This window comes from Bifidobacterium vespertilionis, assembly GCF_008698145.1.
GTDB lineage: Bacteria > Actinomycetota > Actinomycetes > Actinomycetales > Bifidobacteriaceae > Bifidobacterium > Bifidobacterium vespertilionis.
In genome coordinates this window covers 1-56,952 of record NZ_RZNZ01000008.1, presented here as the reverse complement: position 1 = coordinate 56,952, position 56,952 = coordinate 1, and the positions used below count along the sequence as shown (strand labels likewise).

The 56,952-nt window shown below is 63.0% G+C and carries 53 protein-coding genes, 1 tRNA gene and 2 pseudogenes (1 of these 56 only partly in view); 23 read left to right on the top strand and 33 right to left on the bottom strand.

The annotated features are described in order from the left end of the window. Positions 1 to 233, bottom strand: the 5' portion of a protein-coding gene (locus EMO90_RS06870) for a response regulator transcription factor (RefSeq protein WP_032743799.1). It extends 475 nt beyond the left edge of the window; only the first 233 of its 708 coding nucleotides appear in the window; its start codon is at positions 231 to 233; its stop codon lies beyond the left edge, outside the window. Positions 234 to 249: 16 nt separating this feature from the next. Beyond that, positions 250 to 1,575: a sensor histidine kinase gene (locus EMO90_RS06865; protein WP_043164982.1), complete on the bottom strand. Its 1,326-nt coding sequence runs from the start codon at positions 1,573 to 1,575 to the stop codon at positions 250 to 252. A 519-nt stretch (positions 1,576 to 2,094) separates the two neighbouring features. Between EMO90_RS06865 and EMO90_RS06860 the strand changes: the two genes are divergently transcribed. Both EMO90_RS06860 and EMO90_RS06855 read left to right on the top strand, forming a co-directional pair. Beyond that, positions 2,095 to 2,712 (top strand): DUF4192 family protein, encoded by a 618-nt coding sequence (locus tag EMO90_RS06860; RefSeq protein WP_150335865.1) that lies wholly within the window; start codon positions 2,095 to 2,097, stop codon positions 2,710 to 2,712. 89 nt (positions 2,713 to 2,801) lie between these two features. Then, positions 2,802 to 4,361, top strand: a complete 1,560-nt coding sequence (locus EMO90_RS06855) for a ParB/RepB/Spo0J family partition protein (RefSeq protein ID WP_044089056.1) — start codon at positions 2,802 to 2,804, stop codon at positions 4,359 to 4,361. 115 nt (positions 4,362 to 4,476) lie between these two features. On the opposite strand, the gene EMO90_RS06850 is transcribed toward EMO90_RS06855, so the two are convergent. Both EMO90_RS06850 and EMO90_RS06845 read right to left on the bottom strand, forming a co-directional pair. Further along, positions 4,477 to 4,809 (bottom strand): hypothetical protein, encoded by a 333-nt coding sequence (locus EMO90_RS06850; protein ID WP_043164796.1) that lies wholly within the window; start codon positions 4,807 to 4,809, stop codon positions 4,477 to 4,479. Between the two features lie 28 nt (positions 4,810 to 4,837). Then, positions 4,838 to 5,344 carry a hypothetical protein gene (locus EMO90_RS06845; protein WP_052119034.1) on the bottom strand — a complete coding sequence of 169 codons (507 nt, stop codon included), beginning with the start codon at positions 5,342 to 5,344 and terminating at the stop codon, positions 4,838 to 4,840. A gap of 289 nt (positions 5,345 to 5,633) precedes the next feature. Between EMO90_RS06845 and EMO90_RS06840 the strand changes: the two genes are divergently transcribed. The 11 genes from EMO90_RS06840 (at position 5,634) to EMO90_RS06790 (ending at position 15,632) form a co-directional block, all read left to right on the top strand. Continuing rightward, positions 5,634 to 6,038 carry a MobC family plasmid mobilization relaxosome protein gene (locus EMO90_RS06840; RefSeq protein WP_043164798.1) on the top strand — a complete coding sequence of 135 codons (405 nt, stop codon included), beginning with the start codon at positions 5,634 to 5,636 and terminating at the stop codon, positions 6,036 to 6,038. Further along, entirely contained in the window at positions 6,029 to 7,480 is a 1,452-nt protein-coding gene (locus tag EMO90_RS06835) for a relaxase/mobilization nuclease domain-containing protein (RefSeq protein ID WP_150353650.1), read from the top strand. Before EMO90_RS06840 ends, EMO90_RS06835 begins: the two co-directional genes overlap by 10 nt. Before the next feature lie 51 nt (positions 7,481 to 7,531). Next, positions 7,532 to 8,434, top strand: coding sequence for a PcfB family protein (locus tag EMO90_RS06830; protein WP_043164800.1), 903 nt, complete (start codon positions 7,532 to 7,534; stop codon positions 8,432 to 8,434). Positions 8,435 to 8,473: 39 nt separating this feature from the next. Beyond that, positions 8,474 to 9,472, top strand: coding sequence for a hypothetical protein (locus EMO90_RS12430; protein WP_223847977.1), 999 nt, complete (start codon positions 8,474 to 8,476; stop codon positions 9,470 to 9,472). After that, positions 9,469 to 10,929 carry an antirestriction protein ArdA gene (locus EMO90_RS06820; RefSeq protein ID WP_081886554.1) on the top strand — a complete coding sequence of 487 codons (1,461 nt, stop codon included), beginning with the start codon at positions 9,469 to 9,471 and terminating at the stop codon, positions 10,927 to 10,929. Before EMO90_RS12430 ends, EMO90_RS06820 begins: the two co-directional genes overlap by 4 nt. 18 nt (positions 10,930 to 10,947) lie before the next feature. Next, the gene (locus EMO90_RS06815) at positions 10,948 to 11,661 is read left to right on the top strand and encodes a hypothetical protein (protein ID WP_043164802.1); all 714 of its coding nucleotides are present in this window, start codon (positions 10,948 to 10,950) and stop codon (positions 11,659 to 11,661) included. Beyond that, entirely contained in the window at positions 11,658 to 11,966 is a 309-nt protein-coding gene (locus EMO90_RS06810) for a hypothetical protein (protein WP_043164804.1), read from the top strand. Before EMO90_RS06815 ends, EMO90_RS06810 begins: the two co-directional genes overlap by 4 nt. Continuing rightward, on the top strand, positions 11,963 to 12,397 hold the full coding sequence (locus EMO90_RS06805; protein ID WP_052119036.1) for a hypothetical protein: 435 nt from the start codon (positions 11,963 to 11,965) through the stop codon (positions 12,395 to 12,397). The genes EMO90_RS06810 and EMO90_RS06805 overlap by 4 nt, the downstream gene beginning before the upstream one ends. Further along, positions 12,394 to 14,061, top strand: coding sequence for a VirD4-like conjugal transfer protein, CD1115 family (locus EMO90_RS06800; protein WP_150353651.1), 1,668 nt, complete (start codon positions 12,394 to 12,396; stop codon positions 14,059 to 14,061). Before EMO90_RS06805 ends, EMO90_RS06800 begins: the two co-directional genes overlap by 4 nt. A 158-nt stretch (positions 14,062 to 14,219) precedes the next feature. Then, positions 14,220 to 15,188, top strand: a complete 969-nt coding sequence (locus EMO90_RS06795; protein WP_223847982.1) for an amidase domain-containing protein — start codon at positions 14,220 to 14,222, stop codon at positions 15,186 to 15,188. Positions 15,189 to 15,317: 129 nt separating this feature from the next. Then, positions 15,318 to 15,632 (top strand): hypothetical protein, encoded by a 315-nt coding sequence (locus EMO90_RS06790; protein ID WP_146143583.1) that lies wholly within the window; start codon positions 15,318 to 15,320, stop codon positions 15,630 to 15,632. Between the two features lie 226 nt (positions 15,633 to 15,858). Here the strand turns inward: EMO90_RS06790 and EMO90_RS06785 are convergent, their stop codons facing one another. The 10 genes from EMO90_RS06785 to EMO90_RS06740 form a co-directional block, all read right to left on the bottom strand. Next, complete coding sequence (locus tag EMO90_RS06785; RefSeq protein WP_223847975.1) at positions 15,859 to 17,097, bottom strand: hypothetical protein; 1,239 nt, start codon at positions 17,095 to 17,097, stop codon at positions 15,859 to 15,861. 21 nt (positions 17,098 to 17,118) lie between these two features. Further along, the gene (locus EMO90_RS06780) at positions 17,119 to 18,480 is read right to left on the bottom strand and encodes a CHAP domain-containing protein (protein ID WP_223849700.1); all 1,362 of its coding nucleotides are present in this window, start codon (positions 18,478 to 18,480) and stop codon (positions 17,119 to 17,121) included. Positions 18,481 to 18,707: 227 nt separating this feature from the next. Next, positions 18,708 to 21,017, bottom strand: a complete 2,310-nt coding sequence (locus tag EMO90_RS06775) for a VirB4-like conjugal transfer ATPase, CD1110 family (RefSeq protein WP_223849701.1) — start codon at positions 21,015 to 21,017, stop codon at positions 18,708 to 18,710. A gap of 79 nt (positions 21,018 to 21,096) precedes the next feature. Further along, entirely contained in the window at positions 21,097 to 21,477 is a 381-nt protein-coding gene (locus EMO90_RS06770; protein ID WP_043164813.1) for a PrgI family protein, read from the bottom strand. Between the two features lie 43 nt (positions 21,478 to 21,520). Further along, positions 21,521 to 22,366: a hypothetical protein gene (locus tag EMO90_RS06765; protein ID WP_043164814.1), complete on the bottom strand. Its 846-nt coding sequence runs from the start codon at positions 22,364 to 22,366 to the stop codon at positions 21,521 to 21,523. A gap of 18 nt (positions 22,367 to 22,384) precedes the next feature. Then, positions 22,385 to 22,591: a hypothetical protein gene (locus EMO90_RS06760; RefSeq protein ID WP_025263185.1), complete on the bottom strand. Its 207-nt coding sequence runs from the start codon at positions 22,589 to 22,591 to the stop codon at positions 22,385 to 22,387. Positions 22,592 to 22,786: 195 nt separating this feature from the next. Further along, positions 22,787 to 23,086, bottom strand: coding sequence for a hypothetical protein (locus tag EMO90_RS06755; RefSeq protein WP_043164820.1), 300 nt, complete (start codon positions 23,084 to 23,086; stop codon positions 22,787 to 22,789). 111 nt (positions 23,087 to 23,197) lie between these two features. After that, complete coding sequence (locus tag EMO90_RS06750) at positions 23,198 to 23,758, bottom strand: TetR/AcrR family transcriptional regulator (RefSeq protein ID WP_052119037.1); 561 nt, start codon at positions 23,756 to 23,758, stop codon at positions 23,198 to 23,200. Positions 23,759 to 23,821: 63 nt separating this feature from the next. Then, positions 23,822 to 25,123, bottom strand: a complete 1,302-nt coding sequence (locus EMO90_RS06745) for a sensor histidine kinase (RefSeq protein ID WP_043164823.1) — start codon at positions 25,121 to 25,123, stop codon at positions 23,822 to 23,824. Further along, positions 25,120 to 25,782 carry a response regulator transcription factor gene (locus EMO90_RS06740; protein WP_043164825.1) on the bottom strand — a complete coding sequence of 221 codons (663 nt, stop codon included), beginning with the start codon at positions 25,780 to 25,782 and terminating at the stop codon, positions 25,120 to 25,122. Before EMO90_RS06740 ends, EMO90_RS06745 begins: the two co-directional genes overlap by 4 nt. A 198-nt stretch (positions 25,783 to 25,980) precedes the next feature. Between EMO90_RS06740 and EMO90_RS06735 the strand changes: the two genes are divergently transcribed. From EMO90_RS06735 to EMO90_RS06710, 6 genes are all read left to right on the top strand, one after another. Next, complete coding sequence (locus EMO90_RS06735; RefSeq protein ID WP_044088990.1) at positions 25,981 to 26,385, top strand: hypothetical protein; 405 nt, start codon at positions 25,981 to 25,983, stop codon at positions 26,383 to 26,385. 36 nt (positions 26,386 to 26,421) lie between these two features. Next, positions 26,422 to 27,108 carry a hypothetical protein gene (locus EMO90_RS06730; RefSeq protein ID WP_043164829.1) on the top strand — a complete coding sequence of 229 codons (687 nt, stop codon included), beginning with the start codon at positions 26,422 to 26,424 and terminating at the stop codon, positions 27,106 to 27,108. A 32-nt stretch (positions 27,109 to 27,140) separates the two neighbouring features. After that, positions 27,141 to 28,193: a peptidoglycan-binding protein gene (locus EMO90_RS06725; RefSeq protein WP_044088989.1), complete on the top strand. Its 1,053-nt coding sequence runs from the start codon at positions 27,141 to 27,143 to the stop codon at positions 28,191 to 28,193. Between the two features lie 16 nt (positions 28,194 to 28,209). Continuing rightward, a complete protein-coding gene (locus tag EMO90_RS06720) occupies positions 28,210 to 28,938 on the top strand; it encodes an ATP-binding cassette domain-containing protein (protein WP_081886556.1) in 729 nt (242 codons plus the stop codon). Then, positions 28,935 to 30,047 (top strand): hypothetical protein, encoded by a 1,113-nt coding sequence (locus EMO90_RS06715; protein WP_044088988.1) that lies wholly within the window; start codon positions 28,935 to 28,937, stop codon positions 30,045 to 30,047. Before EMO90_RS06720 ends, EMO90_RS06715 begins: the two co-directional genes overlap by 4 nt. A 218-nt stretch (positions 30,048 to 30,265) precedes the next feature. Continuing rightward, on the top strand, positions 30,266 to 31,267 hold the full coding sequence (locus EMO90_RS06710) for a LacI family DNA-binding transcriptional regulator (RefSeq protein WP_044088987.1): 1,002 nt from the start codon (positions 30,266 to 30,268) through the stop codon (positions 31,265 to 31,267). A gap of 51 nt (positions 31,268 to 31,318) precedes the next feature. Here EMO90_RS06710 and nagA read toward each other — a convergent pair. From nagA to EMO90_RS06695, 3 genes and pseudogenes are all read right to left on the bottom strand, one after another. After that, positions 31,319 to 32,633: pseudogene (gene nagA, locus EMO90_RS06705) on the bottom strand (N-acetylglucosamine-6-phosphate deacetylase). Positions 32,634 to 32,707: 74 nt separating this feature from the next. Beyond that, positions 32,708 to 33,520, bottom strand: a complete 813-nt coding sequence (gene nagB, locus EMO90_RS06700) for a glucosamine-6-phosphate deaminase (RefSeq protein ID WP_044088984.1) — start codon at positions 33,518 to 33,520, stop codon at positions 32,708 to 32,710. A gap of 96 nt (positions 33,521 to 33,616) precedes the next feature. After that, positions 33,617 to 36,778, bottom strand: coding sequence for a glycoside hydrolase family 2 TIM barrel-domain containing protein (locus tag EMO90_RS06695; protein WP_150334963.1), 3,162 nt, complete (start codon positions 36,776 to 36,778; stop codon positions 33,617 to 33,619). 362 nt (positions 36,779 to 37,140) lie between these two features. On the opposite strand from EMO90_RS06695, the gene EMO90_RS06690 reads away from it, so the two are divergent. Further along, on the top strand, positions 37,141 to 38,622 hold the full coding sequence (locus tag EMO90_RS06690; RefSeq protein WP_150353652.1) for a glycoside-pentoside-hexuronide (GPH):cation symporter: 1,482 nt from the start codon (positions 37,141 to 37,143) through the stop codon (positions 38,620 to 38,622). 172 nt (positions 38,623 to 38,794) lie between these two features. Here the strand turns inward: EMO90_RS06690 and EMO90_RS06685 are convergent, their stop codons facing one another. Further along, positions 38,795 to 43,090: an LPXTG cell wall anchor domain-containing protein gene (locus tag EMO90_RS06685; protein WP_150353653.1), complete on the bottom strand. Its 4,296-nt coding sequence runs from the start codon at positions 43,088 to 43,090 to the stop codon at positions 38,795 to 38,797. 389 nt (positions 43,091 to 43,479) lie between these two features. Between EMO90_RS06685 and EMO90_RS06680 the strand changes: the two genes are divergently transcribed. After that, positions 43,480 to 44,493, top strand: coding sequence for an Abi family protein (locus EMO90_RS06680; RefSeq protein WP_043164848.1), 1,014 nt, complete (start codon positions 43,480 to 43,482; stop codon positions 44,491 to 44,493). Between the two features lie 102 nt (positions 44,494 to 44,595). Here the strand turns inward: EMO90_RS06680 and EMO90_RS06675 are convergent, their stop codons facing one another. The 8 genes from EMO90_RS06675 to EMO90_RS12145 all read right to left on the bottom strand — a co-directional run bounded on the left by EMO90_RS06675 (position 44,596) and on the right by EMO90_RS12145 (position 48,506). After that, positions 44,596 to 44,916 (bottom strand): hypothetical protein, encoded by a 321-nt coding sequence (locus EMO90_RS06675; protein ID WP_043164997.1) that lies wholly within the window; start codon positions 44,914 to 44,916, stop codon positions 44,596 to 44,598. Positions 44,917 to 44,981: 65 nt separating this feature from the next. Then, positions 44,982 to 45,389, bottom strand: a complete 408-nt coding sequence (locus tag EMO90_RS06670) for a hypothetical protein (RefSeq protein WP_043164849.1) — start codon at positions 45,387 to 45,389, stop codon at positions 44,982 to 44,984. 130 nt (positions 45,390 to 45,519) lie between these two features. Continuing rightward, the gene (locus EMO90_RS12425; protein WP_033495367.1) at positions 45,520 to 45,759 is read right to left on the bottom strand and encodes a hypothetical protein; all 240 of its coding nucleotides are present in this window, start codon (positions 45,757 to 45,759) and stop codon (positions 45,520 to 45,522) included. 4 nt (positions 45,760 to 45,763) lie between these two features. Beyond that, positions 45,764 to 46,360 carry a ParA family protein gene (locus tag EMO90_RS06665; RefSeq protein WP_043164867.1) on the bottom strand — a complete coding sequence of 199 codons (597 nt, stop codon included), beginning with the start codon at positions 46,358 to 46,360 and terminating at the stop codon, positions 45,764 to 45,766. A 43-nt stretch (positions 46,361 to 46,403) separates the two neighbouring features. Further along, positions 46,404 to 46,931 carry a WhiB family transcriptional regulator gene (locus EMO90_RS06660; RefSeq protein ID WP_043164869.1) on the bottom strand — a complete coding sequence of 176 codons (528 nt, stop codon included), beginning with the start codon at positions 46,929 to 46,931 and terminating at the stop codon, positions 46,404 to 46,406. Continuing rightward, entirely contained in the window at positions 46,928 to 48,139 is a 1,212-nt protein-coding gene (locus EMO90_RS06655) for a helix-turn-helix domain-containing protein (protein WP_043164871.1), read from the bottom strand. Before EMO90_RS06655 ends, EMO90_RS06660 begins: the two co-directional genes overlap by 4 nt. Continuing rightward, positions 48,136 to 48,291, bottom strand: a complete 156-nt coding sequence (locus EMO90_RS12150; protein WP_162834848.1) for a hypothetical protein — start codon at positions 48,289 to 48,291, stop codon at positions 48,136 to 48,138. The genes EMO90_RS06655 and EMO90_RS12150 overlap by 4 nt, the downstream gene beginning before the upstream one ends. Positions 48,292 to 48,332: 41 nt before the next feature. Further along, the gene (locus tag EMO90_RS12145; RefSeq protein WP_162834849.1) at positions 48,333 to 48,506 is read right to left on the bottom strand and encodes a hypothetical protein; all 174 of its coding nucleotides are present in this window, start codon (positions 48,504 to 48,506) and stop codon (positions 48,333 to 48,335) included. A gap of 470 nt (positions 48,507 to 48,976) precedes the next feature. On the opposite strand from EMO90_RS12145, the pseudogene EMO90_RS12720 reads away from it, so the two are divergent. Then, a pseudogene (locus EMO90_RS12720) lies at positions 48,977 to 49,237 on the top strand (helix-turn-helix domain-containing protein); the annotation flags it as partial. Positions 49,238 to 49,396: 159 nt separating this feature from the next. Here the strand turns inward: EMO90_RS12720 and EMO90_RS06640 are convergent. The 4 genes from EMO90_RS06640 to EMO90_RS06625 all read right to left on the bottom strand — a co-directional run bounded on the left by EMO90_RS06640 (position 49,397) and on the right by EMO90_RS06625 (position 51,730). Then, positions 49,397 to 49,468: transfer RNA gene (locus EMO90_RS06640), tRNA-Glu, on the bottom strand. A gap of 87 nt (positions 49,469 to 49,555) precedes the next feature. Further along, the gene (locus EMO90_RS06635) at positions 49,556 to 50,083 is read right to left on the bottom strand and encodes a low molecular weight protein-tyrosine-phosphatase (protein ID WP_150353654.1); all 528 of its coding nucleotides are present in this window, start codon (positions 50,081 to 50,083) and stop codon (positions 49,556 to 49,558) included. 44 nt (positions 50,084 to 50,127) lie between these two features. Further along, a complete protein-coding gene (locus EMO90_RS06630; protein WP_150353655.1) occupies positions 50,128 to 50,787 on the bottom strand; it encodes a dihydrofolate reductase in 660 nt (219 codons plus the stop codon). Between the two features lie 142 nt (positions 50,788 to 50,929). Continuing rightward, the gene (locus EMO90_RS06625; RefSeq protein WP_190971962.1) at positions 50,930 to 51,730 is read right to left on the bottom strand and encodes a thymidylate synthase; all 801 of its coding nucleotides are present in this window, start codon (positions 51,728 to 51,730) and stop codon (positions 50,930 to 50,932) included. Between the two features lie 185 nt (positions 51,731 to 51,915). Here EMO90_RS06625 and EMO90_RS06620 point away from each other — a divergent pair, with 185 nt between their 5' ends. Further along, a complete protein-coding gene (locus EMO90_RS06620; protein WP_150353657.1) occupies positions 51,916 to 52,329 on the top strand; it encodes an OsmC family protein in 414 nt (137 codons plus the stop codon). A gap of 122 nt (positions 52,330 to 52,451) precedes the next feature. On the opposite strand, the gene EMO90_RS06615 is transcribed toward EMO90_RS06620, so the two are convergent. The 3 genes from EMO90_RS06615 to EMO90_RS06605 all read right to left on the bottom strand — a co-directional run bounded on the left by EMO90_RS06615 (position 52,452) and on the right by EMO90_RS06605 (position 55,683). Next, a complete protein-coding gene (locus EMO90_RS06615; RefSeq protein ID WP_150353658.1) occupies positions 52,452 to 53,504 on the bottom strand; it encodes a universal stress protein in 1,053 nt (350 codons plus the stop codon). Positions 53,505 to 53,731: 227 nt separating this feature from the next. Next, the gene (locus tag EMO90_RS06610; RefSeq protein ID WP_223849703.1) at positions 53,732 to 54,556 is read right to left on the bottom strand and encodes a C40 family peptidase; all 825 of its coding nucleotides are present in this window, start codon (positions 54,554 to 54,556) and stop codon (positions 53,732 to 53,734) included. Between the two features lie 155 nt (positions 54,557 to 54,711). Then, the gene (locus EMO90_RS06605) at positions 54,712 to 55,683 is read right to left on the bottom strand and encodes a CHAP domain-containing protein (protein ID WP_150353659.1); all 972 of its coding nucleotides are present in this window, start codon (positions 55,681 to 55,683) and stop codon (positions 54,712 to 54,714) included. Positions 55,684 to 56,952: the final 1,269 nt, after the last annotated feature.

The window sequence follows — 56,952 nt, the reverse complement described above, 5'->3', positions numbered from 1 at the left end:
ATGCCCGTCGCCTCTATGCCGTCCATGACGGGCATGCGCACGTCCATCAGAATCACGTCAGGCAGTTGCTGCGGTGATTGCCGTAGGAACTCGATTGCTTGGGCGCCGTCCGCGGCCTGTGAGCTGACGATGATGTTCGGATCGTTGTTCAGCATCATCATGAAGCCGGTGCGCGCCCCTCGCATGTCATCGACCAGCATGACCTTGATGATGTCGTCTCTTGCATCCTTCATGGTTCTTCCGTTTCTTTCAGGGGATTAGTGCCTTGACCGCCCAGCCATTGCCGTATGGCCCATAGGACAGGGTGCCGCCCATTTTCGCAAGGCGTTGGGAGAGTCGTTGCAGTCCGGTTCCACCTGTCGGCTTCCCGCTTTGACCGGATGCCTCGCCGGTGGTGTCGTGTCCGGAGACGTGTCCATCGTTGCGGATCGTGATTGCTGTTCCGCCATCACGGTAATGATTCCAGGAGACGGCAATGCGGGTCAGTCCCGCGCCGTGCCGAAGGGCATTGGTCAGTGCCTCGCGAGTGACGGCGAAGCATAAATCCGAACGGCGGGGATCCTCGACGCGTCTTCCCGTTTCGGTGAACACGACGATGATTCCGGTTGAGCGTATGTGTTCCAGTACGGGTCTGATATCGTCCCAATCCCGTAAACGAAGGATGTCATCCTGATTCACTGGTTCAAGACCGACCTGTTCCAAAGACGGCTGCGATTCCTCTTCATTGAAGACCTTTAAGATGCGGCGCGTATCACCCAGACTGTCCTTCGCAATCGATGTGATCTCCGCTAAGACATCGGCCAGTTGCGGGTCGGAATAGCCGCCGTTCCTTATGCAGTCCTCGCCTCCCTGCGATAACGCGATGATCGAGGTCAATCCATGACCGACGCTGTCATGCAGTTCGTTGGCCATGCGAAGGCGCCGTTCCGTACGATTCTTCTCCTCCGCCAGTATTGCGGCCTTTCGCCGTGCCTCGGACAGCAGCCTATTCGCCGTTCGCCGTTCCCGCACTATGGACAACAGTGAGGATGCGATGCCGGCCAAAGCGACGGAATACAGTAACGCCAAATACTGAGGCTGTAGATAGGAGGGATAGATGCATTGCATTGCGATCATGCAGATCATGGCCAGATCGCACATGGCCTGGGCATACAGGGGAAGCCGAATGCACAGATAGAGCACCAGGATAAGCGCGACCTGCGTGTATGAGTGCAGGCCAACGCCGAACAGGACGCCCAGGGAGAGTTCTATGAATTCCAAGGCCAGCAACGCCACGGGGCTTCTGGACCTTAACGTCACGTTTATGGCTCCTAAAACCAGCAGTATGAGGAAGTACCATATCCCCGCTCCCTCGTTGAGGAACCGGATAAACGAATATCCTGTGCCGATTGCCATCCGCTCTTTCACATAATCGCGGATCAGCACGCCCATCGTGCCAACGATGCAGATCAGAGTCGTCGTGAAACGAAGCAGGCGTTCCCCTTTGAGCTGACGAAGCCATAGGATCAATCGATCCCGCGGGGTGACGGCCAGCGTTTGTCCCCCATCTGATGACTTACCCCGGCGTGAGCCCATAATGAGGCGGTTCCTCGCAACCTGCACCTTACGCCTTCTTCGTTGTCCGAGAATACAGCTCTCCCATTATCTACGATTCGAGGCTCGCATGTCCATGACCTGGCTCCTGTTTGACATCTACGGATGACAGTAACTTATCGCGGACTTCCCGCTCCGCTTGCGGAGAGAATGCTCCAGGCGGGGCTGTTCGACATACTCTCCGCAATCGGCGCGGGAACGCGGCCCCGGGCCATGCGCTACGCGCATGACCGTGTTGCTTGGCCGCTCGCATGCTCGCGGCGGTGGGCCGCGCGGAATCTGACGAGGGGTTTGCGGCCACCACCAGCATGCCATGCGCTCCGTCTGTGTTCCCTGCGCCGTGTCCCGCGCCGCTCCCGTGCCTGCGCTGCGACGGCGGACCAGCATGCCGTCTTCGCTACGGCCCGGATCGTCGCGGTCCACGCCTCCGGTCTCTCCGCCTACGCGCATGGCAGGCGGGTGGTGTCCGAAATGGAAACCACACGGAAAGGACCGATGGACATGAACGACATGGTGGACACCCGCATGGCGGGAACCGGACTGGCGAAACGCGTACGCGACGGGTTTCTTCAGGACCGGCGTGAACTTGGACCGGCGCAAGCGGCCGACAAGTGGTTCGCGCCCCTGATGGACAGGTGGAACGGCCTGCTGTCGCGCGACGAGGGCGGCTTCTCCCATGAGGAGCGCGTCACGCTGGCGGTGCTGATGACCGAGTGCCTGAGCATGCGGGACGCGCTGATACTCGCATCGCTGCGCGAAATGGGCGGCGGCGAACTGCACATGCTGTACGCCCAGCCGCATTCGATGGAATCGGCGGCCGTGGTCATGCGCGAACTGTCACGGGCGTTCAAGGACGCCGACTACCAGCCGGACACGCGACGCGGGGAACGCGCGACGGCGTTGCTGGAATCGGTGACGGCCGACGCGCCGGACGGATACGAGGCGCAGCCGATGGCGTCGTGCGCGTACCTGCTGTGGATGGCCGACCGTTCGACCGCCGCCGCGGTGCGCGCGCTCAAGGCCTTGGCCTTGGATGACGACTGTTCGCTGGCGTCCCTCGTGCTCGCGGCCAGCGAACACGGCATACGCCCCGCATGGACGGAACGCCGCCGCCACTGAACGTCGGCCGCGGATTCAATCCGGTCGGGGCTTCCGACGCCGGAAGCCCCGACCAATCCCAATCATCCGATTTTTTCAAGGAGACAATCATGGAAACCGCAATCATCGAACGTCCCGTAATGACCGACGAGAGCATGGACGAATCGAACATCGTCATGCTGGACGTGGGTCTCATCGACCCGAACCCCGCGAACCCGCGCCGTGACGTGGGCGACGTGTCGGAACTCGCGGATTCGATACGCGCGCAGGGCATCCGGCAGAACCTGCTCGTCACTCCCACGCCGCGGGGACGCTACCTGCTCGTCATCGGGCATCGTCGCCTCGCCGCCGCCAAACTCGCCGGATTGAGCCGGGTGCCCGCCGTGGTGGCCGATTTGTCGGAACGGGAGCAACGCGAGCTCATGCTCGTGGAGAACAGCCAGCGCGCCGACCTGACCGTCATCGAGGAGGCCGACGGCTATCAGGGGCTTCTCGATTTGGGCGTGGGCGTGGACGAGGCGGCGCAACGTACCGGCCGTTCCGTGTCATTGGTGCGCCGACGCCTGAAGATAGCCGCCATCGGCGAGAACGCGCGAAGCAAGGCCGGAACCGCCCAGCTGAGCATCGACGACTGGGAAACCATCGCCGACTTCGACCGGTATCCGGACCTTCAGGAACGGCTCGCCGAGGCGGCGGGCGGCAAGAACTGGAACATGGCCGTCAAGCACGCCCGGCAGGAGCGGACATGGCGCGAATGGCTCGACACGGCGAGAGCCGAATTGGAACGCATGGGCATCGACGCGGCCGACGAACAACCGAACACGGACGGCTGGTATGACTCGCCGAAGGGATTGCGACGCACCACGATGCTGACCACGGGCGACATCGCCAAGGCCATCGACGCATGGCGCGACTCCCATGACGGTGCCACGCCCGTCGTGGGGGTGCGGGCCGAAGGCGCGTCATGGGCGCGCGGCATCGTCCTGTACGAGACCGTGGACGAGGAGGCGGAGACCGCGGCCCGCGAGGCGCGGGAGGCGCGTTGGCGAGAGGAACGGGAACGCGAGGAACGCGAGACGGCACCGGCCAAGGAGTTCGCGCGGGCAAGCCGTGATTTGCGCATCGCGTTCGTGACGCATCTCATGGAACTGAAATCCCAGCCGAAAGGCATCGGCAGGGCCGTCGCCCTGCTGTCCGCGAGATTCGCGCTCGATGCGCTCACCGAGGGATTCGACCAATGGGACAGTCACGCCGAAGACGTCTGGGGGCAAATCACCGGCATCGACACGACGGGCGACGGCGCCGATGCCGAGGAGCCGGAGAGCGAGGCCGAAGACCCGTTACGCGCGTCCGTCACCGCGATGATTGCCGGCGACCCGCAACGGGCCGCGTTCGGACTGCTCTACGCGTTGGCCGAGGAACGCGTCAGCTGGGAAACGTGGCGCGGCGCGGCGACCATCGCGGAACACGCCGCGCCACTGTACGAGGCTTTGGAAACGCTCGGCTACCGCACCTCGGACACGGAGACCGAAGCCCTCAACGGCTCCCTCGCGCCAATCGATGACGACGACAATGGCGGGGATGCCGGCATAGGGCAGGACGGCGAACCGGACGACGACGGGACGTCGCAGACCGACGACGCATCCGGCGAACCGGAAGACGCCGAATAGACGACGGACTGGGCGGAACCGGAATACGGGTTCCGCCCAGTCCGGGCGCGGACGGCGAAACGTGACGGCGCATGCGCGCCCGCACCTGCCGGAGCCAAGCGGCGGCGGGTGACGCTCAGCCGTGGCGGGCGGAGCGTCGTCGGAGCCGCGCGTCGCACCAATCCATGAGCATGCTCGCAAGCACGGCCGTGAGGAACGCGGCGACGATTAACGTGAAAGAGCCGTCCAATGCCGGAGCGTCCGAGCCGGCGAGGAAATGCATGAGCAGGAACGCCAGCATGAGCAATCCCGACAGCATGGCGAACGCCGTGAACACGGAATTCGCGAGGAACACCACGAGCCGCAACGGGTGCGCGAGCAGGGCAAGGCACGAGGCCACGCCCCGCATCAGCGTGCGTATCACGCCCGTCGCCAGCGACAGGCCAAGCATCACCAGCAGCATCGGCATCGCCGTCACCTCCCGTATGTCGCCAATGTCATCCAGCGTAGCCGCCAGGACGCGGGAAACCGAATCGCAACCCCTCCGGGTCCAATCCAATCGAACCGGACGTGTCAGCATCCATGGCATCAGCCGCATTCTCCGTTGCGGCGTTGTCCTTCGTCAGGGCAGTCTCCGGCGCATCGGCGGCGGATGCCGGTCGGCCGCCGGATTCGACGGCCGAATCCGCGCCATCATGGATTTCGCCATGGCTATCGGCGGGATTGGCATGTCCGTAGTCGGGCGTGACGGCATGGAACGCCATGCCCGTCTCCCTCGGCTCCATCCTGAGCGTGCGCACAAGCTGGGCGCGCGGCATGTGATGGTCGTCGCAGAACGACTGGGCGGCGTCGCGGAATCGTTCCGCGGCCCAGCGCATGTCGTCCAGCAGGATGCCCAAACGCGACAGTTCGCCGCGTTTGCGCCGAAGCGCCTCCAACTCGGCATCCAATGCGTTGTCGGCGATGGCGCGCATCGCCCGGTTGCGTTCCCTCGGCTTCGCCATGACGGTCTCCTCACGGTGATTGTTCTTCGTTGCCCCGCATCGTAGAACGACGCCGGCCATGATGCCGGCGGACACGAAAACGGAACCGGCACCGGCATGCGAAACGTGACATGGAGTCCGCCGCGCATGGCGTGGCACGAAGGTGAAACTGACCGGTGCCGCAACCATCCCTCCCCGGAGGGGCGGTTGGTGTGCAGCAAGCATCGCCGGTGTACGTACACCGGCGCGGCCCCGCGAAGCTCGGGGCCGATCGCGGGACACCCGTGGAACCCGATATGAGGAGGCGCCGATGGGCTGGAAAGGCAACCGTTCCAGGACGATCCGCAAGACGGTCACGTTCAGCGAGGAGGAATGGCGGTGGGTGGCGGACTCGCTCAAAGTGGAGAACCGTCAGCGTATCCAAGCCGGGCTCAGGCCCGTGGGATGGATGGCGTTCGCCCGCAACCGGATCAGATGCGCCCACCGCGTCAACATCACCGTGCCCGCGAACCTGCATGACGTGAGCGCCCAACTGGCGAGGATCGGCAACAACGTCAACCAGATCGCCCGTCACGCGAACACCACGCGGGAGACGGACCTGGCCATGCTCTCGCGCGTGTTCGACGAGCTGCGCCAGGCGGAACGACTGGTCGCGGGCCTGAGCATCCGGGTGGAGACCGACGTCGACCCCAAAGGGGTGCCCGAATGGCTGTAGTCAAGATCGGCAAGATCAAAAGCACGCTCGCCCGCAGCATCGCCTACGTGACGAACCCGGCCAAGACCGACGGCTACCGGTGGGCCTCGACCACCGTCGGCGATGACATCACGGACGCCGAGTCCATCGCCCGCGGCTTCGAACGTGCGTTGGACGCCACGAAAGGCGGCTCACGCCGACGGGGCGCCGTGTTGGCGCTGCACGTGATCCAATCGTTCGATCCCACCGACCAGGTCACGCCCCGATTGGCGCATCTGATCGGGGAACGGTTCGTCCGGGAGATCACCGGAGGCACGCACGACTACGTGATCGCCACCCACACCGACAGGTCCCACATGCACAACCACATCCTCATCTGCCCGGCAGACCGGATTACGGGCAAGGCCCTGCGTCTGCGGAAAGGGACTTTGGGCGAATGGCGGAAGATCAGCGACCGGCTGTGCCGCGAATACGGGCTGCACATCCTCATGCCGGAACAGTCCGGGCGCGTGGCCCCGTCGATCGGGGAACTCCACCTGAGCGCCAGAGGCGGCAACCTCAAGGACCGGCTGCGCACCAGCATCGACACGGCCTGCATGAACGCCCATGACTTCGCGGGATTCCGCCGCGAACTCGCGACGCTCGGCGTCAACGCGACCGTTCGCGGCGGACGCATCACCTACACGTCATGCGGGCAGACCCGCGGAATCCGAGACCGGCGACTGGGCGTGGCGTACAACATGCTCGCCGTCATGGGCAAGATCCACCGGCGCACGCTCAGCGAGATCATCTTCCATGAGGCCATGATCACCCGTCGGACGGATACGGCGGTGACCGTGCGGGTGCCCGGCACGCACGGACGCCTGCACCTGGCAATACCGTGCGACCGGCTCGTGCGCGACGGAAGGATCTGGCACGCCTACCTGTCCGACGACGTCAGACAGGTGCTCACCGACGGGAACGGCGGCTATGTGCGGTCAACGGACTGCGAGAGCCTGTACGCATGGTTCGCACGGCCCGCGCTGCGACTTGAGGACTACTGTCGGCAACGGTTCGACGGCCGGGACATGACCGGCGTGAACGGGCGCGCGCTGCGTCAGGTGATCGCCTGCGACCGGCTCGCCGACAGCCTGCGCGAGCTCAATGTGCTCGCCCAAGTCATTGATGAGGGCGACGGCCGATTGGCGACGCTCGGCCGACTCACCGACTCCGTCGAACGCAACGCGAAGCACATGCGCGCCCTGATCGCGCTCATCGCCGACAACCACGATCAGGGAGCCGACGCCACGGGACTGGAAGCCCAGCTCGCCATCGAGGAGCAGGAGACCCGCAACCTGGCTTCCGACGCCCTCGCCCTGCGCCGGCTCATCGCCCGCACCGCGCCAGCCTCCGAACGCTCCGACGGCGCACGGCGCGCGCAACGCCGCGATGACGGGCATCGTGTCCGCCGCAGGAACCGGTGAGCCGGCGGAAGCTGGAACGCAACGAACCACGACGGATGACGGGAGAATCCCATGGCGGCCGAGGACCAGGCACAGGAACTCATGATGCGCGTCAGCGAGCAAGGCACACGCGTCATCATCGACGTGACCAAATACGGGCTCGACAAGGCGCTGCACCTGCTTGGCATCGGCGTGCACGCCACCGGCGAGACACTGCGGCGCATCAGGACCACCGGCAAGGTGGACGGCAAAACCCTGCATCGCACCGGCGAGCCGATCAACGTGCAGGAAGTCACCGGACGATACGCCCGGCAGCTCGAACACGACCTGAAAAAGGCCGGCATCACCTTCCACATCGAGCACGACCGCGACACCGGCCGCACCTTCCTCCACTTCCAAGGCAGGGACGCCGACGAGGTCAACCACGTCGTCTCGCGCATCGTCGAGCGCCTCAACCGGGAACTCGCCCAACAGGAGACCGCCACGATTCCCGAACCCGGTGGCGCCGACCACGCGCAGCCGTCCATGGAGACGACGCCGATGCCGGAACGGGAGGAGCCGAACCCGTTCCTCGAACCATCCGACGACGCGCTGCGCCTCGCCTTCGACGCCGAATCGCCATCGAACGGCCGGTTCGACTTCCGCACGGTGCCCTGGGACCGTGACGCCGCGATCATCACCGACCAGCTCGACCGGCTCCACATACCCCACCACACGCAACGGGTCGCCGACGACACGGTGCGCTTCACCTACCCGGCCGGCCAGGCCAGACGTATCGCCGACGCGATCGAATCCCTGACCGCACGCTCGCGGGGCCTGGACTGGAGCCGCATGGACATCCCCGCCCCGGACGGCGGCGTGCGACGCCCCAAAACCAAACAACAGACCCTGAACGACATCCGCAAGCGGGCCGGCAAACGCATCGAAGGCCAACGCCGCACCGCGCCCTCGAAACAACGCACCCGCACCCGGTGAACGGATGCGCGACGACCATGACCGGAAAGGAGCATCGCCATGCCCGAGCTTTCAGCCAACGCGCGTTGGCTCATGGACAACCTCATCGACAACGACCGGCAGGCCCTGGCGGACATCGCACGACGCGGCGAGCAATACGCGGCCGCCGGCATGCCGCAGGACAACCGGCTGGACCAGGTCGCCCGCATGGTCGTCGATGACGCCATCCGACGCCACAACCAGGCATGGCCCGACGCCGCGATCGGCTTCCCCGCGCCGGACCTCGACCAGGCCTCCGACGAGATCGCCCAACGCATCCGCACGCAGGCCGCACGATCATGGAACACGCCCGACGCCATGCAGACGCCGACGCAATGGCAGCCCGAACATCCCGGGAACACGCATACCCCGGCCCCGGAGCCAAAGCAGGACGGGACGGCCGTCGGCCGTCCCGGCGGCGAGCAGCCGACGCAACCCGCGGCCGGCGGAAGAACAAAGGAGATCTGGCCGCGCGTGAACTTCCCCAACAGCTACGTGCACCTGTACCGGATGACCTCCAAGGACGGGCGCACGTTCGACAAGATGCGCGTGGCGATACCGCAAGGCACCAGCATCCGCGGCGTGGACCTGACCGGATGGCAGCTCGACCGCTTCCTGACCGACCATGCACGGGACGCCAAACTGAACGGGCGCGACGTGACCGTCAGCTTCAAACCCGGCGAACCGGTGGAACTGTGGCGCGGCAAAGGCGAACAACGCGAGACCATGCGCATCGACGACGCATGGCAGCTGTGCCGCGCCGTCAAAGCGCAACGCATGGCCTACGCGAGGCAACACGCCGAAAACAAACCGGTCACCGCCACCGGCACCCGAACCGGCGAGGAACCGCCAGCAGCAGCACCCGGCCCGGAGAACCCCGAACAGGCGGCCGCGCAATCCCAGACGGCCGGCAAGAGCCGGACGCTCGACGCCATCAAGGACAGGGCCAAACGCCGTGCACAGACACCATCCACCACGCCGGCAAGAACGCAGGCGCAAACACAGACAAGGAGCCGATGATGGCGGAAGACGATCTGACGATCAACGTATGGGTAGGCAACCTCGGCCGATACAACGAGGGCACGCTCATCGGCGGATGGCTGCGCCTGCCCACGGACGAGCAGCGGATCGACCGGTTCCTCACCGAACAGGTCGGACTGACGCTCGACGCGCAGCAAGCCTATGAGATCGGACGCCAAGGAGGCGTCGTCTACGAGGAATACGGCATCTTCGACCACGAATACACGGGACTGCTCGCCGCACTCGACTACCGGCCCGGCGAATACGAAGACATCCACGCCCTGAACACGCTCGCACAAGCCGCCCGGATCTTCACGCAAGACCAGCCCGAAGCATTGGAGGCGGTACGGCTGGCGGCCGACATGAACAGCGTGCACGACCCGATCGGACTGGCGAACCTGCTCGTCCAATCCGAGGACATCGAATACATGACCTACGACCCGCCGCAAGGCATCACGCAGGAGAACACGCCCGACCTGGACGAGATGTACGGCTGGCATTGCGTCAACCAAAACGCCGAACTCGCGAAACTCCTTGACGGACCATACGGCATGTACTTCGACGTGGCGAAATACGGGCGCGACGCCACCATCAACGACAACGTCACCCTCGCCGACCAGGGGTTCCTGCTCGACGCCACCATCCCCGACACCAAACGGTATTCCGGTACGGAGCTCAAGCAGATCATCGACGCCTACACCGACAGCGAGCCCGGCCTCGACGCCACGATGCCGACGGTCTCCGATGCATTGCAGATGGTTGAACGCTGGGGAGACACGCACGACAACGTGATGCGATCGGACGACGCCACACGCATCACCGAACGCATCATGCGGGCCAACGACACCGATGACGAAACCCTGCGCCGACAGGTCCAAGGCCTCATCAAACCGGTGGCCGACCAGCTGGACGGCGACATGCCCTCAGGCTCTGCCACGTTCGCCAGACTCATCGCCGAACACGCAGCAGAACGCGCCAATCCCGACCAGATGCCGGCACGGGAACCGTTCCAGCTCGAATCACTGCTCGAACCCGGCGAACGCATCATGGAATACACGCTCTCCGGCACGGCGACGAACTGGGGGGCACCCGTCTACCAGTGCATCATGCCCACCGATTCCACCGACATCAGCGCAGGATTGGAGGACACCCTCCAACGCATCATCGCCGACCGGACCGGACACGGCGACGCCGCCGCGATACTCGCCGAAACCATGGGCGCCAAGCCCGCCGGCGAACTCGACCCCGCCGACGGCATCACCCCGATCGACCAGGGATACGCGCTGCCCGCACCCCTCACCTCCTTCAACCCCAAACCGGCGAAAGAGGAAGAGCCAAACACGTCGAAAGGCAAGGACACGGTGCTCGACGGCATACGCCAACGGGCCAGCCAGCGCGCCGACGACCCCACAGCCCATCCATCCGCACCGGACCGGACGAAGACCCGCAACCGATAAGCCGCCGAGGAGACCAGCATGACCACCATGGACACCGCCTACCGGCAACTGCAGGACGAACTCAAACGCCTCGGCTACGAGCTGCGCATGGAAGGCTTCGGCATCCTCCAGCCCCAAGGCTCCTACGGGGACATCGAACCACCGTACCGGCTCGTCACCCTGCGCGAGATCCCCATCGAACCGTTGCCCGAATGGTCGGCCGACGTGCACCCGCACGACATCACCTACCGGTTCGATGCCACGCGATACCAGCACGACCGCGACCAACGGGACACCGTTGACGTGCGCGACTACGAAACATGGACGCGCACCGTATGCGACGAACAACACGTGCAGGGCCGCGTGCTCATCGACATGGACAAAACGGCGGAGGAACGCATCGCCGACCTCGCCACCGCAATCCACTACATCCAATCCGCGAACCCCGCATGCCGATCCTACCCGGTGGACCGCAAGACCCGACGCAACGAACTGCCCGACCGCACTCGCATCAGCCAGCCGATTGATGACTACCGGGACCCGTGGAGCATACGGGTCATGGCCGCACGGGAACAGGCCCTCGACACGCTCGCCTCCAAACACGTTCGGGTGGCCAGAGCCCGCGCCGAATCCGACGCGCTCACCGGAGGCGGCCGTGACGCCCGCACCATCGGACGCGACGCCATCAACGCCGTCCAAGGCAAAGCCCCGAACATCGACAAACCCACCAGAAAACGCAGGCCAAGCCGATGAGCGACGCCCGATACCCGCAGGCCTATGCGCGCGGCATCCTCACCGATGACGCCAGATTCCACACCGACGGCAACGGTAGGACGACGGCAACCCTGACCGTAAACGCCGGCACCATGGACGCGCCGCTCATCATCCGCGTGCACGCAGCCGGAGACCATGCGGCATACCTACGCGAACAGGGTGCGCTGCAGGGGCGACGGCTCATCGTCCACGGCATCATCCATGAGGAGGAAACCGCCGACGAAGCATACATCCTGGCCGACGAAATGGCCCTGCACACCAGCGTCAAGGACACGCTCCCGTGAACACGGCGCGAACGATCACCATCATCGGCGCAGATGAGAAAACCAACGGCGCTCCAATCACACACGAAATCCCCGCCACCTACGATACGGGAACACCTGTGGGACGCATCCTTGCCGCGATGTGCGACGGAGGCGACACCATCGAGAACCGCCAAGGCCTCACGCGCATCACCATCGCCGCCGACGCGGGAAACAGACAGCCGACGCCCGGGCACGATGAACTTTTGCCGGCGGACACCGCCGTCATGCAGCCTGCGGCCGACGATCCGCCATGGACCAGGGAACAAACGCTCACGAACATCCGCGTCCGCGCCGAACACCGCGTCAACAGCCGGATTGCGCAGCCGGCCGATGCCCCCGCAGGCGATGACATGCGACGAGCCATGACACAGCACCGCGGCGGCTTGGAAAGAGACAGGGGAAACCAATGAAACGTCTGCAAGCCATACTGCCCGCGGCCATGGGACTGTTCACGCTGTTCTGGCTGGGCGACAAGATCGGCTACCAGATACGCGCCGACCTGGATGAAGGCATGAGCGTGATTGACCTGATGAACAGGTTCTGGCTCGACCTGTACCATCCATTCCACCTGTCCACGAACCATACCGACCTGCTGTGCGGACTCGCCGCAACGGGCGTCGGCCTGCTGATCTGGGCATACAAGTACACGGCACGCCTGAACCTGCGCAGCGGCGAGGAACACGGCTCCGCACACTGGGGCACCCCGAAGGACATCAAACCGTTCATCGACCCCGTGGAATCCCACAACATCCGATTCACCGCGACCGAACGGCTCTCCATAGACACACGACGCACCCTGCGCAACCTCAACGCGCTCCTGCTTGGCTCATCAGGCTCCGGCAAAACCCGCTACTACGTCAAACCCAACCTATTGTCCGTGGACATGAACTGGGCCGTCACCGACCCCAAAGGCGAACTCAAACGCGATACGGAACACGCCATGCGCGACCGCGGCTATCAGGTCAACACGCTCGACCTCATCCACCTCGACCGATCCGACCGGTTCAACCCCATGCGCTACATCGACTCCAAGGAACCCCAATCCGCGATCCTGCGCCTGACCGACAACCTCGTCACCAACGCCACCGGAGACCGCAAAACCGGAGACAGCTTCTGGCAGGACGCCGAAAAAGCACTCCTATGCGCCCTCATCGCATGGACCTACTACACCGAAAGCAACCCCACCCTCAACCAAGTCACCGACACCCTCGACCGCATGGGAGCCAGCGAACAAGACGAAGACAAGGAATACATCATCGACGCGCTCTTCGCCGAAACCCAAACCGAAATCCACCGCATGCGCGAACATCCCGACGACTACGACGCGGAAACCCGGAGAATGCTCGACGGGCTCGCGTTCGCATGCGCCCAATACAACACGTTCCTCAAAGGCGCCGGCGAAACCAAGAAAAGCATCATCATCACCACCGGCGTCCACCTCGCACCCCTCCAAGTGCGCGAGGTACGCCGGATTCTCGACGGCGACGACATCCGGCTCGAAACCCTCGACCGAGGCAAACGCATCATCTACCTCGAACTGCCCGACACCAATGCCACGTTCTCCTTCATCGCCAGCGTCTTCTACCAATGCCTCTTCGAAACGCTTGTACGCAAAGCCGACGCCCAACCCGACGGCGTGCTTGACCGCGACGTGCACTGCATGCTCGACGAATTCGCCAACATCGGCAAGATCCCCAACTTCGTAAGGCTCATCGCCACCATACGAAGCCGACGCATCAGCTGCAGCATCATCCTTCAGACCGTCAGCCAAGGCAAAAGCCTCTATCGGGATGACTGGGAGACCATCGCCGGCAACTGCGACAGCCAGCTCTTCCTCGGCGGCAACGAACCCAGCACCACCAAATACATCAGCGACCGGCTCGGAGACCAAACCATCGACGTCATCGAAACCAGCGAAACCAAAGGCCTCAACGGCAGCTGGACACGCAGCACCCGCAAGAACGCGAGAAAACTCCTCACCCCGGACGAACTCGGGCGCATCCCCACTAGCCAGTGCATCTACCTACTCAGAGGCATACCACCGTTCCTCAGCGAGAAGTTGTGTCATCTATAGATGACACAACTTGTATGTATCGGTCAGTCTCTTGAATATGCATGAAATCATGCATTAAATGCAAACAAAAAAAGATTATCCCGATATTGACGGTTCTCGCAGTGACGAGCTTGACGCTTCCTGCGAATGCATATGCGTATGGAAGCGACAATGTGGAGATGCAAGAGATCCAGCAGACGCTTCATCAGTATTCGCAAGAACTATTAGCCGAATATCATTCGCCGCGTACGAGGTCCAAACTGAACATCCCACTTACCGCGGAGGAACAAGCCAAAGAGGGTCTTATCAGCAAGAATGTTGAAGTCGTACCGACAATTAGAAGCATTCAATCATCAAATGACGGAGAGTATCTGATTGATGCAGATATGACCGTGAACGTGAGTCTGGACGCAGACTCGGATACTGTTATTTATGTTAATGGTAAGCGAACGGACCATCTTGACCAGAGTTGGACTTCTACGCATGTCATGGAGCTTGCCCATGTGGGAAGGCAGCGAGGGTATTCAATTATTAGCGACAAAGTGATTGATGAACAAGATTCACCGGAATATGCCGACGCATCGGATGAATTGCCGACCGAAGACAAAACACCTGCTTCTTTGGATGAAAATGGCGCATTAGAAAGTGAGGCACTCAATAAGGCTCAGACATATGCCTTCGGGGACAACTCCGTCGGAGTAAATTATATTAAGGCGATGAATTATGCCGATAAATGGACGAGTCCTGAAAATAAAGATAAAATGAATCCTGCGTATCCGTCTTTTGGCTCTAACTGTACAAATTTTGTCTCGCAGGCTCTTCATCAAGGCGGAATGACGCTGACGCGGCTATGGAATTACTCTACTGTAATGCCGGATAAGCTGACAACACGCGCTTGGATGAATGCGGATAGCAATTATTCGTACATGAAGCATTATTCGCATAGTTATGACAGTTTGGATAATGTTTGGAAAGCATGGCAAGGCAGCATATTGTATGTCGATTGGACCTCAAATAATGAAATCGATCACGCTATGTTCGTTGTGGGTGTCGTCGTAAAAAAACGGCAAAGCCAATCCAGTCATAGATCAGAAGACGGAGAATCGTCATCAAATCACGTTGACGGAGTCGTTGCAGCATGCCCATGAACAAGGAAAAAATAATATGACCTGGTATGGGCTTCAATATCGTTATGACTGAGAAAATGGACTCTGGCTGTCATGAAGAGTAAAAGGTATTTTCAGATTATATCAGTCATTGCCCTGATATATGTCTGCATGACGGGCGTACTGATGTTTCAGGTGTCCGCGGCATATTCTCAGTGGGAAGAAGACCAAGTTTTCTGGAATTTAGCGACTTTAGTCTCAGCAGAGACCGAAAAGGCGAATGCGCAAAAATTTGGATTAACTGAATTTGAAAGACCTGAACTTCCAGAATATGCAGATCCGTCTCATAAATACAGTATATTCGCATGGAAATTGCTGAAGGAGAAGAACGATATCATAGCGAGCGATGAGCTCATGAAGCAACAGACGGAATCTCATCTTGAATACGCGAACAGTGTTCTTAATGAATACAATCGTCGCAATTGATGAGATAAGGGCTATTCCATGAATTCTGTGGGATAGCCCTCGTCTTTTTATTCTTTAGAGTCTCTTTAATCTGGTCAAGTTGACCAGCCCGGCCGTGACTGCCAACGACAGATTGGTCGAATTCAACCGCAGGCTCCCTGATATGTTCGACATCGTCGAGACCGACTGGCCCGGAAACTCGACGAATACCGCAGCGCCGTCTCCTAGCCATTCTTGCAAAGTGATGTTAACCCAGCTGGTCGGGAAATGAGGGGATTGCTGATTGCTCAGGCACCTCCCAAGTGGGATTGCCTTGCGTGACTGGCGAGGATAAACCTTCCGATGATGGTGCGGACTGTCGGTTCGATGATTGGGGATCCGATCCTGACTGTGTGAAACCATCCGAATGGTCCGCATCAGATGTATCCTCGTTCTCTACAGTCGTCATGGAATCCCGGACGATTTGCATGACTTCGTTGAGGTCTTGGATGGTTCTGTCATAGACATCAAGACTCTGGTGGTCGCGCGTCATGAGTCGTGCATGGGTGATCTGCTCATTGAGTCGTGTGCGGGTGTTGTCGTCTCTGACCTTGTTCTCGGATTCTTTGTAGAGCCTATCGGCGTCTTCAATGGTTTGACTCAGTACGTTCTGTGCGTTGTCGATCTGTTGTTGTTCGTGTGATGCCTTGACCGTGTCAACTGTGTCATGCAGGTTCCTGATCTGGGTTCTGAGCTGGTTGTTCTCTCTCCCTATTTCTGCACGATTGCGATCGAGACGGTCGGCCGTCAGACTCGGATTGCAATTTTCTGTTGAGATTGATGGCTGATATTGCATGATTTTGGCGAGCAGTTCCAAAGACTTGGGATCCTGCACGTCTTTATCCTGGAGCTTCACATATGGTTCCGCCTGTTTCAATGCCTTGTCCCATGCAATCCGCACTATGTCAGCTTGCTTGATTGCATGATTGCATGACGTGAGCGCCTCCTGATGGTCATAGTTCTTCTTCGCCATGACAAGGCCTGTGGTTAATCCCGTTGCGATGACCGAAGCGAGCATGATGCCGGCGATGCGGGTAAAAGGGATATGCCGATGGACGGCCACCTCATCCGCATTGTCAGCAGATAATTCCGCCAAGGGCGCATCATCCTCGACATGTTCTCCGTCCTCCATCGGCATGCCTACCGTCGTTCCCGTCCGCTTGCCGGGCTTGGAGGCGAGAGTGTTATTGCTCCTCGTATCGCAAGGCGGCTCATCGTCGATGATGGGTGTGATGGGCAGCAGCCGATGCTCGGGTTTCCTGTCGGGCAACGGTTCCGGTGGAGCCCCAGCGGTTTCAGGATCTGCAATGGCATGCGCAGCCCACTGGTCGAGTTCCGGCCATGTACCGGGATGATCGCAGATTTGCGCAAGGAGATCCCAGTTGCCGGAATCGCTCATAAGATCGGAAAGCTCGCAAGGATCAAGTTTGGGATTGATGCGGCGCATGCTTCCTTCTTTCCCTCGGGATTAGTGGATGTAAGTGATGCTGGGATTGTTGGCCTGCTTTTTGGTAAGGGTTCTGAGCCATGCGTATGGGAGGCCGCCGCCGGATTCGCTGACGACGATGCTGCCGTCGTCCTTGATTTCCTCGACGATGGCGACGTGTCCGTAATCGGCGCTTGCGCCGAGATAGCCTTTGGCGAAGCTCGCCACGTCGCCGAGCTGTATGCCGCCGCCCGTCGGGTATCCGAATTTTCTGGCGCTTGACGCCCACATCCAGCCGTCGCCCATGTAACCGTCCACAGGTTTGCCGATCTGCAATCGGCGGGCGGCCGCCCACCATGTGCATTGGCCGATTTCATAGGTGGTGATCTTGCCTACGGGCGTGCCGGTCGCCGCCACGTCCACGTTTAGCGTTCCGGGCTGCATGACCAATGGCGGCGTGAGCTTGCCGATGGTTCGGCCTGCCGTGGCCGAGCAGCCGCCTCCCGCGTCGATGGCCAGCTTCACGTTGTCGAGATACCGTTTGGTGGTGTTGGGAATATCCGGGTATCTCATGAGATTGCCTTCGCCTGCGTTATGGGCGATGACCAAAGCCGTCAGATCGTCAAGCTCGGCGAACGGCATGCCCGGATGCTCGACTTTGAGTTGTTTGACGCCTTCCAGACGGTTTTTCAGGTATATGCCGCCGTAATGAGCATGGACCATGGGGGCGGTAATGCCTTCAGGCGGCGTCTGGTCGGCGCCTTCGGGATGTACGCCGCGCCATACGCTCCTGTTCATCTGCAACAATCCCCATGTTCCGCCGTTACTGTCGTCGGCATACGCATCCGGTCGGAAACCGGATTCCTGCTTCATGATCGCCGCGATGAAATCAGCGCTTAATCCGCTCGATCGAGCCGCCTCACTAACCCATGGCTTCGCCTCGTCCGGGACTTCGATCACACGGGCCTCGCAGCCTCCGTCATCTCCGACGGCAACGGTGGGGATGAACCACAGCAGCAGACTGAAGACCATCAGTACCGCCGCCGCGCCCAATAGAAATGGAATGCTGACCGCAGTTGATGCCGATGCCGCAACACCGGCCTTCACCGCCGTCATAGTCCGAGAAACCGTCTGCGTGACTTGTCGTGCAATCTGCGTCGAAGCTCTGGCAGCGGATTTGGTCCCGTGGACACCCGATCGTACGGTCTTGCCGAAACGCCTCGTACGTTTGGCACGAACCGAAGCCGTTCTTCCTGCCATGGCACGTGCCGTTGAACCTCTTGCGGCATGTCTTGTGCGAATAATGCCGGTCACGCCGTCGCGTACCCGGTCTGCAGGGACCATTGGCAACAACAGATCGTCGTCCTCGCTGGTCTCCGTCTGTGTCGATTGCGATTCAAGCACGGACCGTGTCGCCTTCACACCACGGTTCAAAGCGCTGACGGTTGTTGTGCCGATTGGGCGCGATGCTTCGGATTGACTATTCCTGATGGTGGTTCGTGGCCATTTTAGCCCGGTCAGCATTGGGCCATGGGAGAGTCCATTGACATGACGGACTTTCAAGCCATGAATCGTGCCGTTCGGCCGAACGAGATTGCGTGTGGCGTGGAATGAGTCGGAGGTGACGGGTCTCATTCGGGCTTCCGATCCTCGAATTTCGTGGTATACAGCCGGTAAAGCAGACTATCGGCATCGATGCGCCCGTCGAACGGTATGAACGCGGTGCCACTCTTGGCCATGCCCTGACCGGGTTGCACCCCGGTGAAGAACGCCCGCTGCTCATCGGACAGCCTCAGCAGTTCGCACAAGGCATCGGCATCCGTGGCGGTCTGGTTCAGCAGCAACAGGAAGTCGCTGTTCGCGAGCATCAGACGCGCATCCTGGTTGGCCAGCAGCTCCTCGATGTTCTGCGTGATGCCGGTGGGGCACAAGCCCCATTTACGGGCGCGCTTGTACAGGCGCAGGAAGTATTCGGCCGCATACCGGTTCGAGAACAGCAGATGGAACTCGTCCACCCACAGCCAGGTGCGTCGGCCGAGACGGCGATTTCTGACGACCCGGTTCCATATCTGATCCAGAACGACGAGCATGCCGAACGTGCGCAACCCCGTTCCCAGATTGGAAACGTCATAGACCAGGAACCGGCTGGACGTGTTCACATCGGTGGCATGAGCGAAGGCGTTCAGACTGCCGGTCGCGTAGATTTCCAATGCTCGCGCGGCATCACGGGCACCCGGCTCGTTCAAAGCCGCGAGACGATTATGCAGGGTGACGAGCGTGGGCATGCCCAGTTCCGGATGTTCCCGCACCTCGCGATACATGCCGATGACCGTACGGTCGATCAGACTGCGCTGCATGCGGTCGATTCCGTCCTGTCCGCCGATTAGCACGCCGAGCATGTTCAGCACGCTCGCGCATTTCGACCGGATCGGATCGCCTTCGGAATCATCCTCATACTCGATATCCAAAGCGTTGATATGCGCGCGCGACGATTCCCCGATCTCGACTCGCTCGCCGCCAAGACCGGTGCACAACGGCGTGAACTCACGTTCCGGGTCGATGACGATCAGATCATCGTCCGGACGGGTCAGATAGATCTGGGTGATCTCGTTCTTCGCCGCCTGGCTCTTGCCTGACCCGGTCGTACCCAAAACGAATCCGTTGCCGTTCATGCCTTTCGTACGGTCGATGACCACGGGATTGCCGGTGCGGGCGTTCGCCCCATGGAACACCCCGCCCGGCTCGAACAGCTCCTGCGACGTGAACGGTACCAAAATCGCCGCGCTCGACGTGGTCAGCGTGCGACGCATCGGCGGCAAAGGATTTCCCAATGGCAGCACGGCGTTCAGTCCCTCCACCTGCATGTAGGCCAAGGTCTCGGCCACACATGACTGTCCATCGATCGCGGCCGTCACGTCACGGACCGTCTGGTCCAGTTGCTCGCGACTGTCCGCCGACACGTCCACGATCATGAGGGAATCCACCAGACGGTCGCCGTTATGCTCCAGATCATCGCGCAGTTCGCCCGCCTGGGCCATGGATTCCTGAAGATCATGAGGCAGCATGTCCTCGGGCAGATGCTGTTTGCGGTTCTTGTGCCGCTCGTCGATGGCCTGCATGTCCATCTCGGCGATCGTCCGGTTCACGAGCTTCAACCCCTCGGCCTTGCCCCGCGGGGACAGATGGATGCCGACCGTGATGTCCGCCTTGATGTCCGTGATGGACGACACCAGCTGATCGCTCAGATAATCCGGGAAATCACGCACCAAAAGACACTGATGCCATACTTCCGTGGTGCCCGAGCTCAACCGGAGCCGACGGCGGTCCGACACGTCCACGGCGAACGGGGCCACGTAATCCTTCGTGGACATGCCATGCGATTTCAGGAAGCCGTCCTCGGTGAACGGGAACCGGACACCGTGCCGCAGCATCCCGTGCAGCACCGCCAGACGCGACTGACGGTTCAAACGGACGCCGACGCATCCGCCCACCGATCGCAGTTGCGCCGTGGCACGTAACGCGGCACGGTTCAGCAGCGTGACCGCACGTTCCCCATCCCGCTCGCGCAGCGTCAACGTCAGATACTTGTCCGTTACCGCGCCCTGCGAACGGCCGGCGAGACGCCGACGCACATTGCGGTTGAAGTCCCCGCGCAATCCATCCAACGCATCGCCTCGGAGCGGCATGGCGATGCTACGCGTCACCTCCTCGGGATCCAGCATGCGCGTGGCGACCGTGATTTGGACACCCATGTTCTCGCCGACCGAATTCAGGAAACGACCCCACCGGTCCACGACGTCCAGCTGCTGATCCTGGGTCGCGACCTGATAATTGATGTCGCTGATTCGCAGAGACACGCTCCACCGATCGCCGCCAAGGAACGCGATGCCATTGGACAGCATCGAATCATAGCCAAGCAGCTCCTTCGATGAACGAGGCATGCGGCGATTCCCGGACCGCCGGTTCCCGGCCTTTCCGTGTCGCTTGCCGTTGCCTTTGACCGCCTTGCTGCCGCTGATGTCAGACATGACGACGTGCCTTCCTTCCCTTGATTCGTCTACGGGTCTTCTCCTTCAACGACGGTTTGCCGGGAAACCTCGCGGGAACATAGGATTCAAGCAGATAGACCTTCGGACCGAAACGCTGGCGCAGCATGTATCCCAGATACCGTTCAGGCTTCAGTCCCTTCGGACGCCACCAGCCCCACAGCGCGAACGGCAGGCACACCGCAAACAGCAGATACGACCCTAGATCGGACAGTCCCAACGACCAGAACAACGCAGCCTCGCCTCCGCCCAGAACGAGCATGCACGCGGCGGCCGCCAGTTGACGCCAGCTCAACCCCCACATCACCTTCGCCTCGACATTGGCGATCTCCTTATATACGCGCATCTGCAACATGAAAGAATCCTTTCCCTGATTGGATCCGGTTTGTGATAGGCGGCTACTCGCCGCCGGCTATGGCCCGGCTGACACGCTGACTCACCGCGATCACGAAGAACAGCAGGATGCCCGCCATCATGAGATTGCCGAAATTGCCCGTCACCCACGCCACCATGCCCTTGTCCGCGGAATTCGGGATCTTCACGGCATCGACCACGATTCGCTGATAGAACACCAGACAGATGAACACGCACACCGCATTCACCGACGTGCGCGCATACGACTTGAAGAAACCCACGCCGATCGCCTTGGTGTCCTCATGCACCAGAAACGCGAACGGCAACGACTGAAACGCCGTCAACGCATACAACTCGATGAACCGCACATACAGCACCACCGTGAACACCACCGACGCCAACTGGGACAACAGCCACGGAATCACCAGCAGAAAGAACAACGCCGCCTGCCCCATCACCCCGGCATCGCGAATCTGGTCGCGCATCAGATCACCCAGCTGACCGCCGTCGCCCGTCGCCTCATACGACATCTGCGAGGACACGCCCTGCATGAGGAACTGCGTGGCCTGATTGAACATCCGAATGAACAAACCGGCGTTCTGCACGGCGATGAACACCAGCGCGATCTTGAACATGGTGCCGGCCACGATCTTCACACCCAGATCGCGATCCGCTTCGATGCGCGTCGAGTTGCGCGCCAGCTCCAACGTGAACATAACCGCGAGCACCACCGACGTCAGAGGCTTGACGGCGACTCCATGCACGTTCACCGCCAACTGGTAAAGAGCGGGATTCCATGTCTCCGGCGCCTGGGACAACAGCCCGGCAGTGATCGAACCGGCACCTCCGCCGCCGATCATGTTGAGCATGGCTACGATGAAGTCCTCCACGGCAGGCCCCGAACCAGCTCAGCCCAGAGCCACCGCGTTGAAAATCTGCGCGGCCGCGATGATCATGCCTCCACCCACGATCTGCCACAGTCCAGACTGCGTCTGCGGTCCATTATGATCCTTCAGGCCGCCGCCGAATGTGACGGCACCCCACACCAGCCACAAGCCACCGCCGATGGTGGCGAACCTGACGAACAACTGAAGCACCTGATTCAACAAATCCACGACGGCCTCCTCTGACGACGATCAAGGAGCCCGACAGGCGGCCTCCGTTGACACCCATCGTCAGGGAAAACCGGCAGGATAGCGGCGGACAAGAATGGTCTCGTTGTCCTTTATGTGCGGCGAGACCGTTTTGATCGGGACGAATAAAGAAGGAGGCGAGCAAAAAGCTCGCCTCCTCGATTCATGGAGTCAAATTCAGCGGAACCAGACCTGAGCGTGGTAACTGGTCGAGTACCCGTCATCTGCGTATGCGCGGCTGGACTGCAGAGTCCACACGGTGCTTGCTACGCGCCTGCCATGCTGCGCATAGGAGCGACCTTGGGTTCCTCCGTTGGTCCAAGTCTGGGCCAAGGCATAGTCCGTGCCGGCATGGAGAGCGTAGGTTCCGGCCGCGTTAGCGGCAGGAACGGTGAAAGCCATCACGGCTGCCGCAGCTGCGGCGACGGCTCCGACTTTGCCCAGCAGACCGATTTTGCTTTTGGTGGTGGTGTTCATGGGAGTTCCTTCCTCCTTGGGTTGTCCAACCTTTCCGGTTGGTGCTCCCATAATATGCATTGACTGACTAGTCAGTCAACAAGAATCAACGATTCTTGTCATACGATTCCCTTATAGCTTGTTATCAGAGGGTTCAGCCGCTTTGCTCAGACCGGTTAGGGACAGATAGAAATCAAGGGCCTGACGGAGCTGCTGCTTATTCTTCCATCGATCAGACCTTATGACGGCGATGTACATATCGATTAGGGCTCCTGTCTTAATGCTGTCATGGGCGTCGTTGGACTGCCCAAACAAGACTAGTTCAAGTGCTTCCTCCCACTTCATGTGCCCCGCGTTCTCCGCTCGGGCTTTTTCTTCATGCAGCAGTAATCCGGAACGTATTCGCGCATCTTCATAGTGCATGTCAGCAATCGCGGCGAGAATCCGAGCGAAATCGCTTCTGCCGCTACATTGGGACACTTTTGCGCACAGGCGCTCATCGCACCATTGGATAAGCGTATCCCGTAATGCTTCCTTCGTGTGAAAATGGAACAGCACTGTGCCACGCGTCAAACCAAGTCGGTCAGCGACGCCCTGCAATGTGGTCTTCGCATATCCCTGTGTTTCAAATTCGAGAGCCGCGGCTTCGAGCAGGGCTTCGCGCGTTCTACGTCTCCGTTCCGCACTATTCATCGATATCCTCGCATTCATTGACTAATCAGTCAGTATGGGTAAGGATATCTTATCGTGAATAAATCATCTAATGGGCATGCCGATATGTCGATTTAGCATGATTCCGGCGCGGAATACACCGGCTGTGGGACGGCTGATGTTGAGGCTGGCGCCGATGGCGTCTGTGCAGGCTTTGGCGATGGATAGTCCGAGGCCGTGGCCGGGTTGGTTGGCCATGCGGGTTGCGTCTCCTCGATGGAATGGTTGGATGAGGTCGGCCGTGGCTTCGGGGTGGTCCGGCTGTCTTGTGGTGTTGGTGATGCTGATGGTGACGTGCTGCTTGTCGTCGTGGATGGTGCAGGCGATGGTGCCGTGGTCGGTGTTGTGGATGATGGCGTTGCGTATCAGGTTGTCCACGGCGAGCGAGAGGTAGCGCGGGTTCGTCTCGATGAAGGGGCCGTGGTATGCGGCGAGTCCGTCGGCGTCGATGCGCAGGTGACGTGCCTGCGCCTGTTCGCGGTGGGTTTCGAGCGTGTCGCGTACGATGCGGGCAGGGTCCACGGCTTCCGTGCTGGTGTCGGGCACGGTCTGGATGCGGGAGAGTTCGAGCAGGCTGTTGATGAGTTCGCCGCTTTTGCGGTTCGCTTCGATGGCGTGGCGGATGGCTGGTCTGACGTCCTCGGGGAACCGGTCCTGGGCCATGAGCGCTTCGAGGCTGGTGCCGATGGTCGTGATCGGTGTTTTCAGTTCGTGGCTGGCGTTGCGGATGAACGATCGTTGCAGTTCGTTGGATTGCTCGATGCGGTCGAGCATCGTGTTGAGCGCGTCGGCGAGGCTGGCGGTCTCGGCGTCGGGATGATCGAGGCTGATGCGCCCGGCGGGATGGTCGGGGTCGAGTTGGCCGGCCTGGCGGCTGATGGAGTCGAGGTGTGCGGTGAGTTTGCCCGACAGGTTCCAGACGAGGAGCACGGCCAGGAGCGCGGATACGGCGAACACGGCGAGCGATCCGTAGCGCATCCATTGCACGACGCCGTCCCTGACGGTGAGCACCACGCCCTCCGTGCCGCCCTGTCCGGCGTTCGGGGTCGGAATGGTGCCGGTCACGTCGCAGGGGTCCGCGTTGCATGAGTCGGCCGTGCCGGGAACCCCGTCCTGGGGTGTTGCCGGTTCCGTCGTGATGGTGTTCTGATTGCTGCCGGTGGCGATGGTGTCCACCTGATGCTGGAACGCCCAGTCGAGCGAGATGTTCTGCACGAGGATCACGGCGAGGAGCATGCCGAGCAGGAGCAGTCCGACGGTGACGGCGAGGCGGATGCGGAAGCTGGCGGGTTTGCGCGGGTGCGCGGCGTGCCCGGCCGGCTGGTTTGTCGTGTCGGTGTCGGTCATGGTATACGGTATCCCTCTCCGCGCGACGAGGCGATGAGCGAGGGGTCGGGCAGTCTGCGCCGTAGCGAGTAGACGGCGGTCTTGACGAGGTCGGGCTGGTCGTGCGCCTCGGACGGCCACAGGGATTCGAGGAGGGCGCGGGTGTTGATCCACCCGCCGTCGGCGCGCAGCAGTTCCTCCAGGAGCGAGTATTCGCGGGGTGCGAGGTCGAGGGGCCGGCCGTCCGCGTAGGCGAGCCGTCTGACGGTGTCCACCGACAGACGTCCCCGTGAGATTACGGTGGGCGCGTCGTCCGTGTCGCCTCGGCGCAGGAGCGCGCGGATGCGGGCGAGGAGTTCGGGGTAGGCGAACGGTTTGGGCAGGTAGTCGTCGGCCCCGAGGTCGAGGCCGTGCACGCGGTCCTCGATGCTGCCGGCCGCGGTGAGCATGAGCGTGCGCACGGGGATGCGCAGCCTGTCCACGGTGCGCATGACCTCGTCTCCGGAGAGCACGGGCAGGTCGCGGTCGAGGAGCATCACGTCGTATTCTCCCCGTGAGAGCAGGTCCAGCGCCTCGACGCCGGTGCCTGCCAGTCCGGTCGCGTATCCCTCGTGCCTGAGACAGTCGTCCAGCACTGCCGACAGGTCGGCGTCGTCCTCGACGATCAGGATCCTCGCCATTCTTATTGCCTCCGATTCCTCGCATGGTCTCCATGCGATTGCCTTCGTGCTCTCCATTGTGCCCGGTGTGGGTGTGTGTTAGGTGAGCGCGACACGCACCCATCGCACACGGAGAGCCGGCTGTAATGGGCATCGTCCGGCAGCCGCCGGGCCAAAGCATCGCCCCGGCAGCGGCGAACCCATGCAAGGGAGGAACACATGCGAACCACATCCGTATTCAGACTGGCGGCGGCCGCGGCGCTGGCCGCCATGCTGGCCGCGCCATTGTCGGCATGCGGCCAACAGCAGCCGACGCAATCATCCGACGCGCCCTCCGCGACGACGTCGCAGGACGCGGCGCCGAAGACCGACAGCCAGGGCGGCGACGCGCCGCAGGGATCGAACCCGGCCTCGAAACAGGCCGCCGAACGATACCGCGACTGTCTCACGGCAGCGGGAGTGCCCGCGCAGATCATGGACGGCAACTGGGTCGTGCTCCAATGGACCGGCGACGGCTCCGGCTCGGTGTCCTCGGGGTCCACGGACGGTGACCGGGACAAGGCCATCAAGGAATGCCAGGCCAAGGTGCCCGACTACCACGATCCCGACTTCAACACCAAGTAGACAGACCGGCACCAGCCGATGGAAGGGAAAACCACCATGACCACCAGCACATCATCCATCCTCCGCCAAGAAACGCTGCGCAGGGCCGCCGCGCTGCTGTCCTGCATGGGACTACTCGTCTCGCTGACGGCATGCTCGACGCCCTGGAGCCGGGACACGGCAGACGACGCGCAGACATCCGGCACCAGAATCGCGCCGAGCATGAGCGCCCTGTTCGACCAGTACCTCGCCAAAGACACACTCAGCCAGTTCGAGCGCGACGTGCTCCAACGGGCCAAGAAGACCGGCAAGATCAGCGCCGAGGACTACGAGACCGCGCACGACAAGCAGGCCGCGTGCATGGCCGAGAACGGGTGGCAGGAACAGACCCGCAAACTGTCCAACGGACTCTACCAGACCACCGGTGTGACGCCGGTGCCATCGACCGACGCCGAAGTGAACAAGTACATGGAGGCATCCAACACCTGCTCCGAGGGCACCAGCAAGATCATCGAATCCCTCTACCAGCTCCAGCAGGGCAACCCAGGTCTTCTGGCCGACCCGTACGATACCGCCGTGGAATGCCTGAAGAAAAGCAGCCTCGTCGATGACGCCTACACCGGACGCAAACTCGAAAACGCGTTGAACGGGGACGGAGCGTCCAAGGGACTGCCGTTCGACGCCTCGTCGGACGCCGCCCAGTCATGCTTCACCGGAGCCGGCCTCGCCGTCAACATCGGCTGACGAACAAGCATCCGACGAAAGGAAACGACCACATGAAAACACGAATCCTGACCCCGCTGATCCTGACCGGGCTGGGTATGCTGTCCGCGGGCGTGCTCGTCACCGCGCTCGTCATCCCCACGCCCACACCCGACGGACTGTCCGCGGCCACGAGCCCAGACACCGTCACAGCCAGCCGCCAGCAGTTCGACGACGAACGGACCGTCGAGGCCTCGTTCGAGACCAGCGCGGAACAATCGATCACCTCGCGCGCCGCCGGCACCGTCAGCGAAACCCTGTGCACGCCCGGCCAAGCGGTCGAATCCGGCAAACGACTGCTGTCCGTGGACGGCAAACCCGTCATCGCCCTGCACACCGACACGCCCCTCTACCGCGAGATCGGCACCGGCGACACCGGGCCCGACGTGCTCGCCCTGCAACAGGAACTCGCCCGCCTCGGCTACAACGCCGAAGGCAACGGCACCTACGGGTGGCGCACCAAGGACGGCGTCAACCAGCTGCTCTCGCAGGCCGGCGACCGCAACCCCGACGGCAGGATCGGACCGGCCGACGTGGCATGGCTGCCCCAAGCCGCCGCCACGCCAACCCAATGCACGGCCGGACTGAACGCCAGCCTGACGGACGGTGCCGAAATCATGAAGACCGGCGGCCAGCTGACGGCCATCACCTTCCCCACGCCGGAGAACCTGAGGGAAGGCAAACGCACGTTCACACTCTTCGGCGTCAAGACCAGCCTCGACAAGACCGACGGCAGGATCAGCGACCAGAAATTCCTCGACCAGGTACAGGCCAGCGACGGCTACAAGACCACCCTCGCCGACCAAGGCGGCAAGAAACCCACCGCCACCCTCGCGCTCGAACAACCCATCGACGCGATCAAGGTCCCGCCCTCCGCCATCACCGGCCAGAACGGCACCCGCGCCTGCGTCTCGCCCGACGGCAAACAGGCCATCCCCGTCACCGTCATCGGCTCCGCCCTCGGCGCCACGCTCATCCAACCCGAACAATCCGACGCGACAATCGGCAAAGTCGCCCTCGGCCACAAACTCGACGACATCCAATGCCCCGCCGCAACGCAGCACTGACACAAGGAGGACGCGCATGAGCACCAGCATCCTGCCCCTCGAAACGGTCGCGGACCCCGTGCCGGCACGGCCAATCAACTCCGCGCGGCCCGCGGCCGGCGGAATACCGTCGGTCACGGGAGAACACGTGGGCCACCGGTTCGCGGACGGCCCCTGGCTGTTCCGCGACCTTGACTTCACCCTCACGACCGGCGAAGCCGTCGGCCTGTGCGGGCCGTCCGGCTCCGGCAAATCCACCCTCCTGTCCATCATCGCCGGCTTCGAGCCGCCCGCCGAAGGAACCATCCGACGCAGCCGGGTCAACCGCGTGCGCTGGGTGTTCCAGAACCCCCACGGCATGCCGCGGCGCACCGCCATCGACCACGTCGTCCAACCACTCCTCGGCCAAGGCATCGACCGCACGCAAGCCGAAGACGAAGCCATCGCCATCATGAGCACGTTCCACCTGACCAAAGTCGCCGCACGCGAGTTCCGTGAACTATCCGGAGGCGAAGCCCAACGCCTCATGCTCGCCCGTGCCATCGCCAGCAAACCCGACCTCCTCCTCGTGGACGAACCCACCGCCCAACTCGACCAGCGCACCGCCAACGACATCGACTCCACCCTCACCGGACTCGCGCAAGGCGACGCGATCGTCGTCATCGCCACCCACGACCCCAACACCCGGGCCGCGTGCACCCGCGTCATCGACCTCGCGTGGCACAACCCGAACCCCAACATCGACACCAAGGACGACACACGATGAAACCAACCGCCATCCTGTCCGAAGCATGGCGCAACATCGCCACCGGCACCACACGCGCCCTCGCCTGCGCCGGCATCCTCACCCTCATCGCAGCAGGAACCGCCATATTCGACCTGACCGCCATCACCTCCCTCCAACACGAATCCCGACAATGGGCCACCAGCGCCGCCGCCATCCACATCATCTCCGGCAGCAAGCAAATCGACCCCACCACATGCGCAAACCTCACCCAAACCACCGGCACCACAGGCGACACCACCACGAACCCCATCCAAGCGGCCGGCGCGCTCAAAAGCAACGGGGAAATCACCCTGACCGCCATGCCCGCGGCCCCACTGGACGCATGGCAGGCCACGCCGGGACTCGCTAACGTGCTCGGCGTCGGAGCAAGAGAGCAAACCCAACCCGGCGTATGGATCTCCAGTCAACTCGCCGCCACCCTCCACGCGCGAGAAGGAGACGACCTGCCCACGACCCAGGGCGTCATGCACATCAGCGCGGTCTTCCCCTGGACCGACGACAGCCGTGACCAACGACTCGCCTACGCGATCATCACCCCCACACCCATCAACGCCGGCCAGCAATGGGACGAATGCTGGGCCGCCATCAACCCCGCCAACCCCGACGCCGAAGACTTGCTCAACACCACCGCGACCGCCATACCCGGAGCCGCGCCCGCCACCCAAACCAAACAAGCCAACACCATGCTCGGCACCAACCCCGACCTCGACACCCGCTACCGGCAGCGAACCACACGCCTCATGCTCGCCATCACACCCATCGCCGCATTCGCCATCGCCATCATGGCCACACGCGCACGACGTATCGAAATAGCCGACGACCTGCACATGGGAATACCCCGCCAAGGCATCCTCGCCACCAACGCGCTCGAAACCCTCGCATGGACCCTGCCGGCAATCCTCGCCGCCACCGCCATCACCTACACCACGGTCCGCTGGACCAGCGGACACGCCAACGCGATCACCCTGACAGCCATCCAACTACCCGCACTCACCACAGCCCTCATCACCGCGCAAATCGGAGCCGTCATCGCCATCACCGCCATACACGACAACCAACTCTTCGCCTTCTTCAAAAACAGACAGTGAGCATGAGGAAAAGGTTCCGGTTCAGACTGCCATACGTCTTGATTAGAGGGCGAGCATGTTTTCCAATGACAAGCCCGCCCTCTATGCATTGCCCCTTTGTCGGGACGCTTGAAGTTTATCAGTTGTGGGTCACTTCCTGAGTGGGGGAATCCGCCATCTTGCAAATCCCGGGTTATGCTGTAGTAAAACCCTTTACTAAAGTTTGCGGGGAGGATGTCATGGCCACGCTCAAGGAAGTCGCGGAACGGGCCGGGGTGTCGCAGAGCACGGTGTCGCGCTTGCTGAATGACCCGTCGTTCTCCATCAAGGAGGAGACGCGTCGACGCGTGCTGCGCGTGTGCGAGGAGATGGGATACCGCAACGTGTTCCGTCCCGCGATCGCGGTGTTGGATGCACCTCCGTCCGGGGAGGAATTGCAGGATGCGTACTTCGCCGATCTGCGGAAGGTTCTTGCGGAGTGTGCGGAGTCGATGGAATTGGACCAGCCCACGTTCATCAGGTCCATACACGAGTTGACGGAACGTGCAACGGAGTTCGATGGGTTCATCACCGTGGGAGCCACGGTGTTTCCCGAAGCGGACCTGCGCGCCCTGCATGCGGTGCTTCCGCATGGCGTGTGCATCGACACGAATCCGGCGCCGCACCTGTTCGACTCCGTACGTCCCGATCTGTCGCAGACGATGCTGGATGCCCTGGACGCGATGATCGCGGCGGGCCGCAGGCGTATTGCGTTTCTCGGCGGCGTGGGCAGCATCATGGGCATGCATGACTATCCCGAGGACATCCGTGAACTGTCGTTCCGCCAGTGGGCCGCGCATCTGGGATTGGAAACGGACGGATTGGTGTATTCGTCCGGCACGTTCACCGTGGAGAACGGCTACCGTCTCGCGGAGCAGTTGGTGGCTGACCATCGTGAGGCCGGCAGCATGCCCGATGGGCTGATCGTGGCCGCCGACGTGCTCGCGGTGGGGGCTTTGCAGGCGTTGAATGCGCTGCGCGTGGCGGTTCCCGACGAGTTGGCTGTGGTGAGTGTGAACAACCAGTCGATCGCCCGGTACACGTCTCCGTCGCTGAGTTCGTATGCGATCGATCAAAGGGAGTTGGCCCGTATGGCGTTCTCCACCTTGATTGATGGGTTGAAGCATGAGCGGCGGGTGCGGCGTCACATCCTGCTGACGACCGAGCTGGTGCCGCGCGCAAGCTTCGTTCCTCAGGCGTAAGACGTCGTCTCGAAGACGGGCGGCACCGGTGTCGATTTTGCTGGAAGGAGTTTACTTCAGCTGGCGGCCGGCGCACCAGACGTGTTGGGCGGTCCAGTCGGTGGGGTCGAGGAGGTTAAGGTCGGCGGCGTATCCGGGGGGCGATCAGGCCGAGCGGCGCACCAGTGACGGGGTTGAGCCTGTCGAATCCGAAAGCGCGGGCCGGGGTGAGGGTGGCGGCTTCGACGGCGGCGACCGGGCTGAAGCCGAGTTCGTTGACCGCGCGCTGAACCGCGACCTCCAACGTCAAGGTGGAGCCGGCGATCGCACCGTTGGACACGAGCCGTGCATGGCCATCGATGACGTTCACGTCGAGTTCGCCGAGCTTGTACGCGCCGTCGGGGCAGTCGGTGGCGGCCATGGCGTCGGTGACGAACGCGATGCGGTGAGGCGCGAGGCCGAAGCCGAGCTTGACCATCGGGTTCTGCACGTGGAAGCCGTCGTTGATGAGCTCGATGGTGACGCGCGGGTCCTCGACGGCAGCCGGGATGGGGCCGGGTTCACGGTGGTGCAGGCCGTTCATCGCGTTGAACATGTGGGTCATGATGCCGGCACCCGCGTTGAAGCCGGCCTGGGCGGTCTCGTAGTCGGCGTCGCAGTGGCCGACCGCGGGCACCACGCCGGCGGCCGCGAACTGCTTGATGGCGCCGATGCCATGCTCCAGCTCGGGGGCGATGGTGATCTGGCGGATGCAGCCGAGCTTGCCGGCGGCGGGGTCGGCGCCCGAGGCGTCGAGCATGCGGTCCACGAGTTCGGGCACCGGGTCCTTGAGGCAGTTCGGGTCGTGCGCGCCCTTGCGCTTCAGGGCGAGGAACGGGCCTTCGAGGTGGCAGCCGAGGATGTCGGGGCGGGTGGCCATCTTCTCGTGCACGGTGCGGATGTTGCGGCAGATCACGTCCATCGGGTTGGTGATGAGCGAGAGCACCTGGCGGGTGGTGCCGTGGACCGCGTGGCCGGCGCGAGCCACGTCGATGCCGTCGGGGCCGTCGTCGAAGCTCTTCTCCCAGGCGCCGTGGGCGTGGATGTCCACGTAGCCGGGCGTGAGGATGCGGCCGGCCGCGTCGATGACCGCGTCGTTGGAGTCAGCTGGAACGGCCGGGTCGATGCCGACCGTGCGGCAGGCGTGCTCGAACGCCTCCTCGCCGGTACCGTCCGCGGCGGCGAAGCCCGTGGCCACAATCACGCCACGTGCGTCCGAAACCACCCAATACCCCGATTGTTCGCCGCAGGCGTCCACCTTGCGCGCCCCGCGAATCGCGACCGGCTTGGCCTCGCCTTCCAACGCCGCCGTCACGCGGGCGACGATCTCATCTCTGTCCTGCGTCATGATTTCCTTCCTGCATATGGGTTCGGGCTCCCTCTTGGCGAAGCAAGAAGGAGCCCGAATCGTTCGTCTGCCGATCAGATGCCCTGCCAGGCGGGCTTGTGGGCGTAGGCGTAGCGGTAGTAGTCCTTGTGGCGCAGGCGGCTCGCGGCCTCCTCGTCGATGATGACGGTCGCGTGCGGGTGCAGCTGCAGCGCGGAGGCCGGGCAGAACGCGGAGACGCCGCCCTCGACGGTCTCCTCGATGGCCTCGGCCTTGCCCGCGCCGAACGCGAGCAGCACGAGGTGACGGGCCTTCAGCACCGTGCTGATGCCCTGCGTGATGCAGTGGGTGGGCACCTGGTTGATGTCGTTGTCGAAGAATCGCGCGTTGTCGATGCGGGTCTGCTCGGCGAGGGTCTTGACGCGCGTGCCGGACGCGAGGGAGGAGCCGGGCTCGTTGAAGCCGATGTGGCCGTCGGTGCCGATGCCGAGGATCTGCACGTCGATGCCACCCGCGGCCTCGATGGCCGAGTCATAGGCGGGACCGGCGGCGGCGATCTTGTCGCCGTCCTCCAGCGGTGCGCCGTTGAGCACGTCACCGGGCACATGGACCTTGGCCGGGTCGAGGCCGAGGGGTTCGACGACCGTGCGGTGGATGGTGGAGTGGTAGGACTCCGGGTGGGTCAGCGGCAGGCCCAGATACTCGTCGAGCGCGAAGCCGCGCACCTTGGAGACGTCGATGTGCTCCTCGTGCACGATCTTGGCGAGGGCGCGATAGGCGGCCAGCGGGCTGGAACCAGTGGCCAGACCCAGCACCGCGTCCGGCTTGGCCTTGATGAGGTCCGCCACGCAGCGGCCGTAGATCTCGCCGGCCTCCTCCTCGTTCTTGACGATGATCACTTCAGCCATGATTGATTGCCTCTTTTCCTGTGGATTGTGTTTGGGAAATGTATATATACGTGTACGGGCGGCGGCATGGTGGTGCATGCCGCCGCCCGTTGCCGGTCAGATGAGTTCGAGGTCCACGTCGAGGGTGAGCGGCCTGCCGGCGGACAGCTGGTAGGCCGTGTGGACGGGGGCTCCCCAGGAGTCGTCTCCGCCGACTCCCATCTGGGCCGCGAGCAGACGCAGGTAGTTGTGGCGCGGCTCGGGCAGGTCCTCATGGCGGCGCGCGGCTTCGATCGTGTAGGTGTTCCAGGGCAGCAGGCTGGCCGTGAAGTGACGGTCGCCGCGTTGGGTGACGCGCAATCCGTGGCCTTGGATGTCGGTGGCTTCGAGCCAGCGGACGTCCTCGTGGCTGCCGGTTTCCTGCACCATGAGATACGGTGCCATGCTCGTCTTCGCGGTGGCGTTCCAGATGCCGAGCTTGCCGCCCTGCTTGCGGTCGCGGTAGGTCTCCTCGGGGCCGGGGCCGTAGTAGCGCAGGTGCTCGTATTCGCCGGGCAGTTCCCATTCGACGCCGAACGCGGGCAGGCTGGCCGCACCGGTGGCTCCGCCGGGGTATTCGACGGTCAGTCGCATGAGCATGTCGGCGGTGATGCGGTAGGAGACCGTCACGGGCGTGTGTTCCGGGTCGGCGAGCTCGTACCGGTATTTGGCGGTGAGCCCTCCGTCGTCGGATTGCGCGATGCTCGTATCGGTCACGACGGCGTAGCGGCCGGCCGCGAACCATGCGGCGCGGTCGAATCCGGAACGGTTGCCCCGGTCGTTGTCGGTCAGCGGGCGGAAGGTGACGAGTTCGGGGCGTCGGATGACCATTTCCCGGCCGTCCCGCTTCCAGGAGACAATGCCTCCCTGGGTGCGCGACAGGAGGATTTCCTCGTCGTCGCGGCGGATGCCCGCGTTCCATCGGCCGAGCGTGACCGTCGCGCGGCCGTCGTCGTCATGATCGGTCTCGGTGATGTCCCGTTCGGGGTTGAGCGTGCCGGTGAGCTGGCCGAACGCGAGCTCGTAGCCGGCCGGCGCCCATGCGGTGGCTTCGGCGGTCAGGAGATCGACCTCGTAGGTGACCTCGCGCGTATTCCCGTCCGTGTCGATGTCCGGGAAGGCGATGTCGTGGCGCTGGGTGTCTCCGGCGGCCACGTCGAACCGGTAGTCGGCGTGCCAGATCTCATGCCCGTCTTCGAGGAGCCGTGCGGCGAACACGTAGCCGTCGGTGCCGGCGAACAGGTTGCGGTTCTCGATGGTTACGCCGTGTCCGTCGGGGGTGAGCTTGACCGGTGAGTACAGCTGCTTGACCTCCTGCGCCTTGGGGCTGGGCGTGCGGTCGGCGAACACGATGCCGTTGCCCACGAATTCGTAGTCGGTCGGCCGGTCGACCCAGTCGCCGCCGACGCTGAGGCGTTCGCTCCCGTCGGTCAGGCGCTGGACGAGCCCCTGGTCGATGTAGTCCCAGATGAACCCGCCGGAGTAGCGCTCGTACTGTTCGAGGTCGATGAACTCGCTCAGACCGCCGCACGAGTTGCCCATGGCGTGCATGTACTCGCAGCTGACGAACGGCTTGTTCGCCTCGCCCCGTTCGTCGCCGTGTTCGAGCCAGTCGCGGATTTCGTCGGGCTTGGCGTACATGCGGCTTTCGAAGTCGCTGATCCCGTCGTAGGCGTGGTTCCAGTTGACGCCTTCGTAGTGGACGGGGCGGGACGGGTCGAGCCGGTGCGCGTGCGCGCTCATGGCCTTGAGGACTTCGCCCGCGTAGGATTCGTTGCCCAGTGACCAGACGAGCACGCTGGGATGGTTGCGGTCGCGCAGGATCATGCTGTCCAGCCGGTCGATGCACGCGCCCAGCCAGGCCTCGTCGTCGCCGGGGACGGAGGTGCCCACGGGGATGTCGCCGGGGCTGTTCCAGCTGCCGTGGGTCTCCAGGTTGGTCTCGTCGATCAGGTAGATGCCGTATTCGTCGCACAGCTCGTACCAGCGTGACTGGTTCGGGTAGTGCGAGGTGCGCACCGCGTTGATGTTGTGGCGCTTCATGAAGCGGATGTCCCACAGCATGTCCTCTTCGGTGACGGCACGGCCGCGCCGGCAGTCGAACTCGTGGCGGTTGACGCCGCGGAACACGAGACGTTTGCCGTTGAGCTTGAGGATGCCGTCCTCGATGGCCACATGCCGGAAGCCGATGCGGGTGCGTGTGGTCTCCAGGACCTTGCCGTCCGCGTCGAGCAGGGTGACGGACAGCTCGTACAGGTCGGGGCGTTCGGCGCTCCAGGAGGCCGCGTCGTCGATCTCGGCCTCGGCGTGCAGCGTTCCGGCCGCTTCCGTGGCGGTGCGCCAGACGATGGCGCCGTTCTTGTCCCGCAGTGCGAGTTCGGCCGTCGCGGCGTTCGCGGCGCCGTCGATCAGCACGCCCAGCGAAAGCGATCCGATTGACGTGGCGGGCTCCCAATCGGCCTCGGCGTGGATGTCGGAGACGTGGGCGGCGGGCCTCGCGTTGAGCTCGACGGAGCGGAATAGGCCGTGCAGACGCCAGAAGTCCTGGTCCTCCAGCCAGCTCGCGCTCGAATACTCGTAGCAGGCGATCGCCAGCACGTTGCCGTCCTTCCTGATGACGTCCGTCACGTCGAACTCGCTGGGCGTGAAGGAGTCCTCGGCGTATCCGACGAACGCGCCGTTGAGCCACACGTAGATGGCGGTGGCCGCGCCCTGGAAGGCGAGCGTCACCGTGCGGCCCTCGCGGATGGCCTGGGCGACCGCGCCTTCCGCGGAGAACTCGCGTCGGTAGACCGCCACATGGCCATGCTCGGGGATGGCCGGGGCCTTCGGGTCCTCGTGGCCGTCCCACGGGTACTGCACGTTCACGTACTGTGGGTCGAGCAGCCCCGCGGTCTCCAGATGCGAGGGCACCTGCACCCGGGAGAACGACGAGTCGTCGAAGCCCGGTGCGGCGAACAGCGGCGACACGTCGCTGATCCAATCCGGCCCGTCGCTCGTCCCGTCGGGGAAGCTGTTCGCCGGCGCCGTCTCGACGCGGACCCGCCATTCGCCGTCGAGGCTCTGCTTGAGATCGGTGCCCTCGCCGACGGAGGGGGCGTGCGACCAGCATGCATGGTCGGAATGGGCGTCGAGCCGGTGGACCGCGTACACGCGCGGGTCGGCGAGCCATGCCGTCGTCGGCATGGACGGGGAGACGATCGGATCGCCGTTCTTCCGCTGATCGTCGGTTGTGTTCATGATGTCCTCGCTTTCGCATCGGATTGCGTCGCGTCGTTGCCGCCGCAGTTCGGGAGCCTCCGAATGTGACTCCTTGCACAACGATGATAAAGATATTTACTAATTTATGCAACTTCTTGCGCTTGTCCCGACTGCGACCGCAAGAACAGCGGAAAGCCGTTACTTATCAACGATAATCCGGTCTTCGACCATCGCCGGCGCTCGCGCGGCGTGTTGGATTGGCGAACAGGAATCGTTGGCATTGCTTGCGACACGCGGTAAAGTTTTTTACTTTTTCAAGGAAGTCCTATACTCGCGTCTTGCGGGATCGGAGCTGTTCCCGCGCACGGATTCTTTACAGGTCGCAAGGAGGCCACCACACCATGAGCGGATCCACCACACAGCGCACGGCGACGCCCGGACAGCCGCAGGCCGTGCCCACCAGGAACATGGGGCAGAAGATCGCATACGCGTTCGGCAACCTGGGCCAGGCCGCGTTCTACAACACGATGAGCACGTTCTTCATCACGTTCGTGACCACCGCGCTGTTCATCGACGTGGACAAGACGCTGGCCGCGCGCCTCATCGCGGTGATAACCGGACTCGTGGTGGTCATCCGCATCGCGGAGATCTTCCTCGACCCGCTGCTCGGCAACCTCGTGGACAACACGAACACCCGCTGGGGCCGGTTCCGTCCCTGGCAGTTCATCGGAGGCCTCGTGCCCGGCATCCTGCTGATCATGGTGTTCACCGGCCTGTTCGGGCTCGTGGACGTGAACACCGGCGTGTTCATGGTCCTGTTCGTCATCGTGTTCATCCTGCTGGACGTGATCTACTCGCTGCGCGACATCTCCTACTGGGGCATGATCCCCGCGATCTCCTCTGACTCGCACGAGCGCAGCACGTACACCGCTCTCGGCGCGTTCACCGGATCCATCGGATACAACGGCGTCACCGTCATCGTCGTGCCCGTCGTCAGCTGGTTCACTTGGAAGTTCACCGGCCAATGGGAGCAGGGCCGCACCGGCTGGGCCGCGTTCGCCATCATCATCGCCGTACTCGGTTTGCTCACCGCGTGGAGCGTCGCGTTCGGCACCCGCGAGAACCAGGGCGAGCTGCGCGCCAAGGCCGAGGCCAACGGCAACCCCATCGAGGCGTTCAAGGCCATCGCACAGAATGACCAGCTCCTGTGGGTCGCCCTGAGCTACCTGCTGTACTCCGTGGCCAACGTCGCCACCACCGGCGTGCTCTTCTACCAGTTCAAATACGTGCTCGGCGCCCCGGACAGCTTCTCCATCGCCGGCGTCATTCCGGTCATCACCGGACTGGTCACCACGCCCCTCTACCCGGTGCTCAACCGGCGCATCCCGCGCCGCTGGCTGTACACCGCCGGCATGGCGTTCATGATCGCCGGCTACACGCTGTTCATCATCGCGCCCATGAACCTGCCCGTCGTCATCGTCGCGCTCGTCCTCTTCTACCTGCCCGCGCAGACCATCCAGATGACCGCCATCCTGAGCATGACCGACTCCATCGAATACGGCCAGCTCAAGACCGGCAAGCGCAACGAGGCCGTCACCCTCTCCGTGCGCCCGATGCTCGACAAGATCGCCGGCGCCCTGTCCAACGGCATCGTGGGCTTCGTGGCCGTCGCCGCCGGCATGGTCGGCAACACCACCGCCGCCGACATGACCGCCGCGAACATCCGCACGTTCAAGACCTGCGCCTACTACCTGCCGCTCGCCGGCATCGTCGCCAGCCTCGTCGTCTTCCTCCTGACCGTCAAGATCGACGAGAACATGCACGACCACATCGTCGAACAGCTCGAAGAACGACTCGCCTCCGAGAACACCGACGAACAGTAAGCAGCCAAAAGTAGCAAGGGAACGGCCCGACGCGAACGGTTTGAACCGTTGGCGTCGGGCCGTTGCCATGCCCGCCGGGGAGAGAAGAAGGAAGAGAACCGGCGGGGTTCCGGCCGGATTGCCGTCCGACCGGAAGAATCATCGCGGCGGAGAACGGTCCCCGCCGCTTCGGTCAGCCCACGGATTGCCCGCCGGGAACCGAATCCACGGTTTCGACGTCATCCGCGTCGGCATCCTCGGCATCGACGGGTTGCATCGTGCCGGAGTGGCGGCCGGCGGCGTTGTTCCCGCGCCTGAACCTGCGGGCGGCGACCAGTCCCACGCCGACGGCGAGCAGGGTGATCGCCGCCGCGATCACGCCCTGGACGGCGGCGCCGGTATGGGCGAGCCCGGTCCGGTAGCCGTTCCAGTCGTCGGTGTTGCTGACCACTTCGGTGTCGGGGCAGACGAGCCTGCCGTCGATCGTGACCGCATCATCAGGCGCGGACGTCTCGTCCTTGCCGTCGAACGGATCCGGGTCGGAGACGACGCATTCAACCAACGGCGTGCCGGTGACCGTGGCGCGGTCGGTGTGATGGCCGGTCACGCCCTTGAGGACGCCCTTGACCTCGACGCTCTCGCCGGGCTTGAGGATGCGGCTGTCCCAATCGGCGGGGTATTCGAGATCGGTCACCCGGCCGTCGCCGGCGACCAGCTGGTCCTTGAGGTTCAGGTCCTTGGTTCGGTACCATGCGCCCTGCTTGGTGTCGGGGTCGGTGGTGCTGGTGTTGGTGATGGTGAACACGATGCGCGTGTCGCCCTGCATGGCCAGCGCGTCCTTGACCTGGTCGCGGTCGCCGGCCGGCCAGCCGGAGGCCTCGTCCCATTTCTCGATCTTCAGGCTCGGGGTCATGTCGGGCGTGTGCGTCTCGACCTGGTTGGAAGGACGTTTGGTGCCGTTGATGGTTTCGTCGAACCGGTTGGCGATGTGTTCGCCGGTCTTGACGCGCTTGCACTGGATGAACGCGGTCCATGCCTGCTCGCTTTCGTCGTTGCCGCTGACGAGATCGAGCATGCGCTGGGTCGCGGTAACGGTGACCACGCCCTTGTCGTCCTGCGCGAGGGTGAACAGTTCGCCGCCGTACACACTGGCGTCGAAGCCGCTGCCGGCGATCTTCACGCCCTTGCGGGCGATCACCTTGCCCTGCTCGGTCAGGTCGCGCATGGCGTATACGGCCCATTGGCCGGTGTACTGGTCATGCTCGGTGTCGAGCGGGTCGGTGATGCTCCAGTCGGTGACCTTCTGGTAGGCGCGGTGCGCGGGCAGCACGGAGCTGTCGAGGCGATAGAGGAACAGGCTGTTGAGGTACACGCTCCGCTTGTCGATGGATTCGCCGTTCACCCTCACGACCACGTCCTTGGAGGGGTTGACGGGTTTGAGGGGGTTGGCGACCTCGTTGGTGTCCTTGCGGGTGTCGTTGACGACCTGCGTGGCCTTGTTCTTCACGATATGTCCGTCGGTGACCTTGATGACGGTCATCGGCAGGCTCACCTCGTAGCTCGTGCCCAGCATCGACTGGTCGATGGCCGGCTCCTTCAACGGGTCGTGGTCCTTCTTTTCGGCGTATTCCTTGAGGTTCTTGGGCTGGGGGTCGCCCTTGATGGTCTCGCCGGTGGCCGGCACCTTCGTGTCCGCGGTCTTGGCGTACACGTAGGCGACGCCGTCGATCGCCGCGATGTTGAACTTCGCGGTCACGTCCTTGCCGGTCGCGGTGTCGGTGACCTCGATGCGCTTGACGTCGAGGGAGAGGTATTCGTCGTCCCAGTCGTCGGTCATGCCGAGCCTCCAGACCTTGTAGGCCTGGTTGGTCTGCTTGGCGTCGATGGTCACGCGGTAGTAGATCCGGTCGCCCAGCAGCGCGGTCTTGCCGTCGATGCTGATGGACGGGTCGGCCTGGGTGTCCTTCTTCACCGGCGTGAAGTCGGGCGGCTCGTTCCATACCTTGTTGCTCGGGGTGATCATGTTGTTCAGGGTCAGGGCCCACTGGTTGCCGATTTTGGTGTCCGTGGGCGCGTCCTTGGCGACCGTGCCCTCGAAGCGGACGATGATGCGCGGGTTCGCGCCGTTGCGCCAGTTGGTCTTCACGTACCCGTCGGAGAACACGAGGCGCACCGCGTGCTGCGCGTCGTTCCACTGGGTCTCGTACTCGGTTTTCGGGATGAACTTGCCGGTGGACAGGTCGGTGACCTCCAGGGTCTGCTTGTCCACTTCAAGATGCTCGTCGTAGGTGTCGGTGACCGCCACCTCGCTGACCGAGTACGCGAGATTGCCGGGCAGGTGGGGCTGGGTCTCCAGACGGTATTCCACGCGTTGGCCCGGGTAGACGACCCTGCCGTCCACGGACGCCTGGTCGCCGCCCTGCGAGGATTCGCCGACCACGTCCTTGACGACGGGCGGTATGTAACCGCAGATCTTCGGTTCGTTCGTGGGGATGGTGTGCGTGTTGACGGTCTGGGAGCCCTTGTTCGTCAGCGCCTTGCCGTTCGGCGCGGTGCAGAATGACAGTTCGTCGTTCGCCTGCTTGTCGAAGTCGTCGCGCACCTGGCCCGCGCCCTTGCCGTTGGCGTAGGCCGCCTTGCCTGGGATGAGCAGCGTGACCTGCTTCGCGGTCTTCAGTCCCTTCAATCCCTCGCGGTAGGCCCGGCCGGCGGTGGCGGTCACCGTGGTGTCTTCCATCGTGATCGTCCACTGGTCGGTGACGTCCCTGCCGTGGTTGGCGATGTCGGTGACGCTGGACTCGCGATCGGTGCCGGCGTCGGCCTCGTACACCTTGATCTTCGACTTGTCGTCGGCGTCGAACAGGTAGTCGGCGGCCGACCAGTCGTCCGTGAGCGTCAGGGTCTCCGGGGCCTGGATGAGGTTCTTGGCGATGGTGCCGTTGACCACCGAGGCGACCCGGTCCCCGTCCAGAAGCGTCATATCGTCGGCGCCGGTCCGGTTGGTCTCCTTCGGGTCGATGACCGCCTCCCACTGGCCCTTCGCGTTCAGGCGGATCCAGCTCTTGTCGGGATTCGGCCGCCACGTATCGAACTGTTTCGTTCCGGCGTCGGCCTCGGGCTCATGGTTCCACTTGCCCCACGCATGGTCCTTGACCTGCTGGAAGTCGGAGGGCTTTGACACGGTCACGTCGAAGCTGAACTCGTAGACATGGTCCATGGACATCTCGCCCTTGTCCGCCGAACGCGCGGCCGACACCGTGTTCGACGCCTTGTCCCAAGTGATCTCGAACTCGCCGGAAACGTCGCGGTTGCCGTCGGTCCTGTCGATGAGCCTGTAGTTGTCCACGGAGTATTCGACGCCGTTGGGTTCGATCACGTCGCGGAAACGCATCTCGTAGCCGCCGCGGCCGGTGCCGTACGTGATGGTGGTGCGGTTCGTCATCCGGTCGGCGCTCACGCCGTCCTCGATCTTCTTGACCGGGGGTTCGGGCGGCACCGAGCTCACCTTCCAGGATTCGGCCGGGTCACGGTCCGCGGTGTCCACGGCCGCCTGCATGCGGCCCTGCTTGGGCACCTGGATGTCGATCCAGTACGATCCCTCGGCCCAGTATTTCATGCCGAAATCCTTCGGCGAGGCGAGATTGTCGAGCTGGGTATCCCCATTGCTGGAGAAGCTGATCGACTTGCTCACGCTCTTCGCGGGCAGATAGGGGCCGTTCTCGTAATGGATGATCGCGGTGCCGTTCAACGTCTCCTTGATCGCGGAACCGCCGTTGTCTGCATGGATGACGTCGCCGATCGGGTCGGTGGAGCCGACCTGCATGTCGGTCTTCTGCTTGTGGCTGGTGGCCACGTTCAGCTTGTAATCGACCGGCGGCTGGTTCTGCGCCAGCACGATCACGCGGAACGAGGCGTTCGGGTTGGAGTTGATCGACTCCTGCGCCAGAGAGTCAACGCTGCGCGTGCCGAGCTTGTCCTTCCATGTGGTCGAAGTCGAGTACTTCTGGCCCTGATACGTGTAGTCGCCCTTCGCCTCGGCCTTCCACTGCGCCTCCCAACGGTTCTTCGCGTTCGAGCTCACATAGCTGCCGTTGAACGAACCATCCGCCAATCGCACGTAGCCCACCGCCACCAGACGGCAGTCCGCGTTCCCCTCACCCGTATAGGAGCGTTGGCACTCATCGATCGCGTCGCTCAAAGTCTTGTTCATGTTCACGAACTGGTTCTGCCCGTTCGCCAGATCGGACGACAGACGCACCTTCGCGTCACTCAACGCCGTCTTCATGCCATCCAGAGTGGCCGGCCACGAATCCTTGTAGATCCAATGCACATCGGCCGTCTGCGTCGGACCACCGCCCGAACCGCCACCGTCCTCACCGGAACCGCCGCCACCGTTATCGGCCAACGCGACCGGAACCAAGCAGGCCAGCAACGCCGCGGCGGCGGTGATCGACGCCACCGCACCGGTGCCCTTCTTCCCGAACCTCATACGAAATCCTTTCCCACATACGACAGAAGCGCCCCTCTCCGGGAAAGGGAGGAGACGGGGACTCCAGAACCCGCCTCCTCCCGGGTCCCTGGAAGAAAAGCACGCCCGCAAGCCCGACGGCCGGCCGCCGGACCCCGGACGCACCATCAGCATCACCCCGCATCGAGCGATGCTGCGGCGGACATGTGACGAAGATTGGCAACCCGTTCATGGATGAAACATGACGCGGATACTACATTTAGTGCATTGCTTTGCTTTGGATACTAGATGTACGGAGTGTTCTGTATCTTTACGAAAGGCGATATATTCGCTACAATTAGCGATGTTAAAAGCCACCATTGCCTCTCACTGAAGCACACTAGGGTGGCATTTTTCTTATCGGAGGAACGATGGACGAGAATGATACTCCACAGCTCCGCCCCTATCCGCAGCATCCGCCGAAATCATTGGATGATTTATCGGCCAAGCTCATTGACAACGGTTTGTCCGGAATAAGTCGCGAGCTCCTTGAGCGTCGAATCGAGCAAGTGGGATACTTTCGGCTGAAAGGATACTGGTATCCGTTCCTCACCCCGGTATCGGAGCAGTCGGCGAAGCGCTCATTGCCCTTCCGTCAAGATGTGCAATTCAAGGATATCTGGGATAGGTATCTGTTCGATCAGGAACTGCGGATGCTGGTATTCGACGGCATCGTCACCATCGAGATTTATCTCAAGAGCTTCCTCGCCCATGAGCTATCGGTATTCGGCGGCGAATTCGGCTACATGACACGGGAAGGACTCCCGGGGTTGAGCTATGACGACCATCTGGCTTGCCTTTCCTCGTTGCGTTCGACATTCACCAAATCAAATCTTCCGTACCTCAGGCATTTCCGGAGTACCTACAGTGATCCGCTGCCTCCGTACTGGATGATCGTCGGATGCCTGAGCTACGGAACACTCAAGGAGAACTTCTACCAAGGTGCGCCAGACCATATCAAGAGAAAGCTGGCCACCAAGCTGCATATCTTCAACCCCAACCCGAATCCCGCCGTACGCGGCGACGCCAAAATCCTCTCCAATTGGCTTGAGACTATCCGGCAGGCCCGGAACATGACCGCGCATCATGATCGCTTCTGGAACGAAACCAGCACCCGCATAGCGCCGAAACTGCCGAAGCATCGCAGCGGATCCCATGCAAAGGGTTGGTGGGGTAACGATTGGGATATCTTCCGTAAGTCCTCCGGCCCTGCTGCATTCCTCACCATGGAGAACTACCTGACATCCCAGATCGACGGACCCGCGTGGACGGAGAAATTCATCTCCCTTATGGATAGGCACCCTCAGATTCCGAAGTCTGATATGGGATTCCCTGACGGATGGCGGGTGTCGCCGCTGTGGCGAGTCAATGGCTCAGCTCATTGACGGGGCATCCTAATTGCATAAATGGGGAAACGCGCGCCTTTCAGGGACGTGGATCCAAGGAATTACCCGTCCCTGAAATGATAAGCGACAGAAACATCGTCTTTATTTGACGATGCGAGTAATTACATAGGCCATAAGACCTGCGATGACGGTGACGGCGGCAAGGAGCGCCAGTCTGGTTTCGCGGCGTTCCTTGGCCGCCATGTCGGCTTGCCGGTTGGCCAGGGCTTCGGCTTCGGCGGCGACGCCGCTGGCGGCGATGGCCGCGATGTGCGCGCTCATCTGGTCTTCGAGCGTGGAATCCTCGCTCGTGCCGTCGAAGGGCTCCTCGTTTTCGTTGTGGTTGTCGTTCATGGTTCTGCTCCGTTCCTGATTGTTGGATTGTTTGCTTTCCTGATTGTTGGTTTGCTTGATTGCTTGCATGTCAGCTTGCCTGCATGCAATCAAGTTTGATTGTTTGATTGTCTGCATGCGGGCTTGTTTGCTTGTCAGCTTTCGTTTTGCCCGGCGAGGATGGACATGCGGGCGGCGATGAGCGCGTGGCGCGCGATCTCCAGGTAGAGCTGGTGGCCCTCACCGTCGCCCCAGAACCGGTCGAACTGTTCGGTCGGCATCATGCTGGCGGGGTCGAACCCGTTCCACACGCCGCCGCAGAACACCTTCGCCGCCGCGTTCACCTCCTCGTCGGACGGCATGCCCGGATGTCCCTCCGCGGCGTCCGCGGCCGCGCGCATCTGCGCGCCGAACACGCGGGCCTGCAATGGCGAGAGCGTGTACGCCAGTCCCGCCGTGGAGCCCGCGGGGAATCCCGTGTTCACGCCGAGGGTGATGACGTGCGCCTCCTCGCCGATGCTGATCCGGTCGCCGAGCACGGAGACCTCCATCGAATAGTCCATAGTGTCTCCTTTCCGCAGACGCGCCGGCTTGCCGGATCGCGTCTGCATGTTTGACTGCCTGAATGTTTGGCTGTCGGCTTGTTTGCTTGCTGGATTGTCGGATTGCCTGATTGTTTGATTGTCTGACGGGTTACGGCTCGTCGTCGCCGTCGAGCCGGTCGAGCTCGCGTTCGATGGCGTCGCGCAGGAGCTGCTGCATGGGCAGGTCGTGCGCGGCGGCCGTGGTCTTGAGCCGGGTCTTGAGCGATACGGGTATGCGCAATGAGAGCATGACCAACGGTTCGCCCGTGGCCTTGGATGTCTTGTTCTGCTGGCGCAGCACGTCGTCGAACGGCACAGGTCGTGCCAGTGGCTGGTAGTTGCCCTGCATGGTCTCACTCCTGCTTTCCGGCGATTTGCTGAAGTTCGGTGACGAGGTCGCGGTATTCGCCCAGCTGGTGCGGGTTGGTGCCGAGCGAACGCTTGTAGGACTGGGCCTTCGGCACGATCGTGTCGAACCGGGGAGTGTCCATGGCGTTGAGGGCGTCCATGGTGTCGCGGAACGCCTTCGTGTTGTGTTCGGCCTTGACCAGCAGCAGCGCGGCGGGCGTGCTCATCCTGGCCATGTCGAGGGTGCTCCATGCCTGCTGGAGGTCCATGGGCGAGTCCGATGCCGGCACGATCACGAAGTCGGCCGCCTTGATGGCCATGTCCAGGGTCGGCCCCTGCGGCGGCGCGTCGATGATCGCCCATTCGTCCGGGTCGGCTCCCGCGGCGAGCTGGCGGAGCGTGGCCTGGTTGGCGGGCAGCACGTCGAACGTCAGCGGGTCCGCGGTCTGTTCCGCGGCAGCGGCCCACAGGCTCGCGCTGGACTGTGGGTCGGCGTCGTACACGACGGCCCTGCCGCCTCTGGAAACGATGACCGAGGCGATGTAGATGCTGGACGTGGTCTTCGCGACCCCGCCCTTGGCGTTGGCTATGGCGATGCGCATTCGTTCTTCTCCTTTGCGACTGTCGGCGATCATGCGAACCTGGTCAGTCGGTCGCTTGATTGTTTGCTTGCTGGATTGCTTGGATTCCTGCTTGCTTGATTGTTTGATTGTCTGACGGCTCATGTGGGGCGGGGCGATCGGCCGTCCTGCCCCGTGCGCGCAGGCGTCGTTGTTGGCGTTCGGCGCTGGCCTCGTCGGTGGCTTCGTCGAACACGTTCCGGTGGGCGCGTATCCAGTCCGTGAGCAGCCGCCAGCGTTGCGGCCACGGCAGGCCGCGGTCCCGGCAGGGGACGCCGTCGGCTTCGGCCATGCGCGCGATCCTGCGCCGGTCGGTGCACACCTTGCCGCCGTACACGCCCCATTCGAGTCCGCCGCTGGCCGCGTAGGCCAAGCATTCGGCGCGTACCGGGCATCGTTCGCACACGGCCTTGGCGACCGAGTGGAACGCCTTCGCGTCGCCGGGACGGTGCTCGAACTCCAGCGACCACAGGTAGTCGGACCATGGTTGCGGGAAGTCGCGGCATTCGCCGGCCTTCTTCCACGCCTCAAGACGCTGCCCGTCCCCGCTCATGGCCGCACCGCCTCCGCCGGCGCGCCTGTCTTCGTCTTGCGCCGTCCGGCGACGTCGTGGGTGGCGTGGTTGCGTTTGTCGTACGCGCATACCGGGCACGTCTCTTGCGAGATGACGCCTTCGATGTGTTCCTGGCACAGCGAGGTGCGCAGCAGCGCAGCCCCGTAGATCGGCACACGGCTCGCGGACGACGAGCTGACCGGTATCGCCCGGTTGGGATCCTTGACGACCGGCAGCGGGGCGTCTGGCGCCCGCTTGCCCGTCGGATCGGGATGGGTGAGCATTTCCAGCCGCAGCTGCACGTAGTTCGCGGCGAACCTGGCGCCGCTGGTGAGCCGGGGCAGCCAGTAGCGGTTGCGGTACGCCCAGTCCATCGTCGCGACGATCTCGCCGTACGGCCTGTCGATCAGCAGCGAGTGGACGGCCTTGCGGTCGGCCATGGTCGCCGGAACATCGAACCTCTGGTCCACGGCGAGCATGCGCCGGCGGATGCCGTCGAGCACGCGCACCTCTTGGCCTGCGCGTTCCGTGACCGGCTCAGGCAGCTTGCCGGGTTCGGGCACCCATAGCGGGTTCCTGCAACCCCTTGGAGGCAGGGCCCTGCCCCAATCGGTCGTTGGAACGGGTTCGGGCTTCGGGTCGGCGACCGGCTTCGTGGAGGCTTGTTCGGCGTTGAGGGGAGCATCCCCGAAGGGGATGAGGGGAGAATTGTTTATCACTTGTCTATTGGGTGACTTTCTGTCCAAGATTCCGGGACAATTTGTCCTCGGCTCCACGTCCTTCGGCTCGGGTGACAATCCGTCGGGTGACAAATTGTCCTTCATCGGATCCGGCTTGCCGTCGCCTTCCGCCAGCGCGTCCAGGTTCCGGGGCTTCTCCTCGATGTTCTCGGCAGGATGGTCGCCGTCCATGACGACGTCCCACACGCGCGAGCGGTGCCCCTTGGCGATCGGCTTGCGGGTGCGCGGGTTACGCGCCGACATCTCCTGGTCGCCGGGCCTGATGTAGCCCTTGCGCTCCAGCTCCTGCAACGAACGGATCACGGTGCGCTCACAGCACCCGCAATTGAACGCGATGGTCTCCACGCTCGGCCACGCGGCGGCGCCATCGTCGTAATAGGCGCGGCGGGCCAGATACACCAGCACGAACTTGGTGATGCCCTTGACGTCGTCGCGCTCCCATGCCCAGTTCTCGGCTCTGCTGCTCATCGCTCGACCTTCCCGCCGTCATGCGCCGGGTCCGCTTCGCGGCGTTCGCGCAGTCTCGCGCCGATGTCGTCGCCCAGACGGGCGGCGCGGCACAACGCATACGAGAGAACGCCGCCGGACATGCACACGGCGGCAACGACCAACCACCACATGGTTCGGCCGGTATCGGGGAAACGGTCCGCGGACGCGCGCCTCAGCGGCGCGAGCCCCGGGACGGGTGGGCGAGCATGGACAGCACATGAGCCTTCGCGATGCGCAGATCGACGTTGCCGCCACCCCGCGTCGTCCGCCGCACGGCGTCGCGCTGGCGATTAGGCTCGAAGACAGATGCCCGGCGAATGCCGGCAGTATTGGTAGAATCGGTCATGGCGATGACCCTCCTTCGGGGAATCGGAACGACGGGCGTCTGATCTTGGCGGATATGCGCGCCCGCGGCTCCATGGTTGTTGCCGTTCAATCCCCGCGCCGGGTTCCAGCCGGTCCGGGGATTCTCGTTTCGGGTTTCCACCCGCCATCCGTGAGATAGGCGTCGATGCCGAGCACATACCCAGGGGACAGGTTTCGGTGAATGGCCAGCCAGATCAGGTCGGACTGCTGCCACGGTATCGAGCCGTTGACCTTTCCCGCGACCGAGGATTTGGACGTACCCATCTCCCTCGCGAGGTCTCGGCAGCTCAGACCCGCCGCCGTCATATAACGACGCATCGGAGAATCCATTATTTTTGCCGTCAGTCCATTCACAATAGACAATATAGCAAGAAACTTGCACAGCGGCAAATCATTGTTGTAGGATTATGTCCATCGATATTGGACAACTCTAATCTGAAAGGACTTGATATGGCAAAAATCGAACCGTCGACCGAATCCAATGGACTCGGCGACTACCTGCAGAGGGTATTCATCTGGAACGTCAACATGCAGCTGACCGGCCGCGGGATGACCCAGCAGTCACTTTGCGCGGCACTGGGGCTGAAGAGGGGCGCCGTGTCCGCGAAGATGACCGGCAAGACTTCCTGGACCATCCAGGACATCGCCGCAGTGGCGGAATTCTTCAACGTCCCCCCGCTCTCCCTGCTGGATGCGTCGATGTACGAGCAGATGATGCGCGGAATGAACAGTGACGGAGGTGCATCTTTGGTGGCAGTGGCCACCGCCGGGTTTCCTGTGCGAGCAACTGAAGGCCAAGCTGGCGGCCTGAAACCGTTGGAAACAAAAGGCTCCGGGCCACGATACCTCGTGGAGCCCGGAGCCGGTGAGTACCCCCAGAGAGAGTCGAACTCTCGTTGTCAGAGTGAAAGTCTGATGTCCTAACCGTTAGACGATGGGGGCAGACAACTCAACTGATCATACAGAAGAGCGTCTGATCACGCAAATTGGCGACACGCCGAGTAGCGGAGCAACAAGCCAAGCCGAGGCTCACGCCCCGATCCGCTCCTCCACCCAGTCGATGATGTACGGGGCGACGTGCTCGATCTGATCGATCGCCACCTCGAACTCGTGACGGCCGCCGTACCACGGATCCACCAGATCGATGTCGCTTTCGCGGCCGGGGGCGGGCTTGGGCAGGTCGGGGTCGAAGGACCGGTACAGGTGAACTTCGGCGCGCTTGCCGGCGGGCAGCTCGCGCAGCAGGGCGCGCATGTGCGAGGCGGTCATGGGCAGGAACAGGTCCGTGCGGGTAATCTCGTCCGGCGTGATGCGGTGGGCGAAATGGTCGGCGGGGATCTCCGGGCCGTAGCCGCGCTCCTTGAGAACACGGACGGCACGGGGGTCGATCGGATGGCTCCACTCCTCATCGGAGACGCCGCTGGACTCGACGTTGATCCGGTCCCCCAGCCCGCGCTCGTTCACGTAGTGGCGCAGGATGATCTCGCCCATGGGCGAGCGGCAGATATTGCCGGTGCAGACGGTCATGATGGTGTACGGATGGGCGTTGGCGGTCATGGCTTCCTCTGTGCGGGTTTTTGCAAGTCGGGCGGAATGGCGGTTCAGACGGTCTTTTCGAAGGTCACGTAGCGGTATGCCGAAATGCCGTCCTCGGCATCCTCGGGCACCAGCCACGGGCTCTTGTCGGCGATGCGCCACAGCTCGCTGTCCACCAACGCGGCCATGTCCGGCGCATAGGCATCGGCCTCCACACGGGCGCGGATCAGCGTCACATAGGCCTTGTTGGCCGCCGGCAAAGCCTCCTTGAACAGCTGCGCCCCGCCGATCACCCAGATCTCCGAACGCTCGATGCCGTCGTCCGGAATGGCCTCCTGACGGGCCAGATCGAGCGCGTCATCGAAGCTGTCGACCACGGTGGCGCCGGGGGCGGAGAACTGCGGGTTGCGCGAGACGACGATGTTGTCGCGGTTGCGCAGGGGACGATGCTTGGCATCCAGGGACTCCCACGTGCGACGGCCCATGATGACCGGATGGGAGATGGTCAGATCGCGGAAGTGCCGCAGATCCTCCTTCAAATGCCAAGGCATGCCGCCCTTGTACCCGATGGCGCCGTCCCGGCCGTCCATATCCTCGGCCTGCGCCCAGATCAAATTGACCGAGAACGTCTTGGGCATGTCATCGCCCCAATCCTCGATCTCCTGCAGCCCGGATTCACCGGGCTCGGGTTCGTGATAGCCGCTGCGGCTACTGTCGTGCTCCATTTCAGATCACTCCTTGAAGGGTTGTCCAACTGGTCGCCAGTGTATGCGAAACGCCCGACCGCACGACCCGGCGGAACACACCGGGCGCACGATCGGGCGCGATCGAGCAGGCGCGATCAGGCCGTGTGCCCGCTCCGACGCGTCAGACCGCCACCGGCGCCTTGATGGTGGGATGGTGCTTGTAGTCGATGATGTGGAAGTCCTCATACCGGTAGTCGAACAGCGAGTCGGCCTTGTCGATCTCGATGCGCGGGTACGGGTAGGGCTCGCGGGACAGCTGCTCGAGCACCTGGTCGATGTGGTTGTCGTACACGTGGCAGTCGCCGCCCGTCCACACGAATTCTCCGGGCTCCAGACCTGTCTGCTGGGCCATCATGAGGGTGAGCAGCGAGTAGGAGGCGATGTTGAACGGCACGCCCAGGAACATGTCGCAGGAGCGCTGGTAGAGCTGGCAGCTCAGGCGCCCGTCGGCCACATAGAACTGGAACAGGGCGTGGCAGGGCGGCAGGGCCATGTGCTCCACCTCGGCCGGGTTCCATGCGGAGACGACCATGCGGCGCGAATCGGGGTGGTTCCTGATCAGATCCAGCACGTTGGCGATCTGGTCGATCGTGCGGTTCGGATCGTCCGGCGTGGGCGCGGGCCAGCTGCGCCACTGCACGCCGTAGATCGGGCCCAGATCGCCGTTCTCGTCCGCCCACTCGTCCCAGATGTGCACGTTGTGCTCCTGCAGCCAGCGGATGTTGCGCGAGCCCTTGAGGAACCACAGCAGCTCATAGGCGAGGCCCTTGAAGAACACAGTCTTGGTGGTGAGCAGCGGGAAGGAATCCTTCAGACTGAAGCGCATCTGCTGGCCGAACAGGGAGATGGTGCCGGTGCCGGTGCGGTCGGACTTGAGCGTACCCTCGGTGAGGATCCTGCGCACCAGATCCTCGTACGGCATGGGAATGTCCGTGACGGGACGGGCGGGGATGCGGGTGCGGATGTCCGCAAGTTGTTCGGGTGTCAAAGCCATGCGCCCAGTGTAAAAACGGCTCGGGACGCCGTCCCTGCGGCATGCGCCTGCGCTACATTGGTGGTATTGGCGCGATCGGCGCGCCGAATCCCCAATCCCCAAAGGAGGATCACATGGGCAAGCGACTGTGGGTCGAGAAGAACAAGGACGGTTCCTGGGATGCGTTTTCCGAGGACGGCGCGCACATCAAGTTCGGTAAGGGCACGGGTGTGTTCACCCCGGGCGATCTGATGAAGATCGCGCTGGCCGGATGCGCGGCCCTGTCCAGCGAGTTCGCGGTCTCCCACACGCTGGGCGAGGGCAAGGGCGCCCGCGTGGTGGTGGACGGCACCTACGACGCGGACAACGACGCCTACATCAACTTCAACGAGCAGGTGGTCGTGGACGCGATCGACGCCGGCCTCTCCGATGAGGACGCGGACAAGCTCAAGGAGCGCATCACCCGCCACATCAACAAGGGCTGCACGGTGAAGCACACCTACGAGCAGGTCACCCCGGTGCGCATGGACGTGACCATCCGCCACTGATCCTCCGCGCCGGTCGGGTTCCGGCAATCCGGCGGCACATAAAAGGGCTCCCCTTTCAGGGAGCCCTTTCGCTTATGTGCTCATATGCGCCTAAATCAGCGGATCCGCGCCGCTTGGCCGCGCTACTTGTGCAGCGGGTCGATGGTGGACTCGATGTGCCGCGCCACCTCGGCGTCGGCTGCGGGCACCGGCACCTCCTCGACGCCGGTGATGTCCTCGATCGCCTTGGGCTTGATGTCCGCGGGCGAGCTGGGAGCGGCGTCCAGACGCTTCTCGGCGGCCTCCACATACTTGCGCGGGACCACGTAGACCGGGCTTACGGAGTGCTGCAGCAGGCCCTGGCTGATGGAGCCGAGCAGCAGGCCGGTGAAGCCGCCGCGACCGCGGGAGCCCACGATCACCACGTCGTGGTTGTGGCTGGCTTCGGTCAGCGCGTTCACGGCGGAGCCGGGCACCAGTCGCTTGTTGATCGTGAGGTTCGGGTGCTCCTCCTGCAGGGGCTTGATGCGCACGTCCAGATCGTCGTAGTACGACTCCATCACGCCATGCTCCTCGTCGCTGCCGGAGCCGGTGACGCCCTCGATCTTCGGCACGGCGGAGATCACATCCAGCTCCGCGCCCCAGCTGTCCGCGAAGGCCGCGGCGATGTCCAAGGCCTTCAGACCCCACTTGGACTCGTCGGATCCCACCGCCACCTTGGTGATGGTGTTGTTGAGGTGCATCAGGTTGCCGTCGTCGTCGGTGTAGGGCACCACGACGACCGGGCAGTACGCGTACGCCGGCAGAGACGAGCTGGTGGTGCCCAGCAGGCGCTCGGCGAGGCCACCCTTGCCGCGGTTGCCGATGACGATGAGGTTGTAGTTGCGGCTCAGCTCCACGAACACGGAAGCCGGGTCGCCGGTAACGATCAGCGTGGCCGCCTGAACGCCCTGCTCGTCGGCGATGGCCTTGGCGCGCGACAGGATCTCCTGCGCGTCGGAATGGGCCGCGTTGTCGTCCCCCATGGCCGTGTACGTGGCATCGAAGGAAACCGCCGCGTAGCTGGGCAGCGAATACGCGCAGACGATCTGCAATGTGAGCCCGGCGTGCTTGGCGTAGTTGGCAGCCCACCAAGTGGCCTTGTAGCTTGCATCCGATCCGTCAACGCCAACCAGAATGGCCTTGTCGTCAATCATGATGACCTCCTTACGCTGGTCCGGCGCGACTATGCGCCGTCCTTGTGATTCCTACAATACCCCTCGAGGATTGCGGATGTCATCAACATTCGCAGGAGATTTCGTGCAAAACGAAAACCCCGCGCATGCGGTTGCATGGCGGGGTTTCCATTGTCTGCCGAAGATGAATCGTCTGGAATCGGCTTGACTGGCGTGGTCGCGATATGTGCTCGACCGCGATCGCGCAACTACATCACGCGGTAGTACTCCCAGCCGGAGTACCAGTTGGTGCTGGCGACCTTGGTCACGTCACCCGGCTTGGTGGCGTGGACCATCTTGCCGTTGCCGATGTAGATGCCCACGTGGCCGGGCTTCCACATCAGATCACCGGGCTGCGGATCGGAGACGCGGGTGCCCGCGCCGCGCTGGCCGTCGGTGGTGCGGGAGAGGCTGATACCGAAGTGACCGTACACATAGGATGTGAAGCCGGAGCAGTCCCAGCCGGAGGGAGTGGTGCCGCCGATCACGTAGGGCACGCCCTGGAACTGCAGTGCGTAGGCGATGAGCGCAGCGGTGTTACCGGACACGGACGTGGATCCGGTGGACTGGGAGGTGCCGGACGTGCCGGAAGCAGTGCCCTTGTTGGTGTTGGAAGAGGAATTCGTTCCGTTGTTCGAGCTCGACGTTGAGTTCGAGGACGCATTGTTGGAATTGGTATTGGAGTTCAGCGACTGCCTGGAGGAAGCTCGGCTGGCCGCTTGGGCCGCGGCCTGCGCCTTGGCCTCCGCTTCGGCCTTGGCCTTGGCCTCGGCGTCGATCTCCGCCTGGGACTTGGTCTGCGGAACGTTCAGGGATTCCACACCGCCGTAGGAGGTGGAATCATCGGCCGCGACCGAGGCGGACTCCACCAGCAGGTCCACCTTCGTGGCGTTGAGCTTGGGGAACGATCGCGCGGAGGTGACCGTTCCGGCGTCCTCGGCGGCATTCGCCATGGGGACGGTGAACGAGAACAGGGAACCGGCGACGATCACGGTGGCGATCGAGGCCTTCACACGTTGATTCATCTTCATCATCGTGACACACCTTAGCATAGGAAGCTTTTCGAGTGAACGTTCGGTGAAGAGCGGACCTTGCGGAAAACTCTGGAACTATTTGCGACACGCCGTGCGATCATGCGATCGGATCCATGCAATCGGAATCGGCACCGATCACACGACCACACAAACGATCAGTAGTGGATGTACTGGAAGTCGTGCACGTTGGTGAACGTGCGGCTGAACGGCTTGCCATGGTAGGAGGCGCCGCACTCGGAGGTGGTGATGGAGCCGTCCGGGTTGATGGCCTCGACGATCGCCACATGGCCGTACCGGGAGCTCGCGCCCTCCTGACCCTGACGGAAGACCATGATGTCGCCCACGTTGCGCGGGGTGTTGTCCACCCAGTAGCCCAGCTCGCGTGCGGAATCCGCCCACTGATGGCCGTTGCCGTAGTGCGTGCCCACGGGCAGTCCCAGCTCATGGCGGCGGTTGTACACCCACCACGTGCACTGGCTGAACGGGTAGGACGAACCCTTGTCGTTCGTCTCGTGGTTCGGGTTGAAGCCCTCCGGCAAATCCGCGGCGTTGGCCTCCATGAGACCCGCGACCACGGGGTTGCTTGCCAGCGACTTGGACATCTTGGACACGTCCAGCGACGAGCTTTCATCGCCCAGCGACCACGAGGCGTCGAGCACGGTGCCGGAGTCCTGACCCTCGTCACCGTCGACCACCTGGTCGGAGGTCTGGCTGGTCGCGTTCGCATCGTTCGTCTCGTCCGTGGCGACCCCCAACGACTTGCGGCTCTCGGAACGGGAGGCCGCGACGCCGGTGGTGGCGGTGATGGCGTTCGGTTCCACAGTCGCAACCTCGGAGGACGGGGCGGACTCGGCGACGACCGAGCCACCCTGAATCGGGTTGGCGAATGCGAGCGCGCCCGCGGCGGTGCCGAACAGCGCGGCAAGGGCGGAACCTGCCATGATGTGGTTCTTACGGGCATTGGCCTTGGCGGCCTGACGCAGCGCACGACGGCTCATGGGGGCCACTTCGTTGAGTTTCGCGGCCAGTGCGACGTCCACTGCGGGAGAGAAAAGAGAGGATGCGGATGCGACGTTCGTGCGCTTGGCGCCGGCGGCCTTGGGGGCCTTGTGCGCTGCATGGCTCATAAACGATCACTCCTTGGCAAGGTGACGGGGACGCCGGGTACATCTGATTGCGTCACACAACCATCACAAGTCGTCACTCTACAACCCCTATATGAAATTCGTCCAATCGCATCCGGCGATCATCGTGTCCAGCCGAGCGGACAACAGCGCAGGGCTCGACTGGCACAGACCGGCGCAATGCTTGAAATTCCGACGGTTGCGAAGTGACGCGGGCCGCGACGACGTCCAGCGAACCCTCAAACCGCTTCGAGGCCGTTCCGGGCGTGTCGCCAGCCGGCCCCCAGCAGGCCGTCATAACCGCCGCCAATGGCACGCCATCCCCTTTCCCTATACCGTATATATAGGGGCTGATGGGGTTCGGCTTCCGTCCGGTTGCAATGCGGTTGCAATGCGGTGCCCGGTATCGAACCGAGCCGCAAGATCTGCAAAATCTGCCAGTAAGTCGTTCGTCTTTCCGGTTTGCTGGCAGATCCTGCAGCTTAGCGGGCTGTAGGGGGCTATCAGATACAAGTTCTGCCAGCAAACAGGAAAGCGAGAGGAGTTGCTGGCAGAATTTGCGATTGAGGAGGCGGGGGGTGTTCCTTCGTTCGTTCGCCGGCACACGGCATGGGGAGTGACACGGGGTGAGCACGGGGTGCGGGTTGTGACGCGGCGTGCGACGCGGAGCGGGGTTGTGACGCGGCGTGTGACGAGGGGTGGGGTTGTGACATGGGGTGTGACATGGCGTGGACACACCCAGTCACGCCTGTCAAAAAACGTTGGAAAATAGCGGTTTTCAGAGGAGCGTGACGCGGAGTGTCCACCCCATGTCACGGGCCCACACACCACGTCACACCCCACGTCACACTGCGTTGCCCCCGCACCCCGCGTCATGGACTTGCACTCCCGCGTCACACCCCGCCGCACCCCGCACCCCACACACCGCGTCACGGACTTGCACTCCCACGTCGCACCCCGCCGCACCACACACCGCATCACAGTACACACACCGCGTCACGGCCAGCACCCCGCGTCACACCCCGCTGCACCCCACACACCGCGTCACGGCCAGCATCCCACGTCACACCTTACGCACACTCCACGTATGCCCCGCGCGCCCTGTCCCTTATACACACCTGACGCTGCCGACCAAGCCCTCGCTGTAGATCTCGGCGGCCGCCGCGGCGTTACAAATCAACTACTATATGTCCTACACCACATCCACCGACCGCCACACACCATAACACAACGCCCAGATAAGCAAGCATGTCACGTCACACATGTCCTCCA

Excerpts from the sequence above, each read along its gene's own strand:
- EMO90_RS06725 (WP_044088989.1), top strand. The coding sequence starts at position 27,141 with ATGAAAACACGAATCCTGACCCCGCTGATCCTGACCGGGCTGGGTATG.
- EMO90_RS06860 (WP_150335865.1), top strand. The coding sequence starts at position 2,095 with ATGAACGACATGGTGGACACCCGCATGGCGGGAACCGGACTGGCGAAA.
- EMO90_RS06830 (WP_043164800.1), top strand. The coding sequence starts at position 7,532 with ATGGCGGCCGAGGACCAGGCACAGGAACTCATGATGCGCGTCAGCGAG.
- EMO90_RS06680 (WP_043164848.1), top strand. The coding sequence starts at position 43,480 with ATGGACGAGAATGATACTCCACAGCTCCGCCCCTATCCGCAGCATCCG.
- EMO90_RS06675 (WP_043164997.1), bottom strand. The coding sequence starts at position 44,916 with ATGCAAGCAATCAAGCAAACCAACAATCAGGAAAGCAAACAATCCAAC.
- EMO90_RS06615 (WP_150353658.1), bottom strand. The coding sequence starts at position 53,504 with ATGATTGACGACAAGGCCATTCTGGTTGGCGTTGACGGATCGGATGCA.
- EMO90_RS06790 (WP_146143583.1), top strand. The coding sequence starts at position 15,318 with ATGACGGGCGTACTGATGTTTCAGGTGTCCGCGGCATATTCTCAGTGG.
- EMO90_RS06740 (WP_043164825.1), bottom strand. The coding sequence starts at position 25,782 with ATGGCGAGGATCCTGATCGTCGAGGACGACGCCGACCTGTCGGCAGTG.
- EMO90_RS06665 (WP_043164867.1), bottom strand. The coding sequence starts at position 46,360 with ATGCGCATCGCCATAGCCAACGCCAAGGGCGGGGTCGCGAAGACCACG.
- EMO90_RS06755 (WP_043164820.1), bottom strand. The coding sequence starts at position 23,086 with ATGAACACCACCACCAAAAGCAAAATCGGTCTGCTGGGCAAAGTCGGA.
- EMO90_RS06630 (WP_150353655.1), bottom strand. The coding sequence starts at position 50,787 with ATGGAGCACGACAGTAGCCGCAGCGGCTATCACGAACCCGAGCCCGGT.
- EMO90_RS06660 (WP_043164869.1), bottom strand. The coding sequence starts at position 46,931 with ATGAGCGGGGACGGGCAGCGTCTTGAGGCGTGGAAGAAGGCCGGCGAA.
- EMO90_RS06770 (WP_043164813.1), bottom strand. The coding sequence starts at position 21,477 with ATGTTGCAGATGCGCGTATATAAGGAGATCGCCAATGTCGAGGCGAAG.
- EMO90_RS06620 (WP_150353657.1), top strand. The coding sequence starts at position 51,916 with ATGGGCAAGCGACTGTGGGTCGAGAAGAACAAGGACGGTTCCTGGGAT.
- EMO90_RS06695 (WP_150334963.1), bottom strand. The coding sequence starts at position 36,778 with ATGAACACAACCGACGATCAGCGGAAGAACGGCGATCCGATCGTCTCC.
- EMO90_RS06820 (WP_081886554.1), top strand. The coding sequence starts at position 9,469 with ATGATGGCGGAAGACGATCTGACGATCAACGTATGGGTAGGCAACCTC.
- EMO90_RS06690 (WP_150353652.1), top strand. The coding sequence starts at position 37,141 with ATGAGCGGATCCACCACACAGCGCACGGCGACGCCCGGACAGCCGCAG.
- EMO90_RS06810 (WP_043164804.1), top strand. The coding sequence starts at position 11,658 with ATGAGCGACGCCCGATACCCGCAGGCCTATGCGCGCGGCATCCTCACC.
- EMO90_RS06735 (WP_044088990.1), top strand. The coding sequence starts at position 25,981 with ATGCGAACCACATCCGTATTCAGACTGGCGGCGGCCGCGGCGCTGGCC.
- EMO90_RS06715 (WP_044088988.1), top strand. The coding sequence starts at position 28,935 with ATGAAACCAACCGCCATCCTGTCCGAAGCATGGCGCAACATCGCCACC.
- EMO90_RS06795 (WP_223847982.1), top strand. The coding sequence starts at position 14,220 with ATGCAAGAGATCCAGCAGACGCTTCATCAGTATTCGCAAGAACTATTA.
- EMO90_RS06815 (WP_043164802.1), top strand. The coding sequence starts at position 10,948 with ATGACCACCATGGACACCGCCTACCGGCAACTGCAGGACGAACTCAAA.
- EMO90_RS06835 (WP_150353650.1), top strand. The coding sequence starts at position 6,029 with ATGGCTGTAGTCAAGATCGGCAAGATCAAAAGCACGCTCGCCCGCAGC.
- EMO90_RS06800 (WP_150353651.1), top strand. The coding sequence starts at position 12,394 with ATGAAACGTCTGCAAGCCATACTGCCCGCGGCCATGGGACTGTTCACG.
- EMO90_RS06750 (WP_052119037.1), bottom strand. The coding sequence starts at position 23,758 with ATGAATAGTGCGGAACGGAGACGTAGAACGCGCGAAGCCCTGCTCGAA.
- EMO90_RS06710 (WP_044088987.1), top strand. The coding sequence starts at position 30,266 with ATGGCCACGCTCAAGGAAGTCGCGGAACGGGCCGGGGTGTCGCAGAGC.
- EMO90_RS12430 (WP_223847977.1), top strand. The coding sequence starts at position 8,474 with ATGCCCGAGCTTTCAGCCAACGCGCGTTGGCTCATGGACAACCTCATC.
- EMO90_RS06685 (WP_150353653.1), bottom strand. The coding sequence starts at position 43,090 with ATGAGGTTCGGGAAGAAGGGCACCGGTGCGGTGGCGTCGATCACCGCC.
- EMO90_RS06730 (WP_043164829.1), top strand. The coding sequence starts at position 26,422 with ATGACCACCAGCACATCATCCATCCTCCGCCAAGAAACGCTGCGCAGG.
- EMO90_RS06655 (WP_043164871.1), bottom strand. The coding sequence starts at position 48,139 with ATGAGCAGCAGAGCCGAGAACTGGGCATGGGAGCGCGACGACGTCAAG.
- EMO90_RS06605 (WP_150353659.1), bottom strand. The coding sequence starts at position 55,683 with ATGAGCCATGCAGCGCACAAGGCCCCCAAGGCCGCCGGCGCCAAGCGC.
- EMO90_RS06775 (WP_223849701.1), bottom strand. The coding sequence starts at position 21,017 with ATGCCTCGTTCATCGAAGGAGCTGCTTGGCTATGATTCGATGCTGTCC.
- EMO90_RS06720 (WP_081886556.1), top strand. The coding sequence starts at position 28,210 with ATGAGCACCAGCATCCTGCCCCTCGAAACGGTCGCGGACCCCGTGCCG.
- EMO90_RS06745 (WP_043164823.1), bottom strand. The coding sequence starts at position 25,123 with ATGACCGACACCGACACGACAAACCAGCCGGCCGGGCACGCCGCGCAC.
- EMO90_RS06670 (WP_043164849.1), bottom strand. The coding sequence starts at position 45,389 with ATGGACTATTCGATGGAGGTCTCCGTGCTCGGCGACCGGATCAGCATC.
- EMO90_RS12145 (WP_162834849.1), bottom strand. The coding sequence starts at position 48,506 with ATGACCGATTCTACCAATACTGCCGGCATTCGCCGGGCATCTGTCTTC.
- EMO90_RS06840 (WP_043164798.1), top strand. The coding sequence starts at position 5,634 with ATGGGCTGGAAAGGCAACCGTTCCAGGACGATCCGCAAGACGGTCACG.
- EMO90_RS06625 (WP_190971962.1), bottom strand. The coding sequence starts at position 51,730 with ATGCCGTACGAGGATCTGGTGCGCAGGATCCTCACCGAGGGTACGCTC.
- EMO90_RS06855 (WP_044089056.1), top strand. The coding sequence starts at position 2,802 with ATGGAAACCGCAATCATCGAACGTCCCGTAATGACCGACGAGAGCATG.
- EMO90_RS06610 (WP_223849703.1), bottom strand. The coding sequence starts at position 54,556 with ATGATGAAGATGAATCAACGTGTGAAGGCCTCGATCGCCACCGTGATC.
- nagB (WP_044088984.1), bottom strand. The coding sequence starts at position 33,520 with ATGGCTGAAGTGATCATCGTCAAGAACGAGGAGGAGGCCGGCGAGATC.
- EMO90_RS12425 (WP_033495367.1), bottom strand. The coding sequence starts at position 45,759 with ATGCAGGGCAACTACCAGCCACTGGCACGACCTGTGCCGTTCGACGAC.
- EMO90_RS12150 (WP_162834848.1), bottom strand. The coding sequence starts at position 48,291 with ATGTGGTGGTTGGTCGTTGCCGCCGTGTGCATGTCCGGCGGCGTTCTC.
- EMO90_RS06635 (WP_150353654.1), bottom strand. The coding sequence starts at position 50,083 with ATGACCGCCAACGCCCATCCGTACACCATCATGACCGTCTGCACCGGC.
- EMO90_RS06865 (WP_043164982.1), bottom strand. The coding sequence starts at position 1,575 with ATGGGCTCACGCCGGGGTAAGTCATCAGATGGGGGACAAACGCTGGCC.
- EMO90_RS06785 (WP_223847975.1), bottom strand. The coding sequence starts at position 17,097 with ATGCGCCGCATCAATCCCAAACTTGATCCTTGCGAGCTTTCCGATCTT.
- EMO90_RS06850 (WP_043164796.1), bottom strand. The coding sequence starts at position 4,809 with ATGCCGATGCTGCTGGTGATGCTTGGCCTGTCGCTGGCGACGGGCGTG.
- EMO90_RS06845 (WP_052119034.1), bottom strand. The coding sequence starts at position 5,344 with ATGGCGAAGCCGAGGGAACGCAACCGGGCGATGCGCGCCATCGCCGAC.